The sequence below is a fragment of the Mycoplasmopsis felis genome, from assembly GCF_034647055.2.
GTDB classification, from domain to species: domain Bacteria; phylum Bacillota_I; class Bacilli_A; order Mycoplasmatales; family Metamycoplasmataceae; genus Mycoplasmopsis; species Mycoplasmopsis felis.
In genome coordinates this window covers 461,371-519,041 of record NZ_CP141047.2, presented here as the reverse complement: position 1 = coordinate 519,041, position 57,671 = coordinate 461,371, and the positions used below count along the sequence as shown (strand labels likewise).

General features: G+C 23.7%; 46 protein-coding genes, 1 rRNA gene and 1 other RNA gene (2 of these 48 only partly in view). 18 read left to right on the top strand and 30 right to left on the bottom strand.

Annotation, left to right across the window (positions count from 1 at the left end):
* Positions 1 to 1,073 (bottom strand): 16S ribosomal RNA (locus tag RRG59_RS02220) (it extends 437 nt beyond the left edge of the window).
* A gap of 141 nt (positions 1,074 to 1,214) precedes the next feature.
* Here RRG59_RS02220 and RRG59_RS02215 point away from each other — a divergent pair.
* Positions 1,215 to 1,820 (top strand): thermonuclease family protein, encoded by a 606-nt coding sequence (locus RRG59_RS02215; RefSeq protein WP_036431256.1) that lies wholly within the window; start codon positions 1,215 to 1,217, stop codon positions 1,818 to 1,820.
* 72 nt (positions 1,821 to 1,892) lie between these two features.
* Positions 1,893 to 3,845: a DNA topoisomerase subunit B gene (locus RRG59_RS02210; RefSeq protein WP_322901877.1), complete on the top strand. Its 1,953-nt coding sequence runs from the start codon at positions 1,893 to 1,895 to the stop codon at positions 3,843 to 3,845.
* Positions 3,846 to 3,915: 70 nt separating this feature from the next.
* Here the strand turns inward: RRG59_RS02210 and RRG59_RS02205 are convergent, their stop codons facing one another.
* From RRG59_RS02205 to smpB, 4 genes are all read right to left on the bottom strand, one after another.
* Positions 3,916 to 6,015 carry a DUF262 domain-containing protein gene (locus tag RRG59_RS02205; protein ID WP_322901876.1) on the bottom strand — a complete coding sequence of 700 codons (2,100 nt, stop codon included), beginning with the start codon at positions 6,013 to 6,015 and terminating at the stop codon, positions 3,916 to 3,918.
* An 89-nt stretch (positions 6,016 to 6,104) separates the two neighbouring features.
* Positions 6,105 to 7,112, bottom strand: a complete 1,008-nt coding sequence (locus tag RRG59_RS02200; RefSeq protein WP_322901874.1) for an IS3 family transposase — start codon at positions 7,110 to 7,112, stop codon at positions 6,105 to 6,107.
* A gap of 335 nt (positions 7,113 to 7,447) precedes the next feature.
* Positions 7,448 to 7,825, bottom strand: a transfer-messenger RNA (tmRNA) gene (gene ssrA, locus RRG59_RS02195).
* Positions 7,826 to 8,263 carry an SsrA-binding protein gene (smpB, locus tag RRG59_RS02190; protein WP_322901873.1) on the bottom strand — a complete coding sequence of 146 codons (438 nt, stop codon included), beginning with the start codon at positions 8,261 to 8,263 and terminating at the stop codon, positions 7,826 to 7,828. It lies immediately after the preceding tmRNA gene.
* Positions 8,264 to 8,440: 177 nt separating this feature from the next.
* Here smpB and RRG59_RS02185 point away from each other — a divergent pair, with 177 nt between their 5' ends.
* Positions 8,441 to 9,634 carry a restriction endonuclease subunit S gene (locus tag RRG59_RS02185; protein WP_322901871.1) on the top strand — a complete coding sequence of 398 codons (1,194 nt, stop codon included), beginning with the start codon at positions 8,441 to 8,443 and terminating at the stop codon, positions 9,632 to 9,634.
* A 77-nt stretch (positions 9,635 to 9,711) separates the two neighbouring features.
* Here RRG59_RS02185 and rlmD read toward each other — a convergent pair whose 3' ends face one another.
* The 5 genes from rlmD to RRG59_RS02160 form a co-directional block, all read right to left on the bottom strand.
* A complete protein-coding gene (rlmD, locus tag RRG59_RS02180; RefSeq protein WP_322901870.1) occupies positions 9,712 to 11,022 on the bottom strand; it encodes a 23S rRNA (uracil(1939)-C(5))-methyltransferase RlmD in 1,311 nt (436 codons plus the stop codon).
* Positions 11,015 to 11,560, bottom strand: coding sequence for a 16S rRNA (guanine(966)-N(2))-methyltransferase RsmD (rsmD, locus tag RRG59_RS02175; protein ID WP_161553065.1), 546 nt, complete (start codon positions 11,558 to 11,560; stop codon positions 11,015 to 11,017). The genes rlmD and rsmD overlap by 8 nt, the downstream gene beginning before the upstream one ends.
* Positions 11,561 to 11,621: 61 nt before the next feature.
* Complete coding sequence (locus tag RRG59_RS02170) at positions 11,622 to 14,024, bottom strand: exonuclease/endonuclease/phosphatase family protein (protein ID WP_322901868.1); 2,403 nt, start codon at positions 14,022 to 14,024, stop codon at positions 11,622 to 11,624.
* A gap of 1,094 nt (positions 14,025 to 15,118) precedes the next feature.
* The gene (locus RRG59_RS02165) at positions 15,119 to 16,021 is read right to left on the bottom strand and encodes an SPFH domain-containing protein (RefSeq protein ID WP_322900762.1); all 903 of its coding nucleotides are present in this window, start codon (positions 16,019 to 16,021) and stop codon (positions 15,119 to 15,121) included.
* 10 nt (positions 16,022 to 16,031) lie between these two features.
* The gene (locus RRG59_RS02160; protein WP_322901867.1) at positions 16,032 to 16,346 is read right to left on the bottom strand and encodes an NfeD family protein; all 315 of its coding nucleotides are present in this window, start codon (positions 16,344 to 16,346) and stop codon (positions 16,032 to 16,034) included.
* 10 nt (positions 16,347 to 16,356) lie between these two features.
* On the opposite strand from RRG59_RS02160, the gene RRG59_RS02155 reads away from it, so the two are divergent.
* Positions 16,357 to 16,503 carry a hypothetical protein gene (locus tag RRG59_RS02155; protein WP_322901866.1) on the top strand — a complete coding sequence of 49 codons (147 nt, stop codon included), beginning with the start codon at positions 16,357 to 16,359 and terminating at the stop codon, positions 16,501 to 16,503.
* A gap of 18 nt (positions 16,504 to 16,521) precedes the next feature.
* Here RRG59_RS02155 and RRG59_RS02150 read toward each other — a convergent pair whose 3' ends face one another.
* The 7 genes from RRG59_RS02150 to RRG59_RS02120 form a co-directional block, all read right to left on the bottom strand.
* Positions 16,522 to 16,842: a hypothetical protein gene (locus tag RRG59_RS02150; protein WP_322876182.1), complete on the bottom strand. Its 321-nt coding sequence runs from the start codon at positions 16,840 to 16,842 to the stop codon at positions 16,522 to 16,524.
* A 428-nt stretch (positions 16,843 to 17,270) separates the two neighbouring features.
* A complete protein-coding gene (locus tag RRG59_RS02145) occupies positions 17,271 to 18,512 on the bottom strand; it encodes a hypothetical protein (RefSeq protein WP_322901865.1) in 1,242 nt (413 codons plus the stop codon).
* The gene (gene glyA, locus RRG59_RS02140) at positions 18,499 to 19,779 is read right to left on the bottom strand and encodes a serine hydroxymethyltransferase (protein ID WP_322901864.1); all 1,281 of its coding nucleotides are present in this window, start codon (positions 19,777 to 19,779) and stop codon (positions 18,499 to 18,501) included. Before glyA ends, RRG59_RS02145 begins: the two co-directional genes overlap by 14 nt.
* Before the next feature lie 7 nt (positions 19,780 to 19,786).
* The gene (locus RRG59_RS02135) at positions 19,787 to 21,949 is read right to left on the bottom strand and encodes a phenylalanine--tRNA ligase subunit beta (RefSeq protein WP_322901862.1); all 2,163 of its coding nucleotides are present in this window, start codon (positions 21,947 to 21,949) and stop codon (positions 19,787 to 19,789) included.
* A complete protein-coding gene (locus RRG59_RS02130) occupies positions 21,921 to 22,625 on the bottom strand; it encodes a uracil-DNA glycosylase (RefSeq protein ID WP_322900757.1) in 705 nt (234 codons plus the stop codon). The genes RRG59_RS02135 and RRG59_RS02130 overlap by 29 nt, the downstream gene beginning before the upstream one ends.
* Complete coding sequence (pheS, locus tag RRG59_RS02125) at positions 22,615 to 23,565, bottom strand: phenylalanine--tRNA ligase subunit alpha (RefSeq protein ID WP_322901860.1); 951 nt, start codon at positions 23,563 to 23,565, stop codon at positions 22,615 to 22,617. Before pheS ends, RRG59_RS02130 begins: the two co-directional genes overlap by 11 nt.
* Positions 23,565 to 24,791, bottom strand: a complete 1,227-nt coding sequence (locus RRG59_RS02120) for a replication-associated recombination protein A (protein ID WP_322901859.1) — start codon at positions 24,789 to 24,791, stop codon at positions 23,565 to 23,567. The genes pheS and RRG59_RS02120 overlap by 1 nt, the downstream gene beginning before the upstream one ends.
* 76 nt (positions 24,792 to 24,867) lie before the next feature.
* Here RRG59_RS02120 and asnA point away from each other — a divergent pair, with 76 nt between their 5' ends.
* Complete coding sequence (gene asnA, locus RRG59_RS02115) at positions 24,868 to 25,848, top strand: aspartate--ammonia ligase (RefSeq protein WP_322901856.1); 981 nt, start codon at positions 24,868 to 24,870, stop codon at positions 25,846 to 25,848.
* A 33-nt stretch (positions 25,849 to 25,881) separates the two neighbouring features.
* Here the strand turns inward: asnA and RRG59_RS02110 are convergent, their stop codons facing one another.
* Positions 25,882 to 37,668: a hypothetical protein gene (locus RRG59_RS02110; protein WP_322901854.1), complete on the bottom strand. Its 11,787-nt coding sequence runs from the start codon at positions 37,666 to 37,668 to the stop codon at positions 25,882 to 25,884.
* A gap of 594 nt (positions 37,669 to 38,262) precedes the next feature.
* On the opposite strand from RRG59_RS02110, the gene RRG59_RS02105 reads away from it, so the two are divergent.
* The 6 genes from RRG59_RS02105 (at position 38,263) to pgsA (ending at position 42,278) form a co-directional block, all read left to right on the top strand.
* Complete coding sequence (locus RRG59_RS02105) at positions 38,263 to 38,490, top strand: hypothetical protein (RefSeq protein WP_161553049.1); 228 nt, start codon at positions 38,263 to 38,265, stop codon at positions 38,488 to 38,490.
* Between the two features lie 71 nt (positions 38,491 to 38,561).
* A complete protein-coding gene (locus tag RRG59_RS02100; RefSeq protein ID WP_419198142.1) occupies positions 38,562 to 39,104 on the top strand; it encodes a diadenylate cyclase in 543 nt (180 codons plus the stop codon).
* 1 nt (position 39,105) lies between these two features.
* Positions 39,106 to 40,653 carry a magnesium transporter gene (mgtE, locus tag RRG59_RS02095; RefSeq protein ID WP_322901852.1) on the top strand — a complete coding sequence of 516 codons (1,548 nt, stop codon included), beginning with the start codon at positions 39,106 to 39,108 and terminating at the stop codon, positions 40,651 to 40,653.
* Positions 40,654 to 40,662: 9 nt separating this feature from the next.
* Positions 40,663 to 41,010 (top strand): hypothetical protein, encoded by a 348-nt coding sequence (locus RRG59_RS02090; protein ID WP_322901851.1) that lies wholly within the window; start codon positions 40,663 to 40,665, stop codon positions 41,008 to 41,010.
* 7 nt (positions 41,011 to 41,017) lie between these two features.
* Positions 41,018 to 41,614, top strand: coding sequence for an MHJ_0274 family protein (locus RRG59_RS02085; protein ID WP_161553046.1), 597 nt, complete (start codon positions 41,018 to 41,020; stop codon positions 41,612 to 41,614).
* Entirely contained in the window at positions 41,607 to 42,278 is a 672-nt protein-coding gene (gene pgsA, locus RRG59_RS02080) for a CDP-diacylglycerol--glycerol-3-phosphate 3-phosphatidyltransferase (RefSeq protein WP_322901849.1), read from the top strand. Before RRG59_RS02085 ends, pgsA begins: the two co-directional genes overlap by 8 nt.
* Before the next feature lie 91 nt (positions 42,279 to 42,369).
* Here pgsA and RRG59_RS02075 read toward each other — a convergent pair whose 3' ends face one another.
* The 10 genes from RRG59_RS02075 to argS all read right to left on the bottom strand — a co-directional run bounded on the left by RRG59_RS02075 (position 42,370) and on the right by argS (position 49,378).
* Positions 42,370 to 43,155, bottom strand: a complete 786-nt coding sequence (locus RRG59_RS02075) for a DNA cytosine methyltransferase (protein WP_322901847.1) — start codon at positions 43,153 to 43,155, stop codon at positions 42,370 to 42,372.
* A gap of 100 nt (positions 43,156 to 43,255) precedes the next feature.
* On the bottom strand, positions 43,256 to 43,612 hold the full coding sequence (locus RRG59_RS02070; RefSeq protein ID WP_263321773.1) for a DNA cytosine methyltransferase: 357 nt from the start codon (positions 43,610 to 43,612) through the stop codon (positions 43,256 to 43,258).
* Positions 43,613 to 43,736: 124 nt separating this feature from the next.
* Complete coding sequence (locus tag RRG59_RS02065) at positions 43,737 to 43,940, bottom strand: hypothetical protein (RefSeq protein WP_322901844.1); 204 nt, start codon at positions 43,938 to 43,940, stop codon at positions 43,737 to 43,739.
* Positions 43,922 to 44,887: a Sau3AI family type II restriction endonuclease gene (locus tag RRG59_RS02060; RefSeq protein ID WP_322902735.1), complete on the bottom strand. Its 966-nt coding sequence runs from the start codon at positions 44,885 to 44,887 to the stop codon at positions 43,922 to 43,924. Before RRG59_RS02060 ends, RRG59_RS02065 begins: the two co-directional genes overlap by 19 nt.
* 12 nt (positions 44,888 to 44,899) lie before the next feature.
* Positions 44,900 to 45,082, bottom strand: coding sequence for a hypothetical protein (locus RRG59_RS02055; protein ID WP_322900747.1), 183 nt, complete (start codon positions 45,080 to 45,082; stop codon positions 44,900 to 44,902).
* 100 nt (positions 45,083 to 45,182) lie between these two features.
* Positions 45,183 to 45,551 carry an IS3 family transposase gene (locus tag RRG59_RS02050; protein ID WP_322901843.1) on the bottom strand — a complete coding sequence of 123 codons (369 nt, stop codon included), beginning with the start codon at positions 45,549 to 45,551 and terminating at the stop codon, positions 45,183 to 45,185.
* A gap of 83 nt (positions 45,552 to 45,634) precedes the next feature.
* Positions 45,635 to 46,363, bottom strand: coding sequence for a hypothetical protein (locus RRG59_RS02045; RefSeq protein WP_322901841.1), 729 nt, complete (start codon positions 46,361 to 46,363; stop codon positions 45,635 to 45,637).
* Positions 46,364 to 46,484: 121 nt separating this feature from the next.
* Complete coding sequence (fba, locus tag RRG59_RS02040) at positions 46,485 to 47,375, bottom strand: class II fructose-1,6-bisphosphate aldolase (RefSeq protein ID WP_322901839.1); 891 nt, start codon at positions 47,373 to 47,375, stop codon at positions 46,485 to 46,487.
* A gap of 14 nt (positions 47,376 to 47,389) precedes the next feature.
* Complete coding sequence (gene rpoE / locus RRG59_RS02035) at positions 47,390 to 47,653, bottom strand: DNA-directed RNA polymerase subunit delta (protein WP_036431189.1); 264 nt, start codon at positions 47,651 to 47,653, stop codon at positions 47,390 to 47,392.
* An 84-nt stretch (positions 47,654 to 47,737) separates the two neighbouring features.
* The gene (gene argS, locus RRG59_RS02030) at positions 47,738 to 49,378 is read right to left on the bottom strand and encodes an arginine--tRNA ligase (RefSeq protein WP_322901838.1); all 1,641 of its coding nucleotides are present in this window, start codon (positions 49,376 to 49,378) and stop codon (positions 47,738 to 47,740) included.
* 147 nt (positions 49,379 to 49,525) lie between these two features.
* Here argS and RRG59_RS02025 point away from each other — a divergent pair, with 147 nt between their 5' ends.
* The 6 genes from RRG59_RS02025 to RRG59_RS02000 all read left to right on the top strand — a co-directional run bounded on the left by RRG59_RS02025 (position 49,526) and on the right by RRG59_RS02000 (position 55,132).
* Positions 49,526 to 50,371: a PTS sugar transporter subunit IIAB gene (locus RRG59_RS02025; RefSeq protein WP_322900744.1), complete on the top strand. Its 846-nt coding sequence runs from the start codon at positions 49,526 to 49,528 to the stop codon at positions 50,369 to 50,371.
* A 165-nt stretch (positions 50,372 to 50,536) separates the two neighbouring features.
* A complete protein-coding gene (locus RRG59_RS02020) occupies positions 50,537 to 51,181 on the top strand; it encodes a hypothetical protein (RefSeq protein ID WP_161553040.1) in 645 nt (214 codons plus the stop codon).
* Positions 51,181 to 52,029, top strand: a complete 849-nt coding sequence (locus RRG59_RS02015; RefSeq protein ID WP_322875833.1) for an MAGa7180 family putative nuclease — start codon at positions 51,181 to 51,183, stop codon at positions 52,027 to 52,029. Before RRG59_RS02020 ends, RRG59_RS02015 begins: the two co-directional genes overlap by 1 nt.
* Positions 52,022 to 52,510: a dihydrofolate reductase gene (locus RRG59_RS02010; RefSeq protein ID WP_322901837.1), complete on the top strand. Its 489-nt coding sequence runs from the start codon at positions 52,022 to 52,024 to the stop codon at positions 52,508 to 52,510. The genes RRG59_RS02015 and RRG59_RS02010 overlap by 8 nt, the downstream gene beginning before the upstream one ends.
* 105 nt (positions 52,511 to 52,615) lie before the next feature.
* Positions 52,616 to 53,791, top strand: coding sequence for a YitT family protein (locus RRG59_RS02005; RefSeq protein WP_322901835.1), 1,176 nt, complete (start codon positions 52,616 to 52,618; stop codon positions 53,789 to 53,791).
* Positions 53,792 to 53,920: 129 nt separating this feature from the next.
* Positions 53,921 to 55,132, top strand: coding sequence for an IS256 family transposase (locus RRG59_RS02000; RefSeq protein ID WP_322901548.1), 1,212 nt, complete (start codon positions 53,921 to 53,923; stop codon positions 55,130 to 55,132).
* Positions 55,133 to 55,356: 224 nt separating this feature from the next.
* Here RRG59_RS02000 and RRG59_RS01995 read toward each other — a convergent pair whose 3' ends face one another.
* Complete coding sequence (locus RRG59_RS01995) at positions 55,357 to 55,725, bottom strand: transposase (protein WP_322901834.1); 369 nt, start codon at positions 55,723 to 55,725, stop codon at positions 55,357 to 55,359.
* Positions 55,715 to 56,830 (bottom strand): IS1634 family transposase, encoded by a 1,116-nt coding sequence (locus RRG59_RS01990; protein WP_419198141.1) that lies wholly within the window; start codon positions 56,828 to 56,830, stop codon positions 55,715 to 55,717. The genes RRG59_RS01995 and RRG59_RS01990 overlap by 11 nt, the downstream gene beginning before the upstream one ends.
* 456 nt (positions 56,831 to 57,286) lie before the next feature.
* On the opposite strand from RRG59_RS01990, the gene RRG59_RS01985 reads away from it, so the two are divergent.
* Positions 57,287 to 57,671 carry the 5' end (the start) of a hypothetical protein gene (locus RRG59_RS01985; RefSeq protein WP_322902721.1) on the top strand. It continues 2,816 nt past the right edge of the window, so 385 of the gene's 3,201 nt are visible here — the first part of the coding sequence; the start codon lies at positions 57,287 to 57,289; its stop codon lies beyond the right edge, outside the window.

Genomic DNA, 57,671 nt, shown 5'->3' with positions numbered 1-57,671 from the left:
CCGAACATCTCACGACACGAGCTGACGACAACCATGCACCATCTGTCATTCTGTTGACCTCCACTATATCTCTATAGCTTTGCAGAAGATGTCAAGAGTGGGTAAGGTTCTACGCGTATCTTCAAATTAAACCACATGCTCCACCGCTTGTGCGGATCCCCGTCAATTCCTTTAAGTTTCACTCTTGCGAGCATACTACTCAGGCGGATGATTTAATGCGTTAGCTGTGCCGATAGATTCTCTATCAGCTAATCATCATCGTTTACAGCGTGGACTACCAGGGTATCTAATCCTGTTTGCTCCCCACGCTTTCGTCTCTCAGTGTCAATATGTACCCAGTTAGCTGCCTTCGCCATGTTGGTGTTCTTCCTAATATCTACGCATTTCACCGCTTCACTAGGAATTCCGCTAACCTCTATACAATTCTAGCATGCCAGTATCCAACGCGATTTGGGGTTGAGCCCCAAGTTTTGACGCCAGACTTAACACACAACCTACAGACGCTTTACGCCCAATAATTCCGGATAACGCTTGCAACCTATGTATTACCGCGGCTGCTGGCACATAGTTAGCCGTTGCTTTCTGACAAGGTACCGTCAAGATATTATCTTTTCTTATAATATTTTTTCTTCCCTTATAACAGCAGTTTACAACCCGAAGGCCTTCATCCTGCACGCTGTGTCGCTCCATCAGGCTTTCGCCCATTGTGGAAAATTCCCTACTGCTGCCTCCCGTAGGAGTCTGGGCCGTATCTCAGTCCCAGTGTGGCGGATCAGTCTCTCAACCCCGCTAAACATCATCGCCTTGGTAGGCCTTTACCCTACCAACTAGCTAATGTTCCGCACCCCGATCTTTTAGTGAAACTTTGAAGTTCCTTTTATTTAAATCTCATGTGAAATAAAAAAGTATCCGGCATTAGCGATAATTTCTCACCGTTATTCCAAACTAAAAGGTACGTTAAGTACGTGTTACTCACCCATTCGCCGCTAAGTCCTAAAAGAACTCCGCTCGACATGCATGTATTAGGCACACAGCCAGCGTTCATCCTGAGCCAGGATCAAACTCTCGAAAAAATTGACTGTCATGTTTTTGTATATATCTAGTTTTCAAAGAACTTTTTTTGTTTGCTTGAATATTATAACACTAAAAATTTTTTTCAAAATATTTTTTTACTTTTTTTGTTTTAACAAAAATTAAAGATATATAAAAAACATATGAATAAGAAAAAAATTAAATTTATATTTTTTAATATTACTTTATTTAGCATTCTCCTGACTTCATTATCTTTTTATTTATATTTTAAAAACAATAATATAAATAGTTTCATTAAAGTTAAAATAAGTAATGTTATAGATGGTGATACTATAAATGCAATAGATAATAAGAATAAAAAATACATTATTAGATTATATGGAATTGATACTCCTGAAATAAAAAAAGATTCTGTTAATGAAGAACTTGCTATATATGAAGATAAATACGGAAATTTAGCTAAAAATTATTTGAAAAATAAATTAAGTGAATTAAATAATGAAATATATATGAAAATAATAGAAAAGGATAAATATCAAAGATATGTTTCTATTTGTTATTTTGACAATAATTTTTATTTTAAAAATAGTCTTAATTTTAATTTGGTTCAAAACGGTTTTGCAAGGGTTCATTATATTCAAGATACAAATTACAAACAACCTTATTATACTAAGGATAAATATCAAAAAGAATTTTATAAAGTAATCTTAGAATCTCAAAATTATGCAAAACTTCACTATCTAGGAATTTGACAACATAATCAAATAGATATATTTCATAAAATGTAACATATAAATATAATGTTATAATTATATTTATTAATTATAATTAATAAATCATTTAATAAATGGAGTGATAAAATGTCAGAAAATAAAAAGAATGAATATAATGCTTCTAATATAAAACACTTGGAAGGTTTAGAACACGTTCGTAAACGTCCTGGAATGTATATCGGAAGCACTTCAAAATCTGGTTTACATCATATGGTATGAGAAATAGTTGATAACTCTGTTGATGAGGCAATGGCAGGTTATGCTAAAAAAATAAATATTACTATTACAAAAAACGATGAAATTATAGTTGAAGATGATGGAAGAGGTATACCTATTGGTATGCATCCTAAATTTGGAATAAGTGCTTTAGAAGTTGTTTTAACAAAATTAAATGCTGGTGGAAAATTTGAATCTAATGCTTATAAGGTTTCAGGTGGTTTACATGGTGTGGGTGCTAGTGTTGTTAATGCACTTAGTGATTCAATGAAAGCATGAGTTAAAAGAGATGGTAATATTTATTATGCTGAATTCGGAAATGGCGGTCAAACTATCAAAAGCACAAGCATAATTGATACATACCAAGGAAATGAAACTGGAACTAAAATTCAATTCCATCCTGATTTTAAAATAATGGATAAAATTCCATTTGATAAAGAATTAATACTTGATCATGCAAAACAAATAGCTCACTTAAATAAAGGTTTATTCATAAGTGTTAACGATTTAAGAGACAATACTTATAATGAATTTCAATATGAAAACGGAATTGTAGACTATGTTAAAGAATTAACTCAAGGTTACAAACCTATTACAACAGATGTTATATATGCTTCTGGAGATTATAAATATATTAATGACATTAATCAAGAAGAAGTTATTATAGGAGTTGAAGTAGCAGTTCAATATTTAGAAGATTTATATAGATCAAATATTATTTCATATACTAATAATATTTCAACTCATGAAGGTGGGTCACATCTTTCTGGATTTTATGATTCTTTAATGAGATTAATTAACACATATGCAATCGAAAAAGGTTATTTAAAAAATGAATCAGATAAATATACACGCGATGATTTAATTGAAGGATTAACTGCTATTATTTCTATTAAACATCCTGATCCCCAATTTGAAGGACAAACAAAAGGTAAATTAGGCTCAAAGGATGCTCGTAGAGCAGTTAATGAAATTTATTCAAACGTTCTAGAAAGATTTTTAAATGAAAATCCTAATATAGCTAAAAAAATTGTGGAATTAGCATCTTTAGCTAAAAAAGGAAGATTAGCTTCTAATGCAGCAAGAGATAATGCCAGAAGAAAAAATGTTTTTGAAAGTGGTGGTTTACCAGGAAAATTATCAGATTGTGCTTCAAAAAATGCTGAAATTAGTGAATTATATTTAGTTGAGGGTAATTCTGCTGGTGGTTCTGCTAAGATGGGACGTGACAGAAATACGCAAGCCATCTTGCCTTTAAGGGGTAAAATCTTAAACGTAGAAAAAACTAGACCAGAGCGTGTTTTTGATAACGAAGAAATTATGTCATTAATTACTGCATTAGGTACTGGTTTAGGTGATAATTTTAATATTAATAAACTTAGATATCATAAAATAGTTATAATGACTGATGCTGATGTTGATGGTGCTCATATTAGAATCTTATTATTAACATTTTTTTATAGATATTTTAAACAACTTATTGAATATGGTTTTATCTATATAGCTCAACCTCCTTTGTATAAAATCCAACAAAATAAATTCGTTGAATATGCATTTAATGATGCACAAAAAGATAAAATTATTGCTAAATTAAATCCAAATCAAAAAATTACTATTCAAAGATATAAAGGACTTGGTGAAATGGACCCAGAACAACTTTGGGAAACAACTATGAATCCAAATAATAGAAAAATGCTTCAAGTACAAATTCAAGATGCATATAAAGCTGACAAAATATTTGAAACATTAATGGGTGATAATGTATTACCAAGAAAACAATTCATAGAAGAAAATGCTAAATATGTAAAGAATATTGATTTATAATAAAATTAAAAACCAAACAAACTAAGATATTAAATTAGTGTTGTTTGGTTTTTGAATATTATTTTTGTTCTTAATAATCAATTTTATTTTTTATATAAATCAAATTATAATCAAGACACTCTTGCATTATCTTCAGAATGTATTCTTTACTAGAAGTATCTTTAAATTTAAATTGTAAATCACCGTTTCCTCAGTGTCCTTTATTTCCGATATATTCACATATATTAAGTTCATCGCTTTTTAAATATTTATCTTTCATATTTAGTATTATTTTGAGATACTCTTTTTCAAATATAATTGAAATAACACTTCTTATTTTATTCATATAATAAAGTTTATATGTAATATATCACTTATTGTAAGTGGGTTTTATTTCATATGGTTGATCTAAAAATCAATTATTAATGATATGATACAAAGTTTCTGTTTTTTCTGTTTTTATATATCTATCTAATATATTTGAATTATCCTGATTATTATTTGAGTTTTCAATTATGTCTTCTTGTTGATCAGGATATTTTCATATTTTAATAGCTTTATTAAATAATCAAGTAGACCTATCATCGATTTCTTGTTCTGTTCATTTAGATAAGTTTAATAAAGAATCATTAATTCTTAGACCTGAATCACTAAAACCATTTTTCATATTTTTCTTTTCATCAAATGATTTATCACTCATTTCTGAATTATAAGAAGTTAAAGTTAAATTTCCTATTTTATAAAGATAATTTTCTTGTTTACTTTTTCATTCGCTTCCTAAAACTTCTCTTCATTCCTTATTTAAATTTCTGTTTTGAGGAAGTATATGTTCTAAACTTAATAAATCTAAATTAATAGGTGTTTTATTAAAAAATTTTTCTATATTTTTTAATATAAATCAAGGTAATTGTTTTTGTTTAAAATTATTTTCTATAAATGATTGTTTAAATTTGTTATCATCCGGAAACTCTCTTGAGTCTTTTCCATTTATTAAAAAATTATTTATTGATTGTTCATAATTTTCGTCTTCTATTTTTTGAATTAAGTCTTCAAATATTTTATTTAGTGAACTAGAAGGAATTGAACAAATTTTTCTTCTTACTAAGAAACTAATACAAATTTCTAATATATTAATTAAAGTCTGATAATCTATTAATTTATTTTCAGCATCATTTAAGACCTTAAGTAAAAGAACAAAAGAAGGTGTATTATTTAGTTCAACAAATTGTTTGAAAAAGAAATTTAGTTTGTCATCTTTTTCTCTTAAAAAAAGAAAGTTTGTATATATTTTAGCATTTTTGTATATATCTTTTAACAATAATTCAGGTTCAATAAAATCTTTATTAAATAATCTTCACTGTTTAAATTCTTCATATATTTTATTGTTTTTAGGTATCCTTTTTAATTTTAATGTTAAATAATCTTTGAAAAGCAATTCAAAACTATCACTTCTTAATTTTAAGTTATTATCTTTAAATAAATCCTCAATTTTTTTTCAGTAATTTTGATATAAATAATTTTGCTCTTCTATTTGGATACCTATTAAAACATTATTTCGTATTAAATCAGTTTTAGTTAAAGGTTTCCCAGTAGAGTTTATGGTTTCAAAAACTTCTTGTGGGTCGTTTGTGTCATCATGACCTATTTCAATAATGCAAATTTCTAATCTATCAATACACTCCTTTAGAGTTTCGAAAGGTAAAGCATATTCTTTTATTAATTTCTTAAACAAATTATAATTTTCAACTAATCTAGAGTTTTGATATTTAGATAAATCGCTTCTTTCGATTAAAGAAATTAAAATATCTTTATCAATATTGTTTAATATAATTTTATATCTTCTATCACCATATTTTCTTGTATCTTTAAGAAATTGAAGTTCTTGTTCTAGGTCTAATTTATATTCATCTATACAAGCTAATAACAATAAAACTAAAGTTGTAAGTCTTTGTTGACCATCAATAATTAAATAATCACCTTCAGCAAAACTATTTTTTCCCGCTCGAAAAACATTTACTATAGTACCTAAAAAATGTTTCTTTGTTAGCCCTTTGGAAAGAATGATTATATCATTTCATAATCTTTCACATTGTTCTTTTTCTCAAGTGTATGGTCTTTGAAAGATTGGCACATAATAATTATTGTTATTATTTTTTAAAAATTTAAGTATTGATTGAAAATTGGCCTTCATTTTATTTCTCTTTCTTTTCTTTATTATAAATGAAAAAAAAAAAAAAAAGAAAAGTAAAAATGGACACAAAAAATTAACATTTTTGTAAATTATAACATCATAGCTGTTTGCTGTGGTGTTTTTCATTCTAAATTTGATTGAATTCTTTCTTTATTATATCAATCAACATATTCCTTTATTTTAAGATTTAATTCATCAAAAGTAATTTCAGAATAATCTAAATCATTTAATAATTCAGTTTTTATGATACAAAATCAATATTCAATTTCACGATTATCTAATGAGTTCCCAATTCTAGAAAGTGAAACTTTGCCATTAGATTTTTTGACTTTATCAATATATATTTGATTTGTATATTGAAAACCATGATCAGAATGTATTATAAAATTTGAATATTTCTTTTTAGTTAAATATTCTAAATTTTGAATATCTAAATCTAAGTTGTTACTTTTTGACAACTTAAAGCCGATAATTTCTTTTGTTTTGTGAGATAAAATAGCAGATAAATATACAAAAGATTCTAGAACATCTTTTGGTGATTTTATATATGAAACATCAGTAGCAAAAATATTTCTGTTCTCTTTATCATCGTAGTCTCTCTTAACAAGATTTTCAATTTGTGTATTTGTGTCTTTAATTTCTTTTCTTTTTTTCTTTTGTCTTACTTTACATTTTAAACCTAATAAATTCATATATCTACCTAAACTACGTGGATTTATATATTTTTTGTATTTTTGAAGTATATAAACGCTAAGTTTTTCTCTACCATATCTTTCTTTTGTTTCTTCAAATGCTTGAGGAATAATTTCACTATATTTTGGTAGTTTGCTTAGGTATTCATTTCTTTTGTTTTTTGAAACTGCTTGTCTACAAAGATTGAAAAGATTTTCCAATTTAAAGTAATTCAAATTTAATTCTTTTGATTCCTTTATTTGCTTAGATTTTGGTAGTTTGTTTGTTATTTCATAATATCTTTTTGCAATTTCAACTATATCATCCCTGTTGAATATTTCCCAATTTGGTTCTTTGTTTTTTCTTGGTCTACCCGAACCTTTTTTACGTAAATTACTTCTTTTAGTCACTAATAAATCTTCCATACCTTAATTATAATGATTAATAATTTTTTTAATTCTTCAAACATTATTCTTCTTTTTGTTATTTTGAACTTTTAATGAAATTTTAAACAACATCTTTAAAGCACCATGTAACCCTGTACTATTATATTCTTGATATATTTTGTAAAACTCTTCTGCTTTTAAATTCCTTGATATAATTCTCCTTTTTTTTGATTTTTTTGAGCGGGTATACCCCCTCAAAGGTGGACAAAAAAGCTAACATTACAATGTTAACTTTTTTGTCCACCTTTAAAAGCAGAAAACGAGAAAATAAAAAAATAAGAATAGGTAAATTTTTTCCTATTCTGTTATTAAGTTGGTGGAGGTAACGGGAGTCGAACCCGTGTCCATACATAAATATAGTTTACACTTCTACAGTTTAGTTTATTTTTATAATTTTATATCCATAAATAAACAAAAATAAAATATAAAATGTGACTTTAATTCAATTTAATATCTGTCAAAATACTAAATCTATCCTTATAGACCTATCTTATATCCTAGGAAAAACATAAGATAACTTGTGTTTTAATTAAGCAAACGCAAGATTTGATTGATTTGAGTAAAACATTGGTGAAACAAAGTTTACTTCTTGTTTTTGTTCTTTTCCGTTTAAAAAAGCCTAGTAGAAATTATAGTCTTCCACACTACTGCAATATAAACTTACCCATATATGTCGAAACCATTATACCCCCCTAATAAAATTTGAGGGTTTTTTGTATTTGCATTTCTTGTTCTTTTTTTGCTATTTTTTCTCTTTTATCATATTTTTTTAACCCTTTACATAATCCTATTTCCAACTTTAATTTTGAATTATTATTAAAATACACTTTCAATGGAATAAGGGTTAATTGTTGAGTATCTAAAATATGTTTTAACTTACGAATTTCATTTTTATGCATCAATAATTTTCTATCTTGAGTTTCATTTGCTTTTACTTGCATGTATTGTTTAAAAAAAGATTCTTTTAAATATATTTGATCTTTGTATATCGAACAATATGCAATATCAATACTAACTTGACTAGCTCTTGCAGATTTTATTTCTCAACCAGTTAAAACTATTCCTGTTTCATATTTATCAATAATTTCATAATCTCGATGAGCCTGCTTATTTGTTGAAATGATTTTCATAAGTTATTTAATTATAAAATAATTTAATTTTTATTAAAAAAATAAAATTATTATTTTAATATAATCATAAATACATAATTAATGAGTTTATATTAAATTTATTAATTTAAATTTTATATAAACTTATGAATTTAAAGAATAATAAAAGTATAATATAAATAATAAATGAAGGTAATAATGAAAAAAGTTTTAGTTCCAAAAGTTAGATTCAAAGGGTTTAGTGAAGAGTGGAAAGAGGAAAAATTGGAAAACATATATTCATTTGCTAGTGAAGGTGGTACACCTGATACAAATAAAGATATTTATTACAAACCTGGGTTATTTTATTTCACAAAAATAGAAGATATGGCAAATAAATATATATACAATACAAAATCAAAAATAAGTGAATTAGGACTGAAGAATTCATCTGCTTGAATAATACCTAAAAATAATATTCTTTTTAGTAATGGCGCAACAATTGGTAATGTGTCAATAAATAAGGTAGATTTATCAACTAAACAAGGAATTGTTGGAATGATAATAAAAAAGAAATTTAATCTTGAATTTATTTATTATCTACTTAAATCGGAAAATTTTCAAAGTAAGCTAGCAGAAAAAATAACAGTAGGAACTATACCAACAGTAGCAATTTTTAATCTTAAGAAAATAAAATTGTTATTAACAACAAACTCAATCGAACAACAAAAAATAGGAAAACTTTTAGACCAGATTTCTAATCTAATTACCATCGAACAATCTAAACTCAACAAACTTAAGCAACTTAAACAAACTCTCTTACAAAAAATGTTCCCGGAAGGTAATTCAAAAGTACCTAGAATTAGATTTAAAGGGTTTGAGGGAGAGTGAGAAGAGGAAAAATTGGATGATATTTTTAAAGTTATTACTGGTGGTGAACCACCTAAAAACTATAAAAACTCAAAACATCCAGTAGGTATGTATAAATACCCTATATATTCAAATGGACAAGAAGCTAATGCGATATGAGGTTTTTCTGACAATTATTCAATAAACACAGAAGCAATAACAATTTCTTCAATTGGTACTATTGGTTTCCCGGTTGTTAGAAAAATGTTTTTCACCCCTATAATAAGATTAAAAACTCTATTACCATATAATAAAAACATGAATATTAACTTTCTAAATCTTTCAGTTAGTCAAATTAATTTTTCTTTTAATCAAGCTGGTATCCCAAGTATGAATTCAAATCAGTTAAAAGATAATATAATATTAATATCAAGAAATTTTTCTGAACAACAAAAAATCGGAGATTTCTTTAGTAAGATTGATACCCTAATCAATCTTTACAATTCCAAACTCAACAAACTCAAACAAATTAAAAAAGCACTTATAAACAAAATGCTTTTATAGTTATATTTAATATATCAAAATATTATCAATAGTTATTATTAAATAATATATTAATGTTTGGAAAATTATTATATGTGTTATAAACCTATTTTCATATTATCTTTTTCCAGAAATACTGCTGTTTCGATGTGAAAAGTATTCGGAAACATGTCAAAACCTTGAATATAATTTATTTTAAAATTGTATGAGAGGAATTGTTTTAAGTCTCTTGTTAGAGTTCTCGGATCACAAGATATATAAACAATATATTTAAATTTTAATAGTCACTCTATTAATTTACTATTCAAACCACTTCTGGGTGGATCTATTATAACTAATGAATTTGTATAGTCTATATTCTCTTGCTTTATTTTCTCAAAAGCATCACCAACTAAATATTTAAAATTAGTAAATTTGTTATTTTTTGCATTTAATATTGCATTCTGAACAGAAGATCTAATTATATCAACACCAATTATATTTTGATTAATATCACAAGATAATTGTGAAATAACACCTACTCCACAAAATAAATCAATAAATGTTTGAAATTTATATTTTTTAATTTTGTTTTTTATTAATTTAAAAATTTCAGAACTTATAAAATCATTAATTTGAAAAAATGAATCAATATTGACTTTAAAATCCATATCATTAAGTTTCATTATAAAAGGTTCTTTTTGAAATAAATTTAAAATAGATTCTTCTTTTTGAATATTTAATTCAATTAGGTTATTTATATCATATAAATCATTTAATAAGGTTTTAGGAATATCAAATTCTTTATGTATTTTAATTAGAACCTGTGTTTGGTTTTTGTTATTAATTCTTAATGTTATTTCTTTAAAGAAGTTTAAATTATTATATTTTTTATACTCTTGAGTATAGTTATTTATTTTATTTATAATTATTCTTAATGTTTCATTCAAATTTTCTTTATTTTGAATTAAGTTATCTTGATTTTGATTGATAATTTGAGAATCATTAATATATTCACCAAAATATAATTTATTTTCTTTAGTATATAAAGGATACTTTGCCTTATTACGATAATTATAGATTTCAGATGAAGGTACAAAGTCAGAAATTAAAGTTGATTTTATACCTAGATTTCTAGTTAATAGATTAATTAGATATGTAGATTTTTGTTTAATTTGTTCATTATAATAAAGATTAATTAATGGAGCACTATTAAAACATAATAACTCATTATTATTTCTATGTTTAGATTTTATAATAAGTTTATTTACTTTTCCAAAAGCGTATTTGCTATATTCTTTTGTAATTATGACTTCTGCTATTTCATCTATAAAAAAATTTGGAACAAAAATAGGTTTACTGAATTCCCTTGAAACTCCTAAACCTTCATAACTTATTTCAGAACATTTTAAAATAACTTTTTTATTCATAACAAATATATAGTATATCTATCTTTCCATATCTTTTTTGTTTATATATTTTTAAACCATCAGGAATAATAATTTTAGAAACATTATTTGTTTCTAAAATTATTTCACCATCTTGATTTAGTGTTTGTTTATTATATATTTTTAATAAAGTATTATTTACTAAATCATATTCATTAAACGGTGCATCTAAAAAAATGAAATCAAATTGTTTTTGATTGTTTTCTAAAAACAAAAGTGCATCTGTATTAAAAGTTAGTATTTTTTCTTTTATATTTAAAGAAGTTATATTAGAAACAAGAGTATGATAAATATTTCTATTTTTTTCTATTGCATATGATATTTTTGCACCACGACTGATGCTCTCAATACTCATTGCTCCTGAACCTGAAAATAAATCTAAACAACTTTTATCATTTATTTTAAATTGTAATGATGAAAAAATAGCTTCTCTTACCTTGTCAGTCGTTGGTCTGGTTATTTTTAAATCAGGTTCCATTATTTTTCTACTTCTATATATTCCGCTTATTATTCTTAACATATTCCCTCACAAAAAATTAAAATAAAAACAACTATTGTTGTTTTTATTTTAACACATTTATTTATTTTACAGTTATGGTACCATATAAGTCAATTAATTCTTTGAAAGTAGCAGATGGTTGGTTTATTTTTTCAAAATTTCTTGGAACTAAAACATCAGCATTATAAATAATAACTACTTGTTCTTGAGCATTACCATCAAAATGTTTATAAGCAGTACCTGCTCATTCTGTATCATTCACTGGTTGTTTAATAGATTTATAATTTCCATTATTTTTATTTAATTCTTTTAAAATTAAATCTACTGAATCACCGGCACCATTATTTATTTCAGTTAAACCTGTTATATCAAAACCAGATTGTTTTATAATAGAAGCAATAGAAAGAATTTTTAAATCTTTTTCTGTTTCATAATTTGAATTATTATTTCCGTAATTTAAAATGTTTCAATGTGAAATTCTTAAAGTATTATTTTCTTTAGGATAAAAACTAGTTGTTGATGTAGATGTTGAATGTGTATGTTTTAATTTAATATCAGTAAAAACAGGTGCATGATCTGAAATTTTAGAACGAATATTAGAGTTTTTTGAATTATTTCTTGTTCATCAATTAAAATTCTCAGGATTGTTAGTTATATTAAATTCCTTGAATGCTTTGTAAATATCTACTTTAAACTTAATATTTGGATTATCTGTATCTGAAACTGTATCATAAAATTCATCTTCACCATTTATATAATACATCTTATCATACGGATTTGCATATCCACCTTTTGTATTCAATGAAGTATAATAATCTTTTTTTAATGAATTAGTTACTTTATTTATATTACTTGGAAAAACATTATCAAAATGAAAGTTTTTTGCGTCAATATTTGTATCCCCACCAAACACTATTAATGAATTTGTTTCATTTGCTAATCCTTTGAAGTAATTCATTACTTGAGGTATTGCTATAAACTCTGAAAACTCTTGTGAACCATTTTTACCACCTTTTAATGTTTGGTGCTCAACATTTCCTTCTATATATCTTGAATTACTTGTTTTGCCTGGACTATCTAGATGATCAAAAATTGTAATTATTGATGGAGCGTTAGTATTATTTTTTAACTTAAATCTTGCTCCAAAAGGTGGTCTAACAAATACTGTTTTATTTGATTGATATGAATTTAAATCTGAACCTGTGTTTGGTTCAGATAAAGTAGGTTCTTCATTATCAATTGGTTTGATTGGTTCTTTAGGTGTTTTCGGAGTTGATGGTTGTTCTTTATTAACAGAATCATCTTTTGAATTATTTATATTTTTTAAATTAATTTCTTGAAATAGTTTTTGATTATCACCTGCTTCTTTAAAAAATATTTTTAAGATTCCGGCCTCTTTATCTCAATCATATTCAAAATCTTTAGTACTTTCTTGGAAGGTTCCTTGGATGTTTTCGTTATTATATGAATCTTTAAATTCAATCAATTTGTTATTTGGATTTTTTCCAAAACCTTTAAAACCTAAATGTCCATCTTTGTATAAGTATAAAGATAATCCTTTTTTATATTTATTTTCTCTTTCAGAATTTTCTTTATATGAATATGCTTCATTTATTAATTCTAAAACACCATCTATATTTTGATTAATTAAAACAAATGGTTCTCTTATTTCCTTTTCTGAATATTCATTATCTGAATCGTTTTTTTCTATTGGAAATTCTTGGAATAAAAGATCTTCACCATCTTTTAATTTGTAATAAATTTTTAATTTATTAGATTCTTTATTTCAATCATATTCATATAAATTTTTATTTTCGCTTGAACTAATAATTGTTTCTTTTGTTTGATTATCTTTTAATTCTAAAAATAAATTATTCTCCTCATTATCAAAACCTATGAAACCTAATCTATTGTTTGTTTCATTATAATAAATATATTTTCCTTTATTATCTGAATTTTCTGAATTATTTTTTGATAAAAATGCTTTTTGTATTAAATTGTATAAATTAAGTTGATTTATATTAAAGGGTTCAATATTATGCTTTTCTAGTTTTTTTGTATCTTCATCAACTATTTTAGTGTTTAATGTAATTTCTTGATTAAACTCTTGGTTATTAATTAAATACTTAACTAACAATTTTCTTTGTTTTTTATCTCATTTTCATTTTAAATTATTTAATTTACTTTTAAGATATTCTTTTATTTTTGAATTTGTATTATTAAGTTTAATTTTAATATTTAAATCATTATTTAAAACAGCTTCGTTATCTTTAAAAATTACATCACTAAAAGTTTCAATATGAGAATTTAAATAACTAACAGTTTGCTTGTTATCTTCAATAGTAAATAATTTTTTTAATTCTTGATTATTAACTTCTGATTCAATAGTTTTTGTTTCTTGTTTAGTGCAACTTGCAGATAAAACAAATACTCCTGTTATTGATATAACTGAATTTAAAAATATCGCTTTTTTTATTTTAGACATTATCACTCCAATATAAAAATTATATTATTTTATTTTTTTAAAGATTAAATACTTTATAATTTACATCATTTTTTGTATTAAATTGTGAAATTATTTTAGTTTTTTCCATAATAACTAAAATATTAAAATTAAATATATAAAAATGTTGTTTTGTTATTATAGTATAAATAATAACTATAGTAAAACAATTTATGAAATATATTTATTAAAATTTTCATTAACATTTAGTTTTATGATTATTTTGAAAAATTTTTAATAGAAATTTAAATATAAAACTAAAATATTTGTATTAGAAAATAATTTTATTTTTCTTTTCTGAAGTGTCGTAAAATTATTATATAAAGATATTAAATCGAACACCTTGAATGTAGAAAGTAGAATAAATATTAAAAAATGATATTTAGATTTGGTCGAACCTGTCTCAGGGTTTGTGAATTTTACGAATATAGTTTCAATACAAATCAAAATGTTAAATTAAATAAAAATTATAATGAACTATTATTTAAAATGAAATATTGTCTTCAAAAATAATTGAAAGCAAAATGCCATTAAACCTTTTAATTAATAAAATGAGTGCTAAAAAATTAGCTAATTCTTTAGATATTAATACCTTGAATAAAACAATAGAAATAATTTTGAATAAACTTTATTCAAAATCTAAAATTACTCTGGAACAAACCAATATAGTAAAAACCAATATAAATCACAGTTTACTTAAAAAACAAAGGGACTTTAAAGTGAAAAAAATATTCGGTGTATCTGAATATTTTTCCTGGTCTATTTTGACTTTATTGAAAATAAAAATATTAGTCAATCTTTTTTTAAATAAGTAAAACTAAAAACAGAAGATAGTCATGCAATAATGTATGTGTTATTTACTAATATATTTGAAGATAGAAATTTATCTTTTAAATGAATAATTATTATTAGAGAAATTTGTAAACTTTCATAATTAATTTGATAACTTAATTAAAAAAAGATGTAATGCAGAAACTGTATTACATCTTTTTTTAAAGATAATCTACTTTTATAATATTATTAAAAAATAATATAGTTATTTTTGTTATAAAATAAGTATTTAAAAAAATCTAAAACTATTTTGTAAAATTATCTTGATCTTCTGTATTAGAATTTACTGCTATAGTAGATGCTACAGTCATTGTTTTTGCTATATCTGCTAAATTAGGAGGTAAAATAACTTTTGTTCCTTTACCATTTGCTAATTTACCTAATTCTTCTAATGATTTTAAAACTAGTATTTCATTTGAAATTTTAGATGAGTTCAATAGTTCTATAGCTTCTTTTTGTCCTTGTGCTCTTAAAATTTCAGATTCACGATCTGCTTCAGCTTTTAATAATTGAGCTGCTTTATCACCTTCTGCACGTAAAATTTGTGCTTCTTTTAATCCTTCAGCTTGTAAGATATTTGCTCTTTTTTCTCTTTCTGCACGCATTTGTTTTTCCATTGAAATCAAAATTTCTTTTGGAGGAGTAATATTTTTAATTTCAACTCTGTTTACTTTTACACCTCATGGATCTGAAGCTTCATCTAGAATTAAAGTTAATTTTGAATTTATTGTATCTCTTGATGTAAGAGTTTCATCAAGTTCTAATTCACCTAATAAGTTTCTTAATGTAGTAGCTACAATATTTTCAATAGCAAGCAACGGTCTTTCATGTCCATAAGCATATGCTTTTGGATCAGTGATTTGTAAGTATACTACTGTATCTACTCTAATTCCTGCATTATCTTTAGTGATTACATCTTGTTCCGGGAAATCAATTACTTTTTCTTTATAATCACTTTTTTTAACTACTTTATCTAGAAATGGTACAATAATTCTTAAACCATTTTCTAGGACTTTATGGAATTTACCTAATCTTTCTATTACTAAAAATTCTGTTTGATTAATTCTTTTTATGGACTTAATTAGTACTAAAATTAATAAAATTAATAAAACTCCAAATATTGATAAACCTATTATTAAACCTATCATTTGTTCTCCCTTATACTCTTTCTATATAAAAAATATTTCCTTTAATCTCTTTTATAAATACTTCTGTATTTTTTTGTATTATTCCTTGTTTTTCATATGAAATTGTTCTAAATTTCTTACCATTAATAATTATTAATCCGTAATCTTCATTACTAAAAATTATTTCTTTTGATTCTTTTTGTAAAATATATTTCTTTTGAAAATCTATACCAATCATTTGTTCTAATTTTTGACCATATTTTATTTTATTCTTTAAAATTTTATATACTCCATAATAAAGTACTATTCATAAAATAATAAATAACAAAACTTGAATTAATATCATTTATCATTCATTGGATTTAATAAATATACTAATAAATAACGAGGGTATTGCAACTAATGAAGTCATTCCAGATCAAATTCCTGTTGTAAATATTTCTACTAAAATAAACAATAAAATTATAATTGATCAAAATACAATCATAAAAATTCACATATAAATCTCCTTTCCTTTTTAATTAAGTAAATAAATTATCACGATACTTTTCTATTTCTCTTTTATAATATGTTTTTAAATCTTTTTTAATATATAGTTTAAATTCCTTTATATTAAAATAATTTTTATAGTGTATTTCATATATTGTATTTTCAACAACAGGTAGAAAGAATCTATCTTTTCTTGTTTTGTAAAAATTAAAGATTGCATCAAATAACTCATCCAATTCTTTTGGAGTTGTTGGATTTTTAAAACTAGATATAAATCTTCAATATATAATTTCTGTTTCACGAGATAAATATGTCGAATTGAGATTTTGAAAAGATATACTTTTTTCATTCATTATCAACTGATATAACTTATTACAAGATAATTTTAAATAATTAAATAAAAGCCTTTTTGTAGGCATTTCAGCTATATAAAAATCAAAAATAATAAAAATTATTGAAGTCAAACTGACAAAAATAGAAATTAAAAAAATAACTATAAAAAATGTTAGTTGAAACTTTGAAAACAATTTATATTCATGATTAAAAAAGAAAGTTATAGGAATAAATATTGGTGCTATAAAGCATATCAAAGAAAAAGGTACAAGCGTAAAATCGCGAACTGAAGTTTTTGCAGCTCATGAAATATTTTTTTTAGGATTTTTTATATAATGTTCATTATACTTTTTTCTTGTTAGTATATGTGCTTTCTTTAAAAATATAAATGAAAATAAAGTTAATATAATAGTTAAAATAATCCTTATATAATAAGATAATATCATAATTAATTTAAATTATCCTTTAAGGAATAATTTGGTAATGTCCTTATATATTTCCCTTTTGTTTTATCGTTTACAACAGTTAAATTATTATAATAAAGGAATAAATAATCTTTATTTAAAAGTTCATTTAGTGTATATTCTTCATTTGTATGTATATTTTTAAATATTAAATTTCTTCCTCCAAAACCACCTTGATTATATTCACCATATTGTTCAGTTTCATTTACTACAACAAATTTAGTTACATTTTTTAAATTCAAAAGTCTTTTGTGATTTAGATTTACTTTTTCATAGAAGTCAAAAATTATTTTACTTCTGTTTCTTATTGATTGGATATCATTTCACAATGAATCTGCACTAAAACCTATACTAATTATATTTGCTATTCCTGAAAAGTGTGATTGAAGTTTCTTTGGAAATAATGATTCTAGATTTTTGGTAAATATGTTATAAAAAAAAGAATTTGTTAGCATATTATGAACATAATTTTTATCATTGAATTCTTTGAGTATTATTTCTAATTTTGCTTTTTGATATAATTGATATTTTTGGTATAAACCTATAGAAATTGATGCTGCAGTTAAAAGTCCACCTAATATCCCTGTTGTACCACCAGTAAAAATAGAAACAATATATAAAGTAGCTTGTGCTAGACCTAATGCTATTTGTATGGAATTTAAAATTTTAGAAAGCTCTTCTATTTTTAGTAAATCTTCTTGATATTGAATTATATTATTATAAATTGTTGAATATTCTTCCTTGAGTTTATTTATTTCTGCATAAATAATTTTTGAATCATATTCGCTTCCTGCATTAATATAATAATTTTTATCACTGTCAATTTTAATTCTTTCTTTTTTAATTCTTAGTTTATTATTTTTTACTTCTTTATTAAATTCTTTTTTATAAGAAATTATGTTTTCTATGGACTTATTTTTAAATAAATTTATGTTTTCTTTAAGGAATTTTTTATCAGTGTTTAATTTAAAAATTAGTTCATTTTTCTTTGTAATATCTATATCTAATTTTTTTATAGAATTTAATAATAAATTTTCTAATTCAGAATCTGTTAAATTTTGAAATCTTGTTTGGTAAAAACCTTTTCCATTTATTATTTTGCTTATAATTTCTTCTGAATTATTATTAATTAATACATTATTTAATTGTTGATTATGTACAACATTTAATGTGTGACTTAAATAAGAAGTATTCTCTATAGCAGTCAAAATTTTAGTTAGTTTCATTTAAATATGACTTCTTAATAGGATAATTCTTAGTTATTTCTTTAACTTCTTTTTTTAAATCGTTAATTATTTGTTTAGCAAAGAATTTATCGTTTTGGATTTTATGATAATTACTTAACAATCTATGAATTATAATCGCAAGTTGTTCTCATTTATCAAAATCTCTACTTGTCATTGCTGCAGCTCCAAGTCTAATTCCACTACCTTCATTTGGAGATAATGTGTCAAATGGAATTGAATTCTTATTAACAGTGATATTTATTTTATGTAATAAATCTTCTGCTTGTTTTCCAGTTATATTATATGTTTGTAGAACATTAATCATAAATAAATGATTATCAGTTCCACCACTTATAATTTTTGCACCTAATTCTTTGAATTTATTGCAAAATATTTGAGAATTTTTAACTATATCAGTTGCATATTTTTTAAACATAGGAGTTAATGTTTCATAAAAACCTATCGCTTTTCCTGCAATTGAGTGAAATAATGGACCACCTTGATAACCAGGAAACACTCATCTATCTACTTTTTTAGATATTTCTGGATCGTTTGTCATTATTATTCCACCTCTTCCTCCTCTTAATGTCTTATGAGTAGTAGAAGTTATAATATGTGCATAACCAACCGGACTAGGATGGACTCCACCTGCTATTAAACCAGCAATATGAGCAATGTCAGCCATTAATTTTGCACCAGCTTTATCTGCTATTTCTCGAAATCTTTTAAAATCAATAATTCTTGAATATGCTGAATAACCACAAATTATTAAATCAGGTTTTTCTTTTAGAACTTGTTCTTGAATTGCATCATAATCTAAAACTTCATCTTTTGATAAATCATATGAAACAGAATTATAAAAAATCCCACTAAAAGATATTTTATAACCGTGTGTTAAGTGACCTCCTGAACTTAAGGATAACCCCATTATTTTTCCACCACTTGGTACAACTGAAGCTATTGCTGCTGCATTTGCAACTGACCCTGAATATGGTTGTACATTTGCATATTTAACACCAAATATTTGTTTTAATCTATCTATAGCTAACTGTTCAATAATGTCAACGTTTTCACAACCACCATAATATCTTTTATATGGATATCCTTCTCCATATTTGTTTGTTAAAATACTTCCTTGAACTTTTAGAACATCTTCTGATACATAATTTTCACTTGCTATTAATTCTATATGTTCTTGTTGTCTTTTTAATTCACCATTTATTGCTTTTTGTATTTCTAAATCACTTAATTTAATATTTTTATACATTACTTACCTACTTATTAAATTTTTCGTTTAAGTTAACTATTGTTTGATTATCTGCTGTAATTCTTAATGTAACATTATGAGAATTTTCTTTTTTAAAATCATCTACTTGTTCAATAGAGTAAATGTTTCCTCTACACTTTAAGTCTTTAATGATTGGATTTATGTATTCATTATTTTGTAATTCAAATGTTAAATCAACAGATTTTAATGGTTCTGTGTTTATATTTTCATATTGAATTTTTGATTCTAAGTTTATATCAAAAAACTCTGCATAAAAACCATTTGTAACATCATGTTTAGGATGAATTTTTCCTATTCAACCTATTAATTCTCTTTTGTAATATATATATGCAGAAACATTTGGATGAATATATGAATTATCTTTTAGTGGAACAAAATCTATATCTAACGATAAGAAATTAATAATATCTTGTTTGATTTCATTAAATGATTTTGTAGTTGAAGCTAAACCATAGACAATATGATTATTATTAATCATTCCTTTTTCGAAAATATTAACTTGATTTATTTTTCTCTTTTGATTGTATTCAATTACTTCTTGTAATGATGTAACAATTGAATTTCTAATACTTTCTCTTTCTTTTGATACAAAAGTTAATAAATTGATATCTTTATCAAAACCAAAGACATTAATTTTATTTTTTTCTTTTGAAATTAATGAAAAAGTCCTTACTTCTGAATAACCTTGATGTTGTAATATTTTTTTATTAATATCATTTTTATAAATGATAACAGGTAAATTTCTTATAGGTTCTGGAATAAAATTATCATATGAATAAAATCTAAAGAATTCTTCTATAATATCTTCAAATAAATTAATATCATATCTATATTCAGGTATGATGATATTATCATTATCAAATTCAAAACCAAGTTCATTTAGTTTTTTAATAACCTCTTGAGATTTTTTGTTATTTAAAATATCAAAACCTGCATATAAACTTAATTTTTCTTTATCTCATTTTATAACCTTATTTTTAGGGACTTTAATTTCATTAATTATATTTGAAGTTTCAAGTTCAGAACAATAACTTTGAATATATTTCATTGCTAAATTTGCCATATAATGAGTTATAGGTCTAGAGCCTTGATTCGATGAATTAGAAGTTATTTTAATTTCTTTTGAACCATGTCTAATATATTTTGGATCAAAAACCCCGATTTCGAATAAATAGTTATTGCTATTTAAATCTGTTTTAGTATTTTCAAGTCCCATTACACTTGCAATAGAAATAGGTTGATTATCATTGTATATACATAATACATCTAAAACATTAACTTCTTTATTACCTAAGATATTTAAATTTCCTGAGTATAAATTACTATTTAGATTTTTAGATTTTAATTTGTTTGTATTATAAACGTGAGCAGGAATACCAAAATTAATTAAAACTAAATTTGTTAAATTAACAGATCAATCAAATAATGAAGAAATATTATGTTTAGCAAGTAATGTTTTTTCATATATAGATATTTCTTTATTTCCATTAACCTCTAAAAAAGATAATCCATTTGATAATCCATTTTCTGCTTTAAATTTACTTTCAAAAGTATTCTGAGGTTCACTAAGTGCAAAATTAAATTCTGTATTAAAATAACTTGCTAATTCTTTTGCTATAACATAATAAGAATTTGCATCATTTCTATTTGCTGTAATTGAAATTTCAATTATGTAGTCGTTTAACCCTAATTTTTCCATTGGATCATCATTGATATTTGCAAAATCATTAGGTAAAACTAATAGTTGATCTTTTTGATCTAACAAGGTTCAATCATAACCTATTTCAGATCAAGCAGCCATCATACCTTGAGAAGGATAATCTTTTAATTTTACTTTTTTAAATGTTGTATCACCTTTTTTAGAACCTTCAGGAAAACAAACAATTAAATTACCTGGTTGTAATATTCTATTAGTTGTCTGAATAGTTAATTGTCCTATTTTTGTATTTAAAATAACTACATCTAAACGGTCAGAGTTAGGATTTTGAAAGACTTCTAAAACTTGTCCAAATAATAAACCTTCTACGTTTGAAAAAGGTTGATTAGATTCAACTTCAAATCCTAAATTATTAAGTGCTTTTTCAACTTCAAGATGATTTAGTTTTATTTTTGGTAAAAATTTATTTAAATGATTTAGTGAAAGAATCATATTTGCTCTCCTTTGTTAAATTTCAATTAATTTCTTCGTTAGATAGTTCTTTTAAACGTTGATTTATTTTCAAAAATATTTCTGATCCATTAAAACCTTTATTAAAACTAAAAGGCGATGGATGAGAGGTATGCAAAACATTTTTTGAATTACGATTATTTAAGTTTAATTCTTTATAAAATTTTAATGCTTTAGTTCCTAGTAAAACAATAATTACATTAGGATTTTGATTAATAACTTCTTTTATTATTTCTTTTGTAAAACTTTGTCAGCCGAAATTATAATGAGAATTAGGTTGACCTTTTGACACTGTTAAAACTGTATTAAGCAATAAAATGCCTTGTTGTGCTCATTCTTGTAAAGAATTTGTTTTAATTACTGTATTTGGATAATTATTTAATAATTCTTTAAAAATATTTTTTAGTGAATGAGGAGTTTGTTTTTTATATGTTGAAAATGCAAGACCGTCTGCAAATCCATTATGATAAGGATCTTGACCTAAAATGATTACTTTTGTTTGATTTACTTGAAAATAATCAAATGGTCTAAAGATATCCATTTGATGAGGGTAGATTTCTATGTTTTGAGTTTCTATGTCTTTTAAGGAATTATATATTTTTTGAAAATATGATTTTTTACCTTCTGATTGTAAAATTTTTAAAAAACTATCTTTCATTATTGAATTGCTCCAAAATTCTTAAATCATTTTTATATAAATCACGGATATCAGTAAAACCATATTTAATCATAGTTATTCTTTCGATACCTAATCCTGCTGCAAAACCATTATAATCGTTTGTATAACCTGCTAATTTTAAAACATTAGGATGCAACATTCCAGCACCCAAGATTTCTATTCATTTATTTTTATAAAAGACATCTACTTCTACGCTTGGTTCTGTAAAAGGGAAATAACTTGGTCTTAATCTGATTTCTACTTCTTCTTCTAATACATATGATAATAATGATTTTAATGTTCATATTAGATTCGGAAAACTAACTTTTCCTACCGAAACAAAATCTAATTGCGTAAATTGATGTGAGTGAGTTGCATCATCTTCATCATTACGATAAACTTTACCTAATGCAAAAACTGCTATTTCTTTGTTCGGATTTTCTTGTAATATTTTTGCTGTAATTCCTGTGTTATGAGTTCTTAATAAAGTATTTTTATCAATATATAGTGAATCATGCATTGCTCTTGCTGGATGATCTTTTGGGATGTTTAATTGTTCAAAATTATATAAATATGAAACTATTTCGCCTTCTTGTCTTTGATAATAACCATGTTGTATAAATCATTCTTTTAATCTTTCTTCAACAATAGTAATTGGATGTATAGAACCTTGTTTATTAACTGGTTCACTAATGTCTATAAATTCACTATTAATTTTATTATTTATTTGTATTTCTTTAATTCTTAAATCCGCTTGTTCAAAGAAATCTTCATATTGTTTTTTTAATAGATTTATTTTTTGACCTAATTCTTTTTTTAATTCAATAGGTGAAGTTTTTAATTGATTTTGTAATTCGAAAATTTCTCCTTTATTTCCATACGCTTGCGCTTTAGCTTGCTTTAAATCTTCTAGTGTATTGATATCTTCTAGTTTAAACATTATTTCTCCTTTGTAATTTCTTCTTTCAGTTTAGTTCAATAATTTTTTATATCTTTTTCTAGTTTATTATCTTGCGGGAAATAAAAAATTTCATTTTCTATTTCTTTTGGTAGATATTGTTGTGATACTCAATTTTTATGATAATCATGAGGATATAAATAATTAATACAATCACCTAATTTTTTTGCTGATGCATAATGTGAATCTTTTAAGTGTTTAGGGATTTGATAAATCCTACCGGATTCTAAAAATAACTTTATATTATCTCTTGATATAACAACAGAATTACTTTTTGGTGAACTTGCTAAATCAATAATTGCATTTGCTATTGGTAATTCTCCTTCAGGGAGACCTAATCTTTCGAAAACTTGAATAGCATTATGTGTTCTTAAAGCAACATTCGGATTAGCCATTCCTATATCTTCATATGCTACACATAACATTCTTCGAAATAAACCATCAATATCTCCTGTTTTTAAAATTAAAAAGCCATAGTATAATGAAGCATTAACATCACTGCCTCGTAATGATTTGTGAAAAGCAGATAAATTATCATAATGAGCACTCTGGTTCATGTCAGAGTAAAATGAAATGTTAGGAATAATAACTTTTAAATCTTCTTGTGTAATTTCTTTATTATCTTTTTTTAACAAAGCAAGTAATTGTAAATTATTTATGCTTGATCTTAAATCACCATTTGAAAATCTTGCTAAATTTAATAAATTATCATTGCTAATATTTAAATAATTAAAATGTGAATTAATTATATTTCTTAAACTTTGAGTTATTTCTGTTTCTGATATTTTATGAAATTGTAAAATTTGCATTCTTGAACGAACTGCTGGTGCTACTTTAAAATATGGATTTTCTGTGGTAGTGGCATAAACTATAATTTTGTCAAATTCTAAATATGATAATAAAATATCTTGCTTATCTTTATTTAATCTATGTATTTCATCGATAATAATGGCATCACAATTCTCTAGTATATCAATTAAATCTTTTTTTGAATTAATTGTTGAATTAAAATAACCATATTTCAATCCTAATTCATTAACCAAAACAAATGCTGTTGATGTTTTCCCAGTTCCTGATTCACCAAAAAATAAGAAACTGTAAGTTAATTTATTAACAATAACTTCTCTTAGTAAACTTTTTAAATGATTTTGTCCTACTATATCATCCATTTTTTTAGGTCTAAGTAAATTAGCGAGGTTTTTATCCATATTTTTTATATTATATTATGTTTATTATAATAATTAAATATATTTAAGATATAAAATTAGTATAATATACAGCATTATGTATCAATCAAAATTAAACACAAAACAAACGCAAAAAGCAATACAAGATTTAAAAAAAATATTTCAACAAAATTTACAAAAACAACTTAACTTAACCAGAGCAACAGCTCCATTATTTTTAGAAAAATCTACAGGTTTAAATGATGGTTTATCAGGTGAAAAAGCAGTTGTTTTTTCGCCTAAAGACAATGATGTTACATTAGAAGTAGTTCACTCACTTGCTAAATGAAAAAGAAATGCATTAAAAGAATATCATTATGAAGTTGGTGAAGGAATTTATACTGATATGAATGCTATTAGACGTGAAGAAGAATTAGATAATACTCATTCATATTACGTAGATCAATGAGATTGAGAGAGAATTATTTCAAATGAAGATAGAAATTATGAATTTTTAAAAAACATAGTTAATAAAATATATGATTGCATTAAAAAAACAAAACAACATTTAATTAAAGAATATCCACAACTTAATGATGAATTGGCTTCTGAAGTATTTTTTATTTCTGCTCAAGAATTGGAAGATAAGTACCCGAATTATTCAATTAGTCAAAGAGAAGATTTAATAACTCAAGAAAAAGGTGCTGTATTTATTTATCAAATAGGAAATAAATTAAAATCAGGATTAGTTCATTCAAATAGAGCTTTTGATTATGATGATTGAAATTTAAATGGTGATTTAATTGTATATTCTAAAGTTTTAAATAAAGCAATTGAATTATCTTCTATGGGGATTAGAGTAAATGATAATTCAATATTAAAACAATCGCAAATGTCTTATGATGAATTAATTAGTCTATCTCCATATCATAAAAATGTTTTATTAAATAAATTGCCATTGACAATTGGTGGTGGAATTGGTCAAAGTCGTTTAAGTATGTTTTTATTAGAAAAATCTCATATTGGGGAAGTTCAAGCAAGTTATTGACCAGATTCATATCGTGATGAATTATCTTCTTTAGGAATTAAATTATTATAAAAAATAAATCAGAAAAAATTTCTGATTTATTTTTTATAAACTAGCTGAATATTGGTCTGTTTTAATTTTTAATAAGAACTCTATAGCAAATTGAATTGCTGGTCAAAATTCATGTGCTTGGTTTATATAATCTCAACCTTTTACTTCTATCGTTCCTTCTCTACGACTCCCTAATGACATAAGTCAATAATATGAACCATTATGTTCCAAACCAGAAGTGAATTTTTTATAGTCATTTGCTGTACCATCTATATTATTAGATATTTGACTTGTAAAAATATTTCCTAAATTACTTCCACCTAATATTGGTCTATATTTACCATTTTCTCACACTTGTAAGAAACGTGTATTTTGATCACCTATACCTAATTGAATTGCTGGTAGAGAATAAATTTCAGGAGCACGGTAGTCATTTGGTAGTTTAGCATGTTCATTTTTATGCCTTATTTCCATAAATGCTTTTACAAGTTTATCAGTTAATCAATCTACTCATTTTTGTCTTAATGTTAATTTAGCAGAAGTATTTAGTGGATTTAAAGAAGTATAATCTGCTGTTGTATCAGGAACTCTTCCATTTAAGTAGTTTAATAATTCAGCAAAAACTCTCACTGTTCAACCATCTTGAAAAGCTAATCTAGAAATAGGATTTGAATCTAAGTTTGGTCCACCTGAATGATGTGCTAAACCAGAGAATTCATAATTGAACCTAACTTTATTTATTTGGCTAAAGATTAAAGCTTCAGCATATGTTGAACCTGAATAATTATGATTTGTTCCATAGTTTACTAGTTTAGCATTTGTTCCATTTGATTTATTTGTTGTGTAGATGTATTCACCTAATGGGGTATTGTTTTCTGTTTTAGCGTGGAATTTAATTGACTTAATTTTGTAATTAAATCCAGCTTTTAATTGAGATCTATTTAAATAGATTCTTCAATTATGATTAATTGTTCTATTGTTTGCTGTTGTAGAAGCAGAATCAATATAATTACTACTTATAGTAATTAAATTATTTGTAACCAAGTTTTGATTTTTATTAATTGGAGTTGCATTCCCAGTATTTGCTAATACTTCTAATTGAACTTCTACATTTTTACTTGTATCAATTAAAAGATTTTCACCAGATAATCCTGAAACAGTAACATAATAATTATAAGTTGCTTCAATTAAATCTCTTCCTGATACTGAACTATATTCTTCATCATATGATGGTCTAAATGAAGCTCTAACATCGTTTGCAATAATATAACTTTTTGTTATATTAAAGTTTTGTGATCTATTTGTTTCAAAATATGTATCAAAAGTATCATTGCTATTAACAATATCATTTGAGTTTCTATTATTTGTATTAGATCATACTAACTTATCAAAAGAATATAGTCCATTGTTATTGAATGAATTTACATTGAAGGTAAATCTTAAATTAGTACTTGTTAATTGTATAGGTTGTGATACTACTTTTTGACCTGAAGTATTACGTGCAACTAAATATAAATACTTATTATGTCTAGCTCCATCTGACTTATTTAATGTTACATTGACATTAACATTTTCATTTATATAATTGCTACGTTCAGGAGTAAAACTTTTAACTTCATAATATGATAATAATTCATTATATAAGTTTCTTAATTCAGTAATATTTCTTGCACTATTTCTTCTTTGTTCAAAATCACTACGTTTATTTGGATTAGTTATTTTTTTAATTTCTGGATTAATCTTATTAATTTCTGCATTATAGATTCTCATTGCATTATTTTTAACATCTAAATATTGCGATTCTGTTGCAGATGGATTATTAAGTGTATTTAAGTATGAATTATATTCATTAGCACCTTGAATTTTATTTAATTCTCTTTGAGTTTCATTTTTTAATTCATTTAACTTATTAGTTGCTTGTGTTTGTTTTTCTTCAATTGTAGCTTGAGTTAATGTGTTTAAATTGTCAAAACCTTCTTTTAATCTTAAGTTATTGATAGTATTTGTACTTAATCTGTTAATTACTTGTAATGCTTGTGAACGTTTGTTAGTAATTTCATTATTAACTGATTGAATTACTTGTTCATATTCTAATTCTGTATTATTATCAGTTAATTTATTAAAGTTTGTTCCATATAAATTATTAGTTACTGATAATTTTAGATTTTCTCTGGTAGCATTATTTTTAACATTGTTTAAGTGTTCTTGAACTTCTTGTTTTGCTCTTAAAATATTTGCAGGGCTTTGTGTTTTTGAATTAATAATTGCTGATTTTTCATTTTTGAATGTTCCATCTTTTAATCTTCTTAATAATTCAGGAGCACCTGCACGAGATACTTCACGATTATATCTTTCTACTTCTGACCTTAATTGATCTACACTTTCTTTAGTTCCAAGTGAATTTAATCTATTATTAAATTCATTTTTCTTATTATTGTCTATTACTTGATTAATTACATTTTTAGTTAAATCAATTGCAGATTTTAAAGTATTAATTTTTGTTTCAACATTAATTACATTATCGATTGTTTTTGCATTTGATAATTCATTTAATAAAGTATTTTTATTTCCTTGTTGTGTGAATGTATTATTAATTCTTGTTCTTGCTTGATCAATTCTTGTTTTTAGAGCTTTTGCTGTATTAGTTACATTGTTGTATCCAGAAATATCATTTGCTAAATTAAATTGGTTTTGTAATGTTATTCTATTACCTTGATCTAATGCATTAATTGCATTTCGTGCTTCTTGTCTTGCTTTTGCAAGTTTCATATCATTAATAATAGTTTGTAATGTATTTACATCATTAGCTGAATTAATTCTATTTAAGAAATTATTTCTATCTGTATTTAATAACACTGAAAGAGTATTATGCACAGTTTTAGCTTCTTGGACTTTGTTTGCAATTGCTTGTAATGAATTTTTAATTGTATCAATTTCAGCAATAGTATCAGCATTTGCAGAATTTCTCACATTAGAAAAATGTGTTTTATGTTGTGGATGATTTGCAAATAAGCGATCAATTGTACTTTGTAAATCATTTGATTTATCAACTGTATTAGTTGCAATATTTTTTAATGATAACAATCCATCACCATTATTTCTAGTTTGATTTAATCTATTATTTAAATCTGTTCTTGCATTACTTGGCATTTTATTAATTTCTGCTTGAACTTCTGCTATTAAATTATTTAATCTAGTGTCTGCTTTAGATTTTTCTCCATTAATTATATTAATATCATCTGAACTATTAACAATGTTTCTTGGATTTGACTGTTCTGATGCAGGTAGTTTAGCAATTGAATTTAATGCAGCTTGTTTTGCGCTTTGTAATTCTCTAGCTTCTCTGTTTAATTGCTCATCTACTCTACGTTCTAAATCTGTTAGATTAGTGTTTCTATCATCTGCTAGTCTATTAAATTCATTTTTCTTAGATATATCTTTAATACCTGCTATTTTGTCTTTAATTCTATCTGCTTCAGAAAGTTTTTGAGTTTTTCTTTCAATTTCAATTAATTTTGAACGTGTATCAGTTCCTGGATCATTTATTTCAGTTAATAATGTTGTTTTTTGATCCGAATCAACTAATCTATTTATTTGAACTAATACTCTTGTTTTTCTATTTTCAAATATGTTTTGTGATTCTGCTTTAATTGAATCAAATTGGTCTTGTGATGGATTAGAAATAGCTCTTTCTAGTATTGGTTTTAATCTATTATAATCATCTTTTTCATTAGAGTATTCTCTAATTCTCAATAAATAATCATCAACATTAATTTTTTCTAATGATGCTTCTGCTTCACTTTGTAATCTTGATAATTCATTTTGTAAGTTAGTGATTGCATTTTCTATTGCAACTTGGTTGTCTGAAACTCCTTGATTTGCTCTTAGTAGATCATTACTTGTATTAAATTTATTTCTTAAATTAGATAATTCATTAAGTTTTTCGTTAATAATATTTTGAGCTTGTCTTCCAATTGCTAATGCTTCTTCTGGTGTTGCTGAATTATTAATAGCATTTAACATATTAGTTTTTTCGTTAGAATCTTTTAATTTGTTAACAGAATTTCTTGCTTGACCTTTAGCTTGTGCTAAAGCATTTTCAGAACCTAAAGCATTAATTGCTTTAGTACGTACTTCATTTGCTGATTCAACTGTTCCTGCTCTTTGTAATTCTGCTTCTAATTCATGTTTTTTATCTTCTTCTCCAAGTTTATTAATTTCTTCTTGAGCGTGTTCTTTTGCTTTAGTTAGAATTTGAGTTTCTAATTCTTTTAATTTTGTAATAGTATCTTTATCTACTACACTAAATTGTGAATTATCCTTAACTAATTTATTTATTTCGTTTTGAGCATCTCTTCTTGCATTATTAAATGTTCTAGTTGCAATATCAATAATTCTATTTAATTCATCTTCATTTGCTGCATTTTCTAAATCTGATTTAAGTTGAATTTCTGAAATATCACCTGCTAATTTAGCAACAGAATTTGTAGCTTGAGTTTTTTTGTTATTAAATTCTTGAATTGCTTGATTTTTAGCATTTGTAATTTCTGAAATATCAGTTGTATTGTTGATTGTGTTTAATAGTGTTTGTTTTTTAATATTACCAACTGACAATTTATTAATTTCTACCAATGCATCTTGTCTTGCTGATTCTAAATCAATATTATTAATAATATTTTGAAGTTCTTGTTTAGTTGAAGCATTATTTAATTGATTTTCATAATCAGATCTTGATTCTGGATTTTGTACTTGATTTAATTTACTTAATCCTTGTTCTTTTAGAGATTGTAATTCATTATTTAGTTTATTAATATAGTCTTCATATGCTTGTTGTTTATCAGTTGCTATAACATTATTTAGTTCACCATCTTTTTCATTACCAAATTTCTTAGTTAATTCTTGCGCTGATGTTTTTAAATTTTTTAAAAAGTCTAATGCTTGATTTTTAACTTCCTGAATCTCAGATTGTTTAATTGCTTGATTTAATTTTGCTTCTAATGAAAGTCTTGGTTCAAAGTTCTCTGATAATTTATTTAATATATTCTTAGTTGCATCATAATCATTTTTTAAAATATTTATTGCTTCTTGTTGTTTGTTATTTACTTCAACTGGATTTTGTGTGTTTGCAATAGTATTTTCTAATTCTAAACGTTTATTAATATCAATATCTATTCTAGCAATGATGTTATTTGCTCTATTTTTTAAAGTTCCTAAATCTACAACTTCCTTACGTCTTTGTGCTTCAATATCATCTAACAATTGTTCTAATTCTTTAATTTTATTATTTTTTTCTTCTAAAGTATTTGGGCGAGTGTTAATGATATTATTTAATCTTTGTTCAAAATCTTTTTTATCTACAACATTTTTAATTTCTGAATTAACTTGATTTGCTTTATGATAAACATCTGAACTAAGTTTTAATTTATCTATAGTTTCATAATTAGTTGCATTTGGTAATTCATTTAATAATGTATCTCTTTGGTCTGAAACAGAATTGTGAATATATGTTTGAGCATCATTTTTTAGATTTTCAAACAATTCATTAATTTCATCTTTAATTCTTAATAAATTAGGTTCTGAATTATTTGGTTGATTAATTTGATTTAAATATTCATTATGTTTAGCATGACCAACTAATTTTGCTAATTCAGTTAATGCTTGTTGTTTTGTATTTTCAAATAAAACTTGAGCTTTGTCTTTAACTGCTTTAATTTCAGGTATTGTGTGTGCATTTTTTAATTCTTCATCTAGTGTTGATTTAGAATTAGTTTTATCTATAATTGCTTGAGCTTCTTGTTTTGCAGTTAATAAATCAATTGATTGATTTAATTTATCTTGATTAATTGCTGATTTGATTTCATTTAATGTTGAAATATCAGTTGCTTGATTAATTTGATTTAAATAATCTTTTTTATCTTGTAAACCGTTTAATAATTCTTTTGTTTCTTCTTTAGATTTTATTAATCTTGCTTGATTTTTAATCTCGTTTAATTTTTGTATTGTTTGATTGTTTGCATCATCTTTTTGGGTTAAAAGTTTTTGCTTTTCTGTTTCATCAGTAATTTGGTTTATAGTATCTGTTAAACTATCTTTAGTTATTTTGAATATCTGTATTGCTTGATCTTTAATTTTATTTATTTCATATTCACTTTGTGCAGTTGTTAATAAATTAGTTAGGTTATCTTTTGAAGAATCATCTGTTAATTTATTAACTTCAATAAATGCCAAGTCTTTTTGCATTTGAATTTGTTTTTTAATTTCTTCTTTAACTGCTAAGACTTGTTCTTTGGTTGTAGCATTATTAACTGTAGTTAATAAATCATTATTTTTTAATAAAAGTGCTAATTCTTCTTTTACTTGCTCTTTTAGTAAAGATAATTCATTATTTTGATTTCTTTGTTGGTTTTGAATTTCATTATAAACATTTAATAAATCATCAATAATAGTAATAAATTTTTGTTTGTTTTCATTTATGATTGTAATATTGTTGATTTTGGTTATAAATTCATTCTTTTTAGTTTCATCTAATAAGGTATTGTTTAATTCAAGTAAAATATTTTTCATCAATTCATTTGCTTTAGTTAGTTCAGCATCTAATGAATTAGTTGAACCACTTGAATTGATTGCATTTTGGATTGTAGAAATTTCTGTTTCTTTATTATTATTTGGTATTTTATCTAATTTAGATTTGTATAATGATTTAACAGAATTTAAATAATTTACTATGTCTACACTTGAAATTTCATTTAATTTTTGTTCAGTATTTGTTTGATCAACTTTTGAAGTTAATGAAGTAAATATTTGATTATGTCATAGTGCATCATTTTCTCTGTTTGATGGTTGAATCTTAGTATTTAATTCATTTTTAACAGTAGTTTTAATTCTCTGAATTTCAGTTTCTACATCATTGATAACTTGATTTACTACTTCAACTGTTGTAGAATTATTTAATGTATTTGTTAATTCTACTCTTTTTGCATTAGTTTCCAATAAACGTTTTAGTTCTTCAGTTGCTAATTCTTTAGAAAAATCTAAATCACCAATTTGATTTTTTAGTTTTTCGTTAACTTTGTTTTTCAATACATCTAAGGATTGTTTATCATTTGAATTATTTAATTCAGATAATAAATTATTTTTACTTTCTGAATCTGAAATTCTATTAATATTTTTTTGAATTGCTTCTTTTTGTAATTGATTTTCTATCTCTATACTAATTTCATCTAATGTTTGTAAATTAAGAGCATTGTTTAATTTATTTTGTAATTCTGTTCTTTTTTCAGAATCGATAATTTTGTTTAACTCAACTACTAGTTCTGTTTGTCTTCTTGAGAAAATATTGTTTGCATCAGATGCAATTTGATTAATTTCAGATTCAGAATTAGATGAATCTAAGAGTGATTGATAGCTATTTTTTAATTCTTTATTTACTAATTTATTAACTGCTTGTTGAGTTTGTGATTTTTGTTCGTTTAAATAAGCATTAATTTTTGCTATAACACCTTGACCTTGTTCTAGAGAACGAACATTATTAATATCTGATTGTATTTCATTATGTTTTGGTGTATTTTGATTAATTAATTTATTTAACTCAGTTGCTTGAGTAATTAAATTACTAATATCTTTATTTTCATTTGATTTAGCATTTATTTGATTAACGATTTCATTTAATTCTTCATTGTTTTTAGCATTATTAATTTTTTGAATAAAATCACGTCTTTGTTCAGGGAATAAATTCTTGTTTGTTAGTGAATTTATTGCAGATTCTTTTTTGATTTGTAATTTAATTAATTCTTGTATTTCTTTTAATCTAGCAATTGTATTTGCTTTATTAATTAACTCAGTAAATTCTGATTTTTTAGATAAAATAACTACTTTGTCTAATAATGATAAGGCTTGTGTTTTTTCACTATTAAAGATTTCTTCCATTACCTTTATATCATCTATTAAATCCGATTCTAAGACAGTTTGTTTATCATATGAATTTAGTTTATCTCTAAATTTATCTTTATTCGCTTGATCACCTGTTAATTTTTCTATTAGTTGTTCATATTCAGTTCAATTGTGGTTAATAATTTCAATGACTTTATCTCTTTGTGACTTAGAGATTAATTCACTTGTTCATAAATCTTTGATAATGATATGAGATTTATCTTTTAATCTATCAACATAGCTTTGAGTTTTATTATTATATTCACTTAATTTAATATCAACTTGTTGTGAAACTAAAAGCATTTCAGATTCAGTATTAACTTGTTCTAATTTATTCAATAATTCTTGATTGATATTGCTTGAAACTGAAATAACAGTGTTTATTTTTTGTTGAATATCACTTTTTAGATTATTTAAATAATTTGATGCTATATTTTTAATATTATTAATAGTTGCTTCAGTATTAGCATTGTTAATTTGTCTTGTTAATCTTGCATTATCTATTAACTTATTAATTTCTTCTTGTGCTTGATTTCTTAAATTATTTATTTCATCATTTAATTCTTTTAAAACTAAATCTACACTTTGTATATTTTTGCTTGATTGAATCTTATCTCTTAATTCTTGAATTTTAGTTTCATTAATTAATCTATTTATAACTTCGTTTTTAGCACTACGTTTTTTGTCTTCTAATTCACTTTGTTCTAATAATATTGTGTTGTTTATATTATTTAATAAACTTCTTGAGTATGGTAATGTAATTAAATGTTTAGTAGATTCATCATCATATTTATTTGTTTCATTTGTAAATAATTCAATGTTATTAGGTTTGTATAATTGAGATATTTTTGATTTAACTGTATTTATATTGTTTTGTATTTCGGTTGTTTCTTTTTGTAGTTGTTCGTCTACTTTTGTTGCAACGCTATTAATTTCATTTTCTGTATTTGCTAAATCTAATAATTTTTGTAATTCTTGTTGTTTTTCTATATCTTGTATTTTGTCTATTTTTTCTTGTATAGATTGTTTTTGATTTGTTGAATTAATTAAGCTTTGTAATTCTTGTTTTAAATTATTTAACTCACTGATATTTTTTGCATTATTTAATTTTTCTGTAAATTCAACTTTTAATACATCATTATTTAAATTATTTAAATCTTGAATAATTTCTGATTTTTTATCAGAAAAAGCATTATTTGCTAATTTAATAATATTATTAAAATCATCTTCAGAAACAGCAAGATTTAATTTGTTATTTAAATCCTCATTTAGAGTTTGATCTCCTTCTGTTTTTAAAATTGCTTGTGTTGTTTTTTCTTTTATTTCATTTAAAAGAGAGGTTGCTTTTTGTTCTAAAACTTGTGCTTTTGCAAGAGTATCAGCATTTGATAAATCATTAAATAAATTTGGTTTATTTTCATTATTATCACTTAATTTTAAAATATCATTTTTAATCTTTTCTTTTAATGTATTTAAAGATGATTCTTGAGCTATTAAATCATTATCTATATTTTGTTCCAATTCTTTTAAATCAGAAAGGTTATTTATAACAACCAATATTGATGGATAATCTTTTTGATCAAATAAATAATCTAATTTATTTTTTATCTTATATTTTAATCTTTGAATTTCTAACTCATTATCAACAACTTCTGAAAGATTATTTAAATCATCTATATTTTGTGCTTGATTTAATTTTTGTCTTAGTTCAACAACTTTAATATTGTCTTTTATTTTATTTATATCAGAATTTATAATTGATTTTTGAATGTTAAATACTTCTCTAGAATCCTTTAAATTATTTAATACATTGTAAATTTCTGTTCTAACTTGAATAAGTTTTTCGCTAATTTCAACTTGGTTTATATTCGGTTGATTATTTGAATCATTCATTGCTGATTCAATTAATCCTTTAACTCTATTTTTTTCTTCATTATTATTAATATTATCTGCTAATAAAATTAACTCATCATGAAGAACTTTATTATCTAATTCATGTTGATGATAATCTTGAGCATTATTTTTTATTGAATATATTTCATGTTTTTTAGTTACTGTATCTAAGTGAGATTTAAGTTCTTCTTTTTTGGTATTATGATTTATTTTCTGAATTTCTTCTAATGCTGATTTTTTATCATCTGATAATGTTAGTAAATCATTAAGTTGATTTTTAATTTCTAATAAATTATTTAAATTAGTTTCACTGTCAATTTGATTTTTTAAATCTGCTACATTTTCTTTATTGTCTAATTGATTGTAGATGTCATTGGTTTGTTTTTTGGTTTCTTGTACTGAATTTAAATTCTTTACTTCATCTAATAAATTATTAAATTGACCAAAATTAGAATCAGCATTATTTTTTAAGTTATTAAATTTCTCTGTTAATTCTTGTTTTTTAGCATCTAAATTAGAATCAGTGATTGAGTTTAATGAATTTTCTATATCAGATTTAATGTTATTAAGTATGTTAGATGCATCATTTTTTATTTTATTTATTTCTGATTCTGTGTTTGAATTCACTAATTTTAGTTCTAAATCATTTTTATCTTGAGAATTACCTTGCAATAAATCAACTTGTTTTTTTGCTTCAATTCTTGCTTGATCTAGAATTTCGTTAATTTTATTTGCAATATCTTTTATTGCTTGAACATCATTTGCATCATTTAATTTTTGGTTAAATTCTTCTCGTTTTTCTTGATTTAATTTGTTAATTAAATTATTAACATCGTTTTTTAATTTATTAAGACTTAATAATTTATCCAATTCTTCTGAAATTGTATCAAGTTCTTTTATTGAATTAGAGGAATTGATATCTTGATTATATCTTGTTTTTATTTCATTTGTTAAGTATGATTGCTTTACTCTTTCTAAAAGTATTTTTTTCTTAGCATTAAGCAATCCATCTAAACCTGAAGATTTTTTGATTTCTTCTTCTAGTTTTCTTTTAACTTCTGTTAATTCATCTAAATTTCTTGAGTCATTAATTGAATTTATAAAATCATTTCTTTTATTAGAATCTAATACACCATTGCTTAAATTAAGTAATTGATCTTTTATGTTTTCAAAATCCTTATTATCTTCAGAAACTAATAATTTTTGAATTTTTTGTTTTATTTCTTCTAATTCTTTATCTGATGAAGCGTTGTTTAAATCATTGTATATTTCTTGTTTGTCATCTTTATCATTAATTTTTCTTGCTTGTTCAACTATTGGAAGAACTTTATTTAATAATTGATTTAATTCTTCTAGTTTATTTAAGTTATCTTTTGCTTGTGATTTTAAATTAATGTATTTTTCTTTTAATTCATCAGGTAATAAAGAAATTTGATTAGTTATTTCTTCATTTAAATTACTTATTCTTTGTTTTTGATCTGATAAATATTTATTTAAATCATTTAATGATTCACCAGTGTTTTTTGAAGATAAGTCTGAAAGTAATTTATCAGTCACATTATCACTTAGTATATTATTTTGTAAATCATTAATTTTTTGATCAAATTGTATTACATTGTTTAAACTTTTAACAAAATCCAATAATTCATCTATTGTTTTTGATTTAGATAAAGTATCTGTTATCTTTTCTTTATCAAGATTTTTAATTAATGATAATTTAGAAGAAACATTGTTTTCAATAGTTCTTTTTAAGTTATTTAAAATTCTATCTAAGTCATTAAATTGTTCATTTTTAAAATACTTATCTGGAAGTTTATTTAATTCTTCTTCAATTAAATCTACTGGTACATCTAAGTTTCTTAAAGAATTTATATAATCTTGTGTTTTATTGTATTTTTCTTCGTAACTACTTGCATTATTACTTCAAACTCATGATATAGCAATTGCTGTACCTGTAGCAATACTTGACATTGCTATTGAAGTTATAAATAATTCCAAACCTTTTTTATTTTTTAACATTTTAATTCCTTTCAACTGAGAATTTATCAAAATAAGAAAAACATTCCCAGTTTTATTTCTAAAAATTTGTTTATAAAATTATAAATTGAATTTTTTAATATTTTTTACGTTTATAAAAAAAAAAAAAAACTTTTTTGTCCTTTGTTATAGTGTTAAAAGGAAAATTTAAAAAAAATTTGTTTTTTTGTTAATTTCTAAATCTTAAAAATTTTAAAAAAATCATTTTCATTTAAATATGTTTTTAAAACTTAAAAATGAAAAATTTATAATTCTTTAATGAAATATATTTCATTAATATATCAAAATTTTATGTTTTTTAAAGTATTTTTTTAAAAAAATTAAAATAAAGGAAAAAATATGAAATAAAATATGGAAATTATCATTTTCTCAAGAAAATAAATAACTCTAAAATTGACTATAAATGTTTTTTGTTAGTTTAAAAACTAAAATACTAAATAACATTAAAAAAACTTATTTTGCTATGTCATAGGCAAATAAGTTAATAATTTTAAGAATTAGTTATTATTTTTAATATAAAAGTTTATAATATAAAAATATATAAAGCATTATAATTTATATATTTGAAGGAGAACTATGGATAACAAAAATAAATTAAATTTTATTCAATTTAGAAAAGAAGAAATAGCCTATGCTATAGCAAAAGAAAAAAACAAAAATAACAAGTTAATCCAAAAACAAAAAGAAAAGGAATTACCAATTTATAAAAAAAGTCTTTTTGTTAATTTAATTTTAACTTCAGTTGCTTTGATAATTATTATAGGTTTGCTATTAGTAGCATTTTATATAGGTAAAACTTTATAGTAAGAAAAGGAGTTAATGTGGAAAATCAAACTATATTAACAGTTATTTTAATTTTTGTTATCTTTTGTTTTTTAACTTTAATATTGTTTTTTGTGTTTCTAAACTGAACAAATATCCATAGTTTCATAGTTTCTAAAATTAAGAAAAATAGATATGATAAAATCGGAAAAAGTTCTCAGATAAGATTAATAAATCAATTAAGAGAAAGTGTTGAATATTTATCTAAAACTAAAACAGGTGCGCTAATAACAATTGAAAACAATGATAATCTTGATAACTTAAGAACAGATGGGATTATTGTTAATGCTAATATTTCAAGTGCTTTATTAATTTCTATTTTTAACAAGTATTCTCCATTACATGATGGTGCTGTGATTATTAGAGATGCAAAAATATACTATGCTTCTACTTTTTATAAAATAACTAGTAAATCTGTAAATTCAGAATATGGTTCAAGACATCGTGCTGCTATGGGTATTTCCGAACAATCAGATGCAATCACAATAATAGTTTCTGAAGAAACAGGTACAGTTAGAATATTAAAAAAATCCAAAATACATAAAGTTAAATTAGAAGAATTTCAAGAAGAATTAATTAAATTTTTAAAGGACTAAAATGGAAAAAGATCAAAGAGAATTTAATAAGAACTTGCTTATTTTAGAACTTCAAGAATTAATTAATTCAAAAAGTGTTAAATCACTTAGAGAACTAGAAGAAGACATACCTCATGCAGATTTTGCAAAAGCTTTAGAAGAGTTAAGTATAGAAGACCAAATTTATGTTTTAAGAATTTTAAAAACAGAAGAAGCAGCCGAAATATTTTCTTATTTAGATGATGATATCAAGCTAAATCTAGTTAATTCTTTTACAGACGATTTAGGACAAAAGGTTTTACAAGAAATTGAAACTGATGAATTAGCAGACTTAATAGAAGAATTACCAGCTAACATAACTCGTAAAATACTTTCTCAAACCCCTAAAGAAAAAAGAGACAAAATTAATCAAATTCTTTCTTATACAAATGACCAGGTAGGTAGTTTTATGAGAGTGGATATTTCAATTTTAAAAGACTCCTGAAATTGTAAAAAAGCACTCAATAAAATTAGAAAAGACTATAATCAAAATATTTTAATGGGTCATAATTTTTATATTGTAAATGAAAATGGCTATTTAATAGGTGATATCACTTTAGAGGAATTAGTATTTAGTAATGAAGAACAAACACTTTCTGAATTATATAATGCTGTTACTAGTGTTAAACCAACTGATGATAAAGAATATGCAGCTCAAGTATTCTCAAATCATGATAAATCCACTTTGCCAGTAATAACAAATGATAATAGATTAATCGGTATGATTACTTCTGATGATATTATTGATGTTATACAAGAAGAAGCGACTGAAGATATTTATAAAATGGCGGGGATAAATCCTACTGCAGCTGAAGAAAATTATTTAAAAACCAGAATACTAAGTATTGTTAAATCACGTGTTTTATGATTAATTATTTTAATGATATCAGCAACTTTTTCTCAATTTATAATACAAGAATTTACTAATCTGAGTGAAAATTTCTTAGATAGTTTGCAAATAACTGTTTCAACTGCAGTAGTTGTTTCATTAATACCTATTATAAGCGGTGCAGCAGGTAATGCTGGTTCACAATCTTCAACAACAATAACTCGGGCTGCTGCTTTAGGCGATTTTGACAATAATGAATATAAAAAGGTTATTTTTAAAGAAATTATAGTAGGAACTATAATTGGTGGAATAATGTTTTTAGTAAATATTATGAGATTATATATATATTATGCTATTCCGTATTTTAGAGAAGGTGCAAAAGATTGAAGTACATTAAGTTTCATCATAATAGCTAGTTCTCTTTCATTGTGATTAGTTGTTATATTTGCAAAATTCTTAGGAACAATTATTCCTTTACTGGCCATAAAATTCAAAAAAGATCCAGCAGTTATGTCTGCTCCAATTCTTGCTACATTATCAGATGCACTAGCTACACTAATCTTTTTTGGTTTAAATTTATTAGTATTGTATTTAGCGTACATTTCCGGAATAATAGGTGAAAGCAATACAAATAGCCAAAATATTACACAATATATAAATATTTTTACAGAACTCAATATGAGTTTAAATTTAGTATATTAGGAAGATAAAATGGAAGAAAGTATTATTATAGAAAAGTCAAAAATCCTTGCTGAAAGATATTTAGAATTGAACAAAGAATTATCAGAAATCAAAAAAGAAGTTAAGGATTTATTAAAAGAATACAATCAGGAAGTCAATGAAAGATTATCGAATGGTGGTTTTTTAATATATGAAAAGCCTGAAGATAAAGAAATTATAAACAATAAAAAAGTCACTGCTTTATTGTTCGATTTATTAATTCAACTAAATAATGGACAATTAATAACTCCTCCGAGCGAAGAAGAAATAAAAAGAGATGTAACAAAAAACTGTGTAGAAGTAAAAAGTTATAATTGAAGATTAAAAATAAAAAAATAGGAGAATAATGAATAATCAAACATTCTTTTCAGCAGAAGCTGGTAATATAATAATTTGAGTTGTCTTAGCAATTATTTTATGTTTATTAATTGTATATTTTTTATATCAATTTATTAAAGGTAAAATCGAAAAAAAACGAACTAAACAAGCAACAGAGGAATTCGAAAAAAATTCATCTATTTACTGATATGAAATAGTTATAAAAATTAATAAATTAATACTTTTAAATAAATATACTCATGATAATTTTGTGCCTAGTATTGGAAAATACACAATGTCAGAGATAAACCGTGCTACAAAAAATGTTATAGATCAAATTTTTGATGAGTATGAGTTTAAAAACTTTATCTTACAAAATCCTAAGTTTCAAAAAGAAATTCAAGAATTAGATATGCTAAGAGATTTAAATTCTAATTTATGACAAAAGAAGTTAGAAAAAGTTTTAACTGATTTTAATAACTATGAAGAAACTGCATTAAATGAAGCAAAAAACTCTATAAGAACTTCATTAGAAAACTTAAAAACTAAAGAAGAATTAAACATATGAATGGAACAAAAATATTATTCTGCATTAAATAAAATTAAAGAAAGTAATAATGAATAATTTTTATAAAAAACTAAATTTACCTAATAAATTAACTTTAATGAGAATAATATTTGTTATTCCTTTGATTTTTTTTATAAGTTTTAATGTTTTTATATTTAAACAATACAACTCATATTCATATATGTTCATATCATTTAAATTACATTTATCAGTTTGACCTTTTGTTATATTTTTTGTATTTAATATTTTTATCCTAACAATATTTATTTTAGCAATGGTAACAGATTATTATGATGGAAAAATAGCAAGAAGCCAGAATTTAGTTTCTACTTTTGGAAAATTGTGAGATCCTATTGCAGATAAATTAATTACAACTGCTACATTAATTTATTTATCAATTATATGGCTAACTCCTTATTGAGTAGTTATTTTATTTATTTTAAGAGATATTATTGTTGACGGATGCAGAGGTCTTTTAATAAAAAATAATCAAGATGTCTCAGCTAGTTTTTGAGGAAAAGCAAAGACAATGATTTTAAGTATAGGAATTGTTTTAGTTTTGTTATTCTCAATACTTTTTCATTTTATGAATTCACCTGTTTATATTAACAATATAAGTTGATGATTTTTAATTATTAATATACCAATCTTTGTTTCTTTATTTTTTTCTTGTTTTTCTGGTTATTTATATATTAAAAAAGCTTGAAAATTTATGTTTTAATGTAGAAAAATATTCGGAAACCGAATATTTTTAATTAAAAAACAAGGTTATTATAATAATTCAAAGCAAATAAATTTTGAATATTATAAATTTATTCATTTTCTATTATTTGACTTAAAATAGGTTCAATATCTGAAATTATTCCTGTTACTAATGCATTCCCCATCATAAAATATCTTCTTTTTTCAGACATAGTATTTGTTCAATTAGGTGGAAACATTTGGATTAATTCACATTCGATTGGGGTGAGCGATCTATAATTTCTTAAAGTTTCATCATAAATTATATGGGTTGAACGATTAATAGAACCTTCACTAGTTAACATAGTTCTTGCTGGTTCATTTAAATTATCAGGAAAAGACATTTTTCCTTCACTGTATCAATATTTATGACCATCTTTTGATGTTCTTTGTATTTTTTTGCTACCTTTAAGATATTCAATTTTTTTTAATTTTTCGTCTTGTATTAAATAATTTTGAATATTTGAATTAAATTCCTTAGATTTATCTAAAACCATTTTTAATGTATGTTTGCTTGTTGAAATTTCTGTTATATTATCATGAAAAACTACTCCATTTTTCATTATTCCTGTTTCTAAGAATTTACCTTTATTGTAGTTATTAGTTAAATCGAATAAATCATTATATTCATTCAGATTTATTGAATTTAAACTGTTTTTATATTCTATCTTAAAAACTCTGTTAAAAATATTTGAATCTAGATTTAAATTGTGTGTTTCTATTTCTTTTGAGTATTTTAAATTCTTTTTATAAGCAAAAATAAAAACTCTTTTTCTTTTTTGTGGCATCCCATATTCCGCTGCATTAATTATTCTTCATTGAACATCATAACCTAAAACATCAAATGTCTTAAGCATTATTGCAAAATCTCTACCTTTTTTGTTTTGAAGGAGATTTTAACAGTCTATCTACATTTTCCAATAACACAAATGGTGTTTTTTTTAATTTTTAATATTTCTATAATTTCCCAGAATAAAATACCTTTTTTCCTTGAATTCCTAATTCATTATTTAAAGAGCGTGCAACAGAGTAATCCTGACAAGGAAAACCTCCAACTAATAATGAATGGTATGGAATTTTATTTTTATCAATTAAAGCAATGTCCTCGTTAGAAATATCATTTGTATTAAATCTCTTTTTGTAACATTCATATGCATCCTGAGTTTTTGTAGACGGTTCATATTGATTCGCTCAAACAAAATCTCACTTTTTATTTTCTATAGCAACACCTGTTTTATGAATTTCAATGATTTTATTCAATCCAACACGGAAACCTCCAACACCTGCAAATAATTCAATTACTTTTAATTCCATTTTTCATCCTTTTTACTTTTAATTACTTTTGATATATAATCATTGTTTAGTCAGAAACACTGACTTGTTATTTTATCATCATTTGGAAGCAAATCCATATCTGCATCTGAGCCATTACCATATTTTATTCCATTAATCACATATGCACTGTTATTCGCATGGGTCTAATATGTAAAATTTTAGTATGCCTCTTTTTTGGCAAATCATTGTATACAACAATTTTGTTGTTTGAGTTTTTATTAACAACAAAATTAATATTATTTTTAAAACAGTTTTTATATAATTCTGATTCTTCCTTAAATTTACCTTCTAAATCTTCAATAGGCATATTTCAAAAAAACAATCATATAATTTATATTTTTTATCTTTATTTTCTTTAAATACTACAAAAAGAAATCTTGTATTTAAAAAATACTTATATTCTTTTGATTGTTCAAATTTTTCTTTTATAAAGTTATTTATTTTAAATTTTGGAAATGACATACTTTCTATAGGTTTAAAATTTTCTTTTATTCTAATTGTTTTTATATGTATATTAGCTTTAATGAATTCATCAATATTTTCTGTATTTATACCTAAGATTTTTAAAACTAGTGTTTTATTTCTTTGTTTAGATTGTTTATTAATATTAAAAATTGTATAAAGATTAGTTTCTGAGTAATTTACAAATTTATTAATTTGTTTAATTATTTGAACATCGAAATTTTTAGCATTAATACTTAATTTTTCAATGATAGATTCATTTTTTTCTAATTTATTTATATGGTTATTAAGTAAATAAGTCATATAGCTTTGTTTTAAGCAAAATGCTCTTCTCTTTGATTTTATATCAGAATTATAATACTGAACAGCTAAAGCTTTTTCTGATGTACTACCTTTTATGCAAGCACCTAAATATTTTGTATCAGATTCTGATAATGTGTGAGCTAATCCTTTTCTTATTTTACTTGAAATAAGTTTATAATCATTTTTTATAATTTCTAAATCGTTTTTGAAAACTTCATTATAAATGTTTAATAAAGATACAAAATCAATAATATAATCTATCTTTCTCTGTTCTTTGTTTCTTTTATACCAAATAAGTAAAAGTTTTTGAATTTTATCTTTTAATAAAGAATTTTCAAAATCTGAACTTATGGGTTTGTTACTAGGTATCATTGTAATTACGAGTCTCTCAGCAGCCTTGTATTGACCTTTGTTATATTCAAAAGGTGTTACTTTTAGTTCTAGTTTCACGCTTTTGAAATCAGGTGAATTCATATTATTTGGTTTAATAAAATAAAAATATTATTCAATTAAATTACCTAATGAACCTTTAAATTTAGGATTATCATAATATTTTGATTTATCAAGAAGTTCATCTTTATTCTCAAATGCCATCTTTAAAATATCTCTAAAACTTTTATTAATCAGTTTTTGGGAATAACGAAAAATATCTTCCACATTATTATCATCATAAGGTAATTTCATAGATTAAATTATATATTACAAAATCATAATAAAATAATATTAAAGTACAAAAAATATTCAGGAGACTAAACACGACACAAAAAATTAACATTTTTGTAAATTATAACATCATAGCTGTTTGCTGTGGTGTTTTTCATTCTAAATTTGATTGAATTCTTTCTTTATTATATCAATCAACATATTCCTTTATTTTAAGATTTAATTCATCAAAAGTAATTTCAGAATAATCTAAATCATTTAATAATTCAGTTTTTATGATACAAAATCAATATTCAATTTCACGATTATCTAATGAGTTCCCAATTCTAGAAAGTGAAACTTTGCCATTAGATTTTTTGACTTTATCAATATATATTTGATTTGTATATTGAAAACCATGATCAGAATGTATTATAAAATTTGAATATTTCTTTTTAGTTAAATATTCTAAATTTTGAATATCTAAATCTAAGTTGTTACTTTTTGACAACTTAAAGCCGATAATTTCTTTTGTTTTGTGAGATAAAATAGCAGATAAATATACAAAAGATTCTAGAACATCTTTTGGTGATTTTATATATGAAACATCAGTAGCAAAAATATTTCTGTTCTCTTTATCATCGTAGTCTCTCTTAACAAGATTTTCAATTTGTGTATTTGTGTCTTTAATTTCTTTCTTTTTTTCTTTTGTCTTACTTTACATTTTAAACCTAAAAAATTCATATATTTACCTAAGCTACGTGAATTTATATACTTTTTGTATTTTTTAAGTATATAAACACTAAGTTTTTCTCTACCGTATCTTTCTTTTGTTTCTTCAAATGCTCGAAGAATAATTTCACTATATTTTGGTAGTTTGTTGAGGTTTTCTTTTCTTTTGTTTTTTGAAACAGCTTGTCTACAAAGATTGAAAGGATTTGCTAATTTAAAGTAATTCAAATTTAATTCTTTGGATTCTTTTATCTGCTTAGATTTTGGTAGTTTATTTGTTATTTCATAATATCTTTTTGCGATTTCAACTAAATCATCCCTATCGAATATTTCCCAATTTGGTTCTTTATTTTTTCTTGGTCTACCTGAACCTTTTTTACGTAAATTACCGCTTTTAGTCACTAATAAATCTTCCATACCTAAATTATAATGATTAATAATTTTTTTAATTCTTCAAACATTATTCTTCTTGTTGTTATTCTGAACTTTTGGTGAAATTTTAAACAACATCTTTAAAGCTCCTTGTATTCCTGTTCTATTATATTCTTCATATATTTTGTAAAACTCTTCTGTTTTTAAATGCCTTGACATACTTCTCCTTTTTTTGTTTTTTTGAGGGGGTATACCCCCTCAAAGGTATTAAAAAAGTTAACATTGCAATGTTAACTTTTTTGTCCACCTTTAGCTTCTTGAATATTTTTTAGTTTTCTTTTTAATTATTATTTATAAGATTTATATTTGCTTTGTTATTTGAACCAAATTCATGTATCTTTTCTTTTACAACTTGACACATTGCTTCAAAACCTGGTTTATATAATTTACGTGGGTCAAAATTTTTACCTTTTAAATCTTCACCAGAAGTTATATAACTTCTTAGTGCTTTATGATTTGCTTGCTGTAATTCGGTATTAACGTTTATTTTTGTAACACCAAGACTAATTGCTTTTTTAATTTGTTCAGTAGGGATACCACTACCACCATGCAATACAATTCCTACTCCAGCTGCATTTGATATTTCTGTTAATGTTTCAAAACTTAATGTAGTTCATGATGCAGGATAAGGTCCATGGATATTTCCGATTCCTGCCGCTAATACATCTATTCCTAGAGAAGCAATTTTTCTAGCTTGTTCTGGATCTGCGAATTCACCATCACCAACTATACCATCTTCTTCTCCACCTATTGTTCCTACTTCTGCTTCAAAAGACATATTTTTTGATTTAGCTAACTCTAATAATTCTTTTGTTTTTGAATAATTGTCTTGGAATTCTAAATGAGAACCATCAAACATTAAAGATGTATATCCTTCTGTTGAAATAGCTTTCTTAACACCTTCATAAGAACCATGATCTAAATGAAGAGCAACAGGAACTGTAATATTTAAATCTTTAATCAATCCCATTACCATACCACTTACAACATTGAATCCGCCCATGTATTTAACTGCACCTTCTGAAGTTGCAACAATAACTGGTGATTTTTCTGCTTCTGCAGTTAATAAAACTGCTTTTGCTCATTCTAAATTATTTATATTAATGTGAGGAATTGCATATTTTCCTTCTTTTGCTTTTTTTAGCATTTCTTTTGCATTTACTAACGCCATTTTTACTCCTTAAATTAATTTATTAAACGTTTTTTTCAAGTTCCATCCATATTACGAGAAAATTCTTTATCTACTGTAAGTAATCTATAAAGTTCTCCCATTTTTAATTCACGAACTTTTTCATAATCTTTTCCGTTTTCGGTGTTTACAAATTTTTCAATTCAACTATCTTTTAATAAAGATTCAACTCTTTCGAAAATTTCATAAAACTCATATGATTGATTGTAATCTTCTGAAACAAAATCAATTGCTATTTCTAACATTGTTGTACTTTTCATTTTTGCCTTTCAACATTATTGTATTTAAATTTTATATTTTTATTTATGTTTAAAAAAATTCTTATAAATTTTTTGTGGAACTAATTACATTGTTTTTGGTGCTGATATACCTAATAATGATAAACCAAGGTTCATAACTAGTTTATAACTTAAAACTAAACTTGCATATGATGTTTCATATTCATGATTTTGTAATCTTGTTTCTTCATAAAAACTATTAAATTTTTTGACTAAATTAACTAAATATTGAGTTAGTAAATTTACCTTAGATGTATTTACTATACTTTTAATTAAATCTGGAAATTGATCTAATGTTAATAGAACTTTTTTAGCTTTAGATGAAAAAATTATATCTTTATTTATATTAGGTTTTTTAAGTTTATTCAATAAAGAAACTGCACGAGAATAACCATATTGAACTATATAAACAGGATTATTAATATCATTTGAATTTGCATAATCTATATCAAATATAAAATTGTTACTTATTTCTCTAGTTAACATCATAAATCTTATAGCATCGGGTTTTGACACTTCTAATAAATCACTTAAAGTAACACTGGTTCCCGATCTTTTAGACATTTTAAATTCTTCACCATTTTTCATAAGTTTAACTAATTCAATTGTTAAAATATCTAGTTTGTCTGGTTCATAACCCATAAATTTTAAAGCTATTTTCATTCTTGCTATATAACCTGAATGATCTGCTCCTCAAATATTTATTAATTTATCAGATTTTAGTAGTTTAGTTAAATGATAAGCTATATCAGGTAATAAATATGTATTGTTCCCATTACTTTTAATTAAAACACGATCCTTATCATCACCAAATTGAGTAGTATTTAAATATAATGCACCATCTTTTTTATATAAATTATCTGATAATTTATCTAAAACTGGTTTAATCAAATTATTATCAAGAATACTTTTTTCACTTGTAAATGTATCGAATTTGACATTAATACATTCTAAGTCATATTTTATTTTATCTAATAAAATATCTACTGCTATTTTTTTTAATTTGTTATATTTTGTTTCATTTATCTCTAAGAAATAATCACCATATTTTTCTTTAACTATTTTTGCTACATAAATAATATCATTACCTTTATAACAGTCAGTTGGCATTTCTTGGAAAATATTAAATAATTCTTTATATCTTACTAATAATGAATTAACTAAAATTTCAATTTGATGCCCTGCATCATTTACATAATATTCTGATTCAACGTTGTGTCCAGCATGTTTATATATGTTTACTAATGTACTTCCATATACTGCTCCTCTAACGTGTCCTACATGTAAATAACCTGTTGGATTTGCAGATACGTATTCAACATTTATTTTTTGTTTTTGAATTATATTTTTTCCGTAATTATCCCTTTCCTTTACTATGTTATTTATAATATCAATAAATGCTATATCACTTAAAACAATATTTAAAAAACCTGGTTGAGCAATGTCTATTTTACTAATTCATTTGCTTTTTAATAATTCATTTTGAATTACTTTTGCTATTTCCATTGGACTTGTTTTTTTATATTGCTTTAACATAAATGCTATATTCGTTGAATAATCGTATGAAATATCATTATTATTTAAATTTGGTTCATTAACTAAAAAATTTAAGTTATTAAAATCTATCGCTGAATCAAAATAGTTTTCATCTTGAATTTTTTTTATTATTTCTAAAATATTTTCTTTTAACCTTTGTATAATAGTCATTTTTCTCCTATTTAATTAAAATAGTCTATATTTATAAATTATATATTATTTAATCATAAATATTTATAATTTATTATCAATAAAACACATTTATATAAATAAAATTTTGGTAAAATATCAAATATAATTGCATAATAAGGGGAAATAATGGAAATAAATAAAACAGATATGTGTGAATGTAAACCTTTTTTTGGTTGTGTATGTGGACATGAAGTACCAAAAAAAGTTATAGATATTGTTAATGCTTTTGGAGGAATACATAATATTGTTGGTTTTAGCAATAGTGTTTCAGAATTAAGATATGATTTAAAAAACTTGTCTATAGTTTCAAAAGATGACTTAATTAAACAAGGTGCAACTAATATAACTTTCTTTTATGATCAAAATCATATTCATGTAGAATTTGGTGATGTGGTAGAAGAATTAAATTTTGAAATTAAGAAATATTCACAAATTCTTAAAAAGCAAGAACAAAACACACAAACAAATACTACTAAAGAAACTAAAAATAAAACTGAATTTGAAATTGAAAAAGAATTAGAAGTTCTATCATTAACAAATGGAAAAGTTATTGGGTTAAAAGAATTAAATGATGGAATTTTTTCTGAAGGTTTAGTAGGTAATGGTTTTGCTATTAAAATGGATACAAATCAAAAATCAATTGACTTAGTTGCTCCTTTTGATGGAAAAATTACTAATGTTCCTGCTAATAAAAATCAATTTATTTTTAAATCTAATAATGGTGTTGAACTTTTAGTATTAATTGGTTTAGATAGCCATAAGCTTAATGGAATTGGTTTTATAAGTAAAGTTCAACCTAATACAGAAGTTAAATCTAATCAAGTAATTATGCAAATTGAACTCGAAAAATTTGTAAAAGAAAATATTGATACTCACTTAATTATTACTATAACTTCTGATTCCAGATTAAAAAATATCACTCAATTAGAATCAAACAGTGTATTAGAAAAAAAATTATTTAAATTAACTTAATTTAAAAATATAATGTAAATATATGAAAAATTTACATTATATTTTTTGTTAATGATATTTTCATTATATTTTTTCATAAAAATAAAATTATTAAGTTTTTTTATGTTCTTTATGTTTAATGTTCTATAATAATAAAACTTAATTTTTTAATATCAAGGAGTAAATATGAAAAAAAGAAATCACGTAATTATATTAATAAATGGTAAAAGAAGAAGTGGTAAGGGACTTTTAACAAATGCTTTATCTGAAAAACTTTCTCACAAATTCAGTGATAATGTTCACATTTTGTCTTTTGCTGAACCTATTAAAAAAATCACACAACCTATTTTAGATGAAATCAACTGAGATCAAAAAGACAAAGAGATAGTTAGACCTTTATGAATTGCTATGGGAGAAGTAGGAAGAAATATTAACAATAACATTTGATGTGCTAAAGTATTTGATAAAATCAAAGAAACTATTGACTTGTCTATAGAAAACAATAAAAATACATTATTCATTATAGATGATATGAGATTCCCTAATGAATTAGATTATTTTAAGAAAAATATAAAAGATTTAGAAACTAAATTGAATCATGAAACAGATGTTTCTAAAGTTATTTCAATCAGAATTGAAAAATTTATGGATGCTGAAAAATTTGTAAAGGGTGTTGATGATAATTCAACAGAAATAAGTTTTGATAAATTAGTGAATATTGCTTTTGACCATATTATTCCACAAAATACAATGATTAATCAAGAATGGGTTGCTGATTTTAAAGGTGTTGAAATAGCAGCAAACACCATTATTCAAAACTTTTTTAAATAATGGCTCGTAAATATTGAAATAATATTCACTATATCATTGACAAAGAAAAAAGAGTAATAAAATTACTACCTGATTTTTTTAATGAGTTAAAGACCTTTGATAAGTGGAAAGGTTATAAAAAAATTGGAGGTAGTTCTGTTGGTGATATTTTAATACAAAATAAATTTAAATCTCAATTTAATGCTTTTTGTCATATAACAAGATTAAAATTACCTGTTCTATCAAAAAAATATATTAATGCGGGAATTATTTTAGAACCTAAAATCTTTGACGTTTTAAGAAATACATTAAAAAATCAAAAAATTGAAAATTATAAAGCTGAAGATTATAATTATGATTATTTTGCTGGTGTTGATGATGTTTTAAGTGGTGTTCCTGATGGTTTTATGCCAGAACACAATATGATCTTAGAAATTAAAACTGCAGGAGAAAAAAAACAAGAATTATGGCAAAAAGATGGTGTTGATCCTTCTTATCGTAAACAAGCACAATTATATGCCATTTTAATGTCCAAAAAGTTAAATACAAGAATTGATAAATATAGTATAGTTGCACTTTTTTTAAAAGATGAAGAAGGAGATTATCTAAAACCAGAAGAAATTGATTTAACTAAAAGAAAAATAAAAACATACACATATAAAGTAAATGAAAATGAAGCAAATGAAGATATTAAACTAGTTAAAGATTGATATTACAAATTTACAAATACAGATATATCTCCTGAATTTAATTTTTTAGATGACGCAGATCAAATAGCATATTTAGAATGTCAAAATAATGAAGAATATCAACAATTAATTAATAAATGAAAAAGTATGGGAAAAGCAGATTTAGATTTCAATGATTAAACTAATAATAGCAACTGATTTATATGGTGGAATAGGTTATTTAAAAAAATTACCATGAAATATACCAAATGAACTCAAATTATTTAATAAAATCACTCAAAACGCTACATTATTAATGGGTTTAAACACTTATTTAAGTTTACCTAGTTCATTTGATTTAAAAAATAGAAAAATTATTGTTCTAAGTAAATATATTGATTTTCCAAAGCATATAAAAATAAATCAAATATTAAATACTCAAGAACAAATAAATAATCTTTTTTTTAAATATAGAGAAAATAAAAAAGATTTATTTATTTGTGGCGGGAAATCAGTTTATGAACAATTTTATAATAAAGCAAATATTATAATTATTTCTGTTATTAACAACATTTATAAAACAGATACAAAAATTTCATTTATAAATAAAAATAAATTAATAGATGAAAATATAATTTATAAAGATAAAGATTTTATTACATATCAATATGAACTAAATTAAAGATTGAAAATATTCAGAAACATTCTGGATATTTTCTTATTATCTTTTAGCCTTAAAAAGTTATATCAAATATAATATAAATCTTATTTATGTTAAAATAGTAAAATGAAAGATAATCAAATAAGATATTCACGTAAAAGAATGAATTCTTCATTATTAATTCTTGGTTTTTTTTATAAAATAAATACTCCTTGAAAAAAATTATTAACATTAACAACCATAGGAATTATTGCATCCATTTCTGGTGTTTTATTATTGCAAAATACTGGTTTATATGCTCTTGGAGCTGAAGCTATAGGGCAAAGTTTTGGTAATTTAGTTTATTATCTAAAAGATTCCAAAATATTATTTGACATAATATTTTGGATAATGTATTTTATATTTAATATTCCTTTATTTATTTTGTCTTATTTAAAAATTTCTAAAAATTTCACTTGATATAATATGTACTTTATATTCATTTACTCATTTTCAGGTTTATTATTTGCTAGTATTCCTGGAATAGAAAAAATATTTATTTTTGCTAATTTAGATGCAACTTTATTAAATGAAAATCCATTATCACAACTATACAAAGAATATAATATAAGAGTTGTATTGTGAAATAATCCAAGTGATAATTTTAAACAATTATCAATATTTATATATGCTATATCTTTTGGGTTAATTCAAGGACTTGCGACTGTAACATCATTAATTTTAGGTGCATCTACTGGTGGTTATGATATATATGGTGTTTATGCTGCTAAAATTAAATTTAAAGACATATCATCTATTTTTTTTATCTTAAATATTATTTCATTATTTATTGCTAATATAATAGGAACATACATTCCGACTTCTATTGCTATTTCTAGTATACAAAACAAGGTGGGTGGTGATATTCAAAAATATCAAGAAATATTTAATTATAACAAACCATGAGGTTTTGATTTATTTTTTAATCCTAATTTTGTTTCTGGTATATTCATGTTATTAGTAAATGCTATTTTTGTTAATTTAACTTTCCCTAAATACAAACTTGTTCAAACTCAAATTTATTGTACAAACCCATTTGAATTAATACAAGAAATTAATGAAAAAACTCATAGAATATATACTTTCTCTATTCATAAAATAACTGGTGGTTATTCTAAACAAGAACAATTTATGATTACAACTAATACTCAATATCTAGATGCAGTTGGATTATTTGAAGAAGCAAAAAGTATTAATAACAATTTATTTATCAGTATCATTGATATTAAAAAGGGTGATGGTTTTATTTTTGTAGAAGAATAATTCAAAAAATATTCAATTTAATACAACAAAAGTTAATTTTTTATAAAAATTGGGAAGTGTAGTTAATTTTGTGTAAATTCTCTTAATAGCAAATATTTAATTTAAAATATTTATATTAGGAGATTTTTTATGCAAAAGAAAAATACATTTAATCTTGATACTGAAAAATTATATAATCAGTATAAACCAAAAACTATTGAAGACGTTCAAGAAATTCTTAAGTCTCAAACTAAAGATTTAATTGAAAAAATTTTACAAGAAGAGATGAAAAATTATCTTGGTTATGATAGATATGAACATGAAAAAGCAATTAAAGATAATTACAGAAACGGTTCATATGATAAAAAAGTTAGATCACAATTTGGTGATATAAATTTAAAAATACCAAGAGATAGAAACGCTGAGTTTGAACCACAAGTAGTTCCAAAATTTCAATATGATATTTCTTTTATTGAAGGTGCAGTAATTAAACTTTATAGCAGCGGTATGTCCACAAGAGATATTTCTTCAACATTACATGAAATTTATGGTATTGATGTTGAACCATCATTTGTAAGTAGAATAACAGATAAAATAATGCCACAAATAATTGAGTGAAGAAACAGACCATTAGAAAAAGAATATGCTATGGTTTTTATAGATGGGATTAGATTTAAAGTTAAAGAAGAAAATAGATTGGTTGAAAAATCTGTTTATATAGTTATGGGTTATACACTTGAAGGACAAAAAGATGTCTTAGGTTTTTGAATAGGTGAATCTGAAAGTGCAAAATACTGAATGCAAGTACTAAATGACCTTAAATTAAGGGGTGTACAAGAAATTTTTATTATTTCAAGTGATAACTTAACAGGTATATCAAATGCTATTAAAGCAGTTTTTCCTAAAACCCAAATACAAAAATGTGTAGTTCACCAAATCAGAAACTCAGTTAAATTTGTTAATTACAAAGACTTAAAAGAGTTTACAAAAGATATGAAAAATATTTATCAGGCAAATAATATTGATGAAGCAACAAGATTTTTACAAATTTTTGAAGATAAGTGAAAAGATAAATATATGTATGCCATTAAAAGTTGAAGAGATAATTTTGAAGAATTAGTTACATTTTTTAATTTCCCAAAAGAAATAAGAAAGTTAATTTATACAACTAATATTATTGAAAACCTTAATAGAAACATAAGAAAAATTACTAAAACAAAAACTTCTTTTCCAACAGAAGAATCACTTATGAAATCAGTATATTTTGCTATAAATAATCAACTTGCAAAATGAGATAAAATTACTCCAAACTGAGGACAAATCTTAAGTCAATTATTAATAATATTTAAAGAAAACAACTAAAAATTATTTTTAAAATTAAAGTTTTTTGTCTTACTTTTTTTAAAAAAGTAAGGTATCCCTTGATTGCAATCAAGGGACGGAAGGGTTAAAAAAACAAAAACCAAACAAAATGTCAAAAAGCGGAAATGACATTCCGTCTTTTTGACATTTTGTTTGGTTTTTTCTGTTATAATAGAACCAGATTTGTGTTTTGCTATCACTTTTCTCTTACTTTAAAAAGTAAGTTAAAGAGAATTTACACAAAATATAATACAGTTCCTAAAATTTGCTTTTGTTTTTGAATTTAAGTCTAATCTTTCTCTTACTTTATTGAGTAATTTAATAAACTTTTCTTCTGTTAATTTCTCATCCAATACACCATTATCTATCATTGTTTTATTTATTTTATGTATTAGTAGTTCTAAAACAACTAAAGAAGTAAAACATATTAGTGTGTGTGAATAAATGTGATCATCCACTCTTAAGAAGATGGGTCTAATATTAAGAAAACTTTTAAGAATTCTGAAGTTATTTTCTATTTTTCATTGATTTGCATATTTTTGAATAATTTCTTTAGGTTCTAAATCAAATAGATTTGTTTCATTAATAACCATCTAATTTTGCGTCTTCTTGTACCTTTTCAGTATCTAATTCAAATTTTAGTTTTGATATTTCTTTAAAAAATTTACATTTCTTAGAACCTAACATTTTATTAGAATCCACAGTTCCATCTTTGTTTCTTTTCTTATTGAAATTATCTATTAAAATTTGCCGTTCTTCTTTGTCTTTTTTTGCCCTTTTATTACTGTGAGTAATAAATTTAAGTCTTAAATGATTTAAATCCCCTCTTTTCTTTTTATAAGTAGATACAAAAGAAAATGATTTATATTTATATTCATTGTCTATTTGAATATAATCTTTTTCATCTGTGATATAGTCTTTGAATTTATTACCACCTGTTTTTGCACGATAAGAAATAATAAACTTATATCCTTTCTTTTCAAGAAATCTAATGTTAGCAGCAGTACTCATGCCTCTATCTGCTACAACCATTATATTTCTTGTTCCATATTTTCTTTCTATTTCTATAAAAAACGGAATTAATGTTTTAGAATCAATTGTATTTCCTTTAAATAACTTAAAATGATAAGGGATTCCATACTTATCACAAGCAAGAGCAATAACTATTTGGTCTTCCTTAAATTTTCCATCTTTTGAATAACCAGGATGTTTTATTCCATTTCTTGTGAATGTTTCAAAATAAATAGTAGATGTATCATAATAAATTTCGTTTGTTTTTTCTTTTAATTCTTTTTCTACCATTAGTCTAAGGTGTTCTAACAATTTGTCACTGTTTTTATAAACAACATCCAGTGTTCTATAAAAAGCATTTTTAGAAGATTTAATATCATTCAAATATTCATCTTTTTCATTAAAAGAATTAAAAATACTAGACGGATCAATTATTCGTTTGGAAACTAAGAAACTAAAAATTTCATAAGAATTTAATTGTTTTGTATTATTGAAGAGATTTTTAAATTTATGTTTGTTTAAAAATTTATAAATTAAATCTACTCCAAATATTCTACTTGTTTTAAGAATGTTTTCAGTTTCTAAACTTTGTAGTAATGCTCATTTTACAACTTCCATATCATCATTTCTTGTAAATGATTTTAGTTTATCTTTAAGTATTTCGACAGCATTTGGATTTTTATCTAAAAGTTTTTGTAGATTTCCTAAACTAAATAATCTTGTGGGATTCGTTCCATAACCATTACCATATCCAACATATTTGTAAACAACACCTTTCTAGTTCCTCATACATTAAACAAAACTAAATTATTACTCTTTTCCTTCATATTAATATTATGACATAATTGTAAATAAATGTAAATATAAAATTAAAAAAATTTTTAAAATACACTATATATTTATATGTAAATATATAGTGAGAGTTAAAATTTAGAGTATTTTGTTTGTTTTTTTATACACAAGTGGGAAACACGGGGGTGATGGTTTTATTTTTGTAGAAGAATAATTCAAAAAATATTCAATTTAATACAACAAAAGTTAATTTTTTATAAAATTGCTTTTGTTTTTTTTTTTTTTTTGATTAGATATAGATGTAATTTTATTATAAATAAAATTATAAAAATAAAATTAGAGGTTTTATATATGAGTAAAAAAACTAAATTAATAATCGGAGCTGTTCTAGGTGGTGCTATCTTAGCCGGTGGTATTACTGCTGGAATAGTTCTAAGTTCTAAAAAGGATTCTAATGAATCTCAAAATAAAAAGAAACTAAATACTAATATAGAAAATTCAAAATCATTTAAAGAATCATTATCAGACCCAAAATATAGTGAAATTAATAATGATTATGATGCATTAGTATCAACATATTCAAAATACTTAACTCAAAGTTTAACTGATCAAGAATACAAAAATCATTTAGACAAGTTTAATCAAGAGTTAAATAAGTTAAAAGCACGTAAACAAGCAATTGATAATGCTCCTACAACTAATAAACAAAAATTAGTTGATAAATTAGCAAAAAAAG